The sequence below is a fragment of the Pseudomonas sp. GM_Psu_1 genome (genome assembly GCF_026544185.1).
GTDB lineage: Bacteria > Pseudomonadota > Gammaproteobacteria > Pseudomonadales > Pseudomonadaceae > Chryseomonas > Chryseomonas oryzihabitans.
This window is the reverse complement of record NZ_JALNUX010000019.1, coordinates 1-54680: the sequence shown is the minus strand read 5'-3', so window position 1 is coordinate 54680 and position 54680 is coordinate 1. Positions and strand designations below refer to the sequence as shown.

Genomic DNA, 54680 nt, shown 5'->3' with positions numbered 1-54680 from the left:
GCGCTGGTGCCCGGGGTTGCCCTCACCCCGACCCTCTCCCTGGGGGAGAGGGGGAAGAGCGCTCCTGCCGCTTTATGGAGAAAACCCAGGCGAAAAAAATCCCGGCTGGGCCGGGATTTCGGGGTGGGGCGAGGGGGATTCCAACAGGATGTCAAAAATGCTCGAAGCATCCTCGCCCCGGACCCTCTCCCGGAGGAGAGGGGAGCTCGGGCGCGGGCGCCCTTACTTCTTCTCGGGCAGGGCGAAGGCCATCACGTAGTCGCCCTGCTTGGTGCCCAGCGAGCCATGGCCGCCGGCATAGACCAGCACGTACTGGCGACCGTCCTTGCCGGTGTAGGTCATGGGGGTGGTCTGGCCACCGGCCGGCAGGCGGCCTTTCCACAGTTCCTTGCCGTTCTTCACGTCATAGGCGCGCAGGTACTGGTCCAGGGTGCCGCTCAGGAAGGCCACGCCACCGGCGGTGGTGACGGTGCCGCCCAGGCTGGGCACGCCCATGGGCAGGGGCAGCGGCACCGGCGAGTTGTCGCGCACGGTGCCGTTCTTGTGCTTGTAGACCAGCTTGCCGGTGGTCAGGTCGAGACCCGCCACATAGCCCCAGGCGGGTGCCTGGCAGGGCAGGCCCAGGGGCGACAGGAAGGCCGACAGGATCACGCCGTAGGGCGCGCCCTTGTTGGGCTGGATGCCCTCGGTCTCGCTCTTGCGCGCCGGCTGGTTGGCGATCTCTTCACGCGGTACCAGCTTGGAGGTGAAGGCCATGTAGCTGGGATTCAGGAAGGCGATCTGGCGTACCGGATCGACCGAGATGCCGCCCCAGTCGAACACACCGAAGTTACCCGGGTAGACGATCGAGCCCTGGGTGGACGGCGGGGTGTAGATGCCCTCGTAGCGGTGCTCGCGGAAGGCGATGCGGCACAGCGCCTGGTCGAAGGGCGTACCGCCCCACATGTCGCTTTCCTTGAGGGTCGGCGCGGCCAGGTTGATCGAGGAGACCGGCTGGGTCGGCGAGGTGTGGTCGCCTTCCACCGCGCCCTGGGGCACCGGGGTTTCGGTGATCGGGTAGATGGGCTGACCGTTGGTGCGGTCCAGCACATAGATGCTGCCCTGCTTGGTCGAAGCCATCAGCGCGGGTTTCACGCCGCCTTCGGTCTTGATGTCCACCAGGGTCGGCTGACCGCCCACGTCCATGTCCCAGAGGTCATGGTGGGTGAACTGGTAGTTCCAGCGCACCTTGCCGGTGGCGATGTCGAGGGCGACCACGCCGGCGCTGTACTTCTCGGAGGCCGGGGTACGGTCACCGCCCCACTGGTCGGGCATCTGGTTGCCCATGGGCAGATAGACCATGCCGACCTTTTCGTCGACGGCCATCATCGACCACATGTTGGGCGAGTTGCGGGTGTAGATGCCGTCGGCGGCGATGGGCGCGGTGGCGTCCGGATTGCCGCTGTCCCAGTTCCACACCAGCTTGCCGGTGTGCACGTCGTAGGCGCGGATCACGCCGGACGGCTCGTCGGTGGAGACGTTGTCGGTGACGTGGCCACCGATGATCACCAGGTTGCGGGTCACCGCCGGCGGCGAGGTGGAGTAGTAGCCGCCGGGCGTGAAGCTGCCCATGTTGGCGGTCAGGTCGACCTGGCCGTTGTCGCCGAAGTCGCTGCACACCTTGCCGGTGTCGGCGTTGATGGCGATCAGGCGGGTGTCGGCGGTGGGCAGGAACAGGCGGCGCGGGCAGCTGCTGGCGGCCGGGGTGCTCTGCTCGTCGACCGGGACGGCACTGCCGGTGGCCGGGCTCTGGCCCGCGGTGGTGGTGCCGGCATAGGTGGCGTCGTCGTGGTAGGCCACGCCGCGGCAGGTCATGTGCGCCCAGCCCTTGAAGCTGTCGGCGTGCTGGGTGCTCAGCTTGGGATCGAAGCGCCAGATTTCCTTGCCGCTGTCGGGATCCACGGCGATCACCTGGCTGTGCGGCGTGCAGACATAGAGCTTGCCGTTGACCTTGAGCGGGGTGTTTTCCGCGGTGGTCTCCTGGGGATCGTTCGGGCCGGGGATGTCGCCGGTACGGAAGGTCCAGGCCGGTTGCAGCTCCTTCACGTTGTTGACGTCGATCTGCTTGAGCGGCGAGTAGCGATCACCGAAGGCGGTGCGGCCATAGGACGGCCAGTCGCCATCGGCGGCGGTCGGCGCGGCGCTCTGGGTGCCGGCGGTGTCGCGGCCCAGGTCACCGTCCAGACGGTTGTAGTTGACGAACTGGGCGACCAGGGCGACGACCGCAGCGATCACCAGGGAGCCGACCAGCGGCAGGCCGCCGCTGCGGCTGTCCAGCGGACGGCGGAACACCGGGATCAGGAGCACCAGGCCAAGGACGAACCAGAGCGCCAGGCGCGGCACCAGCTGCCACCAGTCGAACTGGACTTCCAGTACGGCCCAGGCGGTGGACATCACCAGGAAGAAGGCATAGACCCAGACCCCGCTGGCCCGCCGGATGCACAGCAGGTAACCACTCAGGGCAAGCAGCACGCCGCCGCCGAGGTAGTACAGGGAGCCCCCGAGGGTGGCCAGTTTGATGCCCAGCCCCAAGAGGGCCAGGCCCAGGAGGATGAACAGGATGCCGAGTAACCTGGCAGGCAGGCCTCCCGGTCTCGCGTTGGAAGTGACAGTCATGGCAGCGCTCGCAATGCAATCGTGAAAAGAGACTTCGACTCGATCGACGACATCGCAAATCGGAACCGCATGCGGATCTGTCGTCTGCTACGTCTGAACCTGTTGTCTGTCTTATTGTTCCACCCCTTCGCCGGCTTCCCTGGCAGGAAGTTAGAGCGGTCGCGCTGAGGCGAAGCGGGGGATGGATCGGGGGCGTCGTCTGAATCGGGCGGGTAGATAGTAAGCTAAGCATTGACTGATGTCACTTCGCGATGACGGAAGGAAGGGCCCCGTGGCGCGTCGTGCCTGCTACCATCGCGAGCCGTTTCCGCGATGCCTTCCGCCATGTCCGACGTGCTTGCCCTGGTCCAGGCGACCTTCGACGTCACCGCCCCGGTCTTCGCCCTGGTGCTGCTGGGCTGCGTGCTCAAGCGGCTGGGCTGGATCGACACCCCCTTCATCAACACCGCCTCGGCCCTGGTGTTTCGCGCCACCATGCCGACCCTGCTGTTTCTCGGCATTCTCAAGGCCGATCTCGGCGAGGCGCTGCAACCGCTGCTGCTGGGCTATTTCGCCCTGGCCACGGTGGTGAGTTTCCTGGCCGCCTGGGGCTGGGCGATCTGGCGCTGTCCCCATGCCGATCGCGGGGTCTATGTGCAGGGCGCCTTTCGCGGCAACTGCGGCATCGTTGGCCTGGCCCTGGCGGCGACCCAGTACGGCGACTATGGGCTGTCGGTGGGCGGGATCATGGCCGGCATGGTCATCCTCTTCTACAACGTGCTCTCGGCCATCGTACTGGCGCTCTACAGTCCGCACCTGGAGGCCAACTGGCGCACCCTGCTGCGCAGCATCCTCGGCAATCCACTGATCATCGGCATCCTGCTGGCGATTCCCTTCGCCTATTTCCAATGGCAACTGCCGCGCTGGCTGGACACCTCGGCGCGCTATTTCGCCGGGCTCACCCTGCCACTGGCGCTGATGTGCATCGGCGCCACCCTGTCGCTGGCCTCGCTGCGCGAGAGCAGCGGTCTGGCGGTGGGCGCCAGCCTGTGGAAGATCGTCTGGATTCCGCTGCTGGGCGTGCTGGGCGCCCTGGCGCTGGGCATCCAGGGACCGGCGCTGGGCATTCTCTTTCTCTACCTCGGGTGCCCGACGGCGGCGTCGAGTTTCGTCATGGCCCGCGCCGCCGGCAGCAATGCCCAGCTGGCAGCGACCATCGTGGTGCTCAGCACCCTGGGCGGGATGCTGACCACCAATCTGGGGCTGCTCCTGCTGAAAGGTTTCAGCCTGCTGTAGGGCACGCCGCCCAGACATCGGCGTTGTGAGAACGTTTATCGGTTGGCGCCAGCTAAAAGTCGGATTCATGCGTAATAGTGCGGCCTCGACCGTCCCCGGTCGCTTTGCCCTCTCGATGCCTATCGCAATAAGTATGTGCGAGGAGAGCGGCCGCCCACTCCCCAAGTCTTACGTGTGGTAACCATGAAACGCTCGCTCCAATTCAGCCACAAGATCCTGCTGGCGGCCGCCCTGGTGGTGACCCTGGCCCTGGCCGGCTTCGCCAGCTTCAACGCCTATCTGCAGCGCCAGGCCATCACCCAGAGTCTCGAAGCCTCGCTGGGCGAGATCGGCCGCATCACCGCCGGCAACATCGCCTACTGGCTGGACGCGCGGGTCAAGCTGATCGACAGCCAGGCCCAGGCGCTCAGCCGCGACAGCAGCCCGGCCAACGTGGTGGGCCTGCTGGAAGAGAAGCTGTACACGAGCAACTTCGATTCCACCTACCTGGGAGAGGTCGACGGCACCTTCACCGATCGCCCCCATACCCCCATGGAGGCCGGTTACGATGCCCGCCAGCGCGACTGGTACAAGGCCGCGGTCAGCGCCGGCGCTCCCATCCTCACCGAGCCCTACCTGACCGCGCCGCCGCAGAGCTTTCTGTGCATCACCATCGCCGCGCCGGTCCTGCAGAACGGCAAGCTGATCGGCGTGGTGGCCGGCGACCTGGTGATGGACAGCCTGATGAAGATGATCACCTCGCTGGACGCCGGCGGTCTGGGCGAAGCCTTCCTGGTGGACGGCGACGGCAAGATCCTGGTCAGCAGCCACGCCGACCAGGTGCTGAAATCGCTCAAGGAGGTCTTCCCGGAGCAGACCCCGACCCTGGCCCCGGGCTTCCATCACGTCCTGCAGAACGGCAGCGAGCGGCTGGTGAGCTTTACCCCGGTCGCGGGCCTGCCCTCGGTCAAGTGGTACCTGGCCCTGTCCATCGACCAGACCAAGGCCTATGCCCCGGTGACCCAGGCGCGCAACCTGGCCATCGTCGCCACCCTGGTGGCGGTGTTCGCCATCATCCTGCTGCTGGGCTTCCTCATCCGCGTCCTGCTGCGCCCGCTGCACGACCTGACCCGCGCCATGGACGACATCGCCGAAGGCGAGGGCGATCTGACCCGCCGCCTGCCGGTGCAGTCCCGCGACGAATTCGGCGCCCTGGCCGAGGCCTTCAACCACTTCGTGGCGCGCATCCACACCTCGATCCGCGACGTGGCCCAGAGCACCGGCGAACTCAACCAGGGCACCCGCCGGGTGCTGGAGGCCTCGCAGTCGTCCATGCAGCAGTCCGATATCCAGGCCCAGCGCACCACCAGCGTGGCCGCGGCGATCAACGAACTGGGCGCCGCCGCCCAGGAGATCGCCCGCAATGCCGCCCATGCCTCCGGCGAGGCCAGCACGGCGCGCGCCCAGGGCGAAGAGGGTCGCGAGGTGCTCGACGAAGCCCTGCACGCCATGCAGGCGTTGTCGAGCAAGATCGGCACCAGTTGCGAACATATCGAAGCGCTCAACGGCAAGACCGCCAATATCGGCCAGATCCTCGAAGTCATCCGAGGCATCTCCGAGCAGACCAACCTGCTGGCGCTCAACGCCGCCATCGAGGCCGCGCGGGCCGGTGAGGCCGGGCGTGGTTTCGCCGTGGTGGCCGACGAGGTGCGTTCCCTGGCCAGCCGCACCCAGAGTTCGGCGCAGCAGATCCAGCAGATGATCGAGGAGCTGCAGAGCGGCTCGCGCGACGCCGTGGCGCTGATGCAGGAGAGCCAGCGGCAGAGCGCCCACAGCATGCAGGTGGCCAAGCGCGCCGGCGAGCGGCTGGGCAGCGTGACCGAGCGCATCGGCGAGATCGACGGCCAGAACCAGTCGGTGGCCACCGCGACCGAGGAGCAGACCTCGGTGGTGGAGACCCTGAACATGGACATCAGCGAGATCAACCTGCTGAACCAGCAGGGTGTCGACAACCTCCAGGCCACCCTGGCGGCCTGTACCGCCCTGGAAGCCGAAGCCGGTCGCCTGCAGCGCCTGGTGGGCGGCTTCCGGATCTAGAGCGGTTGGCTGCAATAGGTCGCCGCTACGCTCAAGTAGTCTGAGTAATGCCCGATAAATAGTGCGATAGCCATGCCCTGAATCCGGCATGGCTCCCTAGCTACGGACGCAGACCTGTATGAAGCGACACCTGAAATTCAGTCACAAGATCCTGCTGGTCGCGGCGCTGGTGATCACCACCGCGCTGGCCGCTTCCGCCGGTTTCAATGCCTATCTGCAACGCCAGGCCATCGACCAGAGCCTGAGTGCCAACCTCGCGGAAACCGGGCGGGTCACCGCCGGCAACATCGCCTACTGGCTGGACGCGCGGGTCAAGCTCATCGAAGGCGAAGCCCAGACCCTGGCGCGCGATCGTTCGCCCGAAGGCCTGGTCGGTCTGCTGGACCAGAAGATCTACACTGGCACCTTCGATTCCACCTACCTGGGCGAAGTGGACGGCACCTACACCACCCGTCCGCTGCGCAGCCTGCCGGCCGGCTACGACCCGCGCAAGCGGCCCTGGTACGCGGCCGCCACCGCCGCCGGCACCACGGTGCTGACCCCGCCCTATATCTTCGCCTCCTCCGGCCAGCTGGGCGTGACCATCGCTACCCCGCTGCAGCGTGACGGCCAGCTGGCCGGCGTGGTGGCCGGTGACCTCAACCTCTCGGCGCTGGTGGAAATCATCACCTCGCTCAACGTCGGCGGCCTCGGCGAAGCCTTCCTGGTCGACGGCGACGGCAAGGTGCTGGTCAGCAGCCATCCCGAGCAGGTGCTCAAGACCCTCAAGGACGTCTTCCCCGAGCAGACCCCATCCCTGCAGCCCGGTCTGCACGCCGTCACCCAGAATGGCAGCGACCGCCTGGTGAGCTTCACCCCGGTCAATGGTTTGCCCTCGGTCAAGTGGTACCTAGGCCTGTCCATCGACCAGGCCAAGGCCTATGCCCCGGTGACCCAGGCCCGCAACCTGGCCATCGTCGCCACCGTGGTGGCGGTGATCGCCATCATCCTGCTGCTGGGGCTGCTGATCCGCGTCCTGCTGCGCCCGCTGCATGACCTGACCCGCGCCATGGCCGACATCGCCGAAGGCGAGGGCGACCTGACCCGCCGCCTGCCCGTACAGGCGCAGGACGAATTCGGCGCCCTGGCCGAGGCCTTCAACAAATTCGTGGCGCGCATCCACACCTCGATCCGTGACGTGGCCCAGACCACTGGCGAGCTGAATCAGAGCACTCGGCGCGTGCTGGAGTCTTCGCAATCGTCCATGCAGCAGTCGGACCTCCAGGCCCAGCGCACCACCAGCGTGGCCGCGGCGATCAACGAACTGGGCGCCGCCGCCCAGGAAATCGCCCGCAATGCCGCCCATGCCTCCGGCGAGGCCAGCACGGCGCGCGCCCAGGGCGAAGAGGGCCGCGAGGTGCTCGACGAAGCCCTGCACGCCATGCAGGCACTGTCGAGCAAGATCGGCACCAGTTGCGAGCATATCGAAGCGCTCAACGGCAAGACCGCCAACATCGGCCAGATCCTCGAAGTCATCCGCGGCATCTCCGAGCAGACCAACCTGCTGGCGCTCAACGCCGCCATCGAGGCCGCGCGGGCCGGTGAGGCCGGGCGTGGCTTCGCCGTGGTAGCCGATGAGGTACGTTCCCTGGCCAGCCGTACCCAGAGTTCGGCGCAGCAGATCCAGCAGATGATCGAAGAGCTGCAGACCGGCTCGCGCGACGCCGTGGCCCTGATGCAGGAAAGCCAGCGGCAGAGCGCCCACAGCATGCAGGTGGCCAAGAGCGCCGGCGAGCGGCTGGGCAGCGTGACCGAGCGCATCGGCGAGATCGACGGCCAGAACCAGTCCGTCGCGACGGCGACCGAGGAGCAGACCTCGGTGGTGGAGACCCTGAACATGGACATCAGCGAGATCAACCTGCTGAATCAGCAGGGCGTCGACAACCTCCAGGCCACCCTGGCGGCCTGTACCGCCCTGGAGGCCGAAGCCGGTCGTCTGCAGCGGTTGGTGGGCGGCTTCCGCATCTAGTCCGCGCGACAAGTCCTCGAAAAGGGAGAGTCGACGTCAGGTCGGCTCTCCCTTTTTGCTGTCCGGAAGGTCAGGAAGACTTGCGTGAATGCCGACCTTTCCTCGACCGCTCGTCAGAAACAGTAAAACTAATTAGCGCGTGAACTTGCTCTGGACTGCCGCTTTGCACGCACCCGCCGCTGCGCTTCAGCCCGGTGGCCGATCCGCGGTATCAAGAAAGCCTTTTTTCCCGCCGATGGGCTAGCTGTTACCGCCAGGTCTGGTGGAGGCCCCGTTCCGTTCGCGCTTCCCGCTCCTGGCATCGCCTAACCAACGGCGTGGCACCTTTTGCCACCAGGGGCTCCATGTTCAGCAGGCTGTGCAAATCCTCTCGCGTACGCTGGAGTCTCGGCGTCTTTCTGTTCGGCGTCCTGCTGACCAGCCTGACCATGCGCCATCTGACCGAGCGCAACGATCAGCAGGTGCGCAGCGCCCTCGACGACGTCGCCGACGACGTTCGCGATCAGGTGCTGGACCGGCTGCGCATCTACGAATACAGCCTGATCGGCATGCGCGATGTGGTGGTGGTCGCCGGGGGCGGTCTGTCGCGCGAGCTGCTCGGCGATTACGGGCGGGTCCACGACCTGGGCCAGGAGTTTCGCGGTGCCCGCGGCGTCGGCTTCATCCGCCGCGTGCCTGAGGGCGAGGAGGCCGCCTTTCTCGCCAAGGCCCGTGCCGATGGCGCGCCCGAGTTCACCATCCATCCCTTCGTCCCTCACGCAGGCGATCGCTATGTCGTCCAGTACCTGGAACCCGCCTGGCGCAATCTGAAGGCCATCGGCATGGACGCGGCGTCCGATCCCATCCGCCGCGAGGCCGCCGTGCTGTCCATGCGGCACGCCGACATCCACCTCACCGGTCCGTTGCAGCTGCAGGCCTCCTCGCCGCCGGAGCCCGGCTTTCTGATGCTGCTGCCGATCTACCAGGGCGGACGCCCTCCGGTCGAGCCGGCCGCCCGCGAGGCGGCAACCCTGGGGTGGTCCTATGTGCCCCTGAGCATCGAGGAAATGTTCGGCAGCCTGCGCCTGAACATCCCCGGCGTCATCATCCGCCTGAGCGACGTGACCGTTCCCGAGGCACCCAGCCTGTTCTATCGCCAGGGCGAGGACGAGCAGGAGGCCGAAGGGCTGTCCGAGCGGCGACTGGTGCAGGAGGTCTATGGCCGGCAATGGCAGCTGGCATTCACCGCCACCCCGACCTTCGTCGCCGCCCAGCACCTGGTTTCGGTGCCGCTGGTCCATCTGGTCGGCAAACTGGTCAGCCTGCTGGCTGCCGGCCTCACCTTCGCCGTGCTGACCACGCGCCAGCGGCGGCGCCAGTATCAGCAGGACCAGGCCAACCTCACCGCGGTGGTGGAAAGCTCCTCCGACGGCATCATCAGCAAGGACCTCAACGGCGTGGTACTGAGCTGGAACCACGCGGCGGAAGAGCTGTTCGGCTATCCGGCCAGCGAAGCCGTGGGCCAGCGCCTGCTCGATCTGGTGGTGCCCACCGAGCTGGAACACGAGGAGTGGTGGGTACTCGAACGCATCGGCCGAGGCGAGCCGGTGCCGCACTTCGAGACCCGTCGCCAGCACCGCGACGGTCACCTGATCGATGTGCTGGTCAGCGTCTCGCCCATGCGTGGCCGTGACGGCCGAGTGGTCGGCGCCTCCAAGACGGTGCGTGACATCTCGCTGCAGAAGGCCGCCCAGGCCGAGATCCTGGCGCTCAACGCCCGCCTGGAAGAGCAGGTGGCCCAGCGCACCGCCGAACTCAGCCAGACCAACCGCCTGCTCGGCGACGTGCTGCGCGCGGCCTCCGAGGTGGGCATCATCGCCACCGACCGCGACGGCCTGATCACCCTGTTCAACGAGGGCGCCGAGCGGCTGCTCGGCTATCGCGCCGAGGAGGTGGTGGGGCGCTGGCACGCCAGTGACCTCCATCTGCCGGAAGAACTGGCCACCCAGGGTGCGGCCCTGGAAGCCGAGTACGGCCTGCCGGTCGCCGGCTTTCGCGTGCTGGTGGAGCGCTCCGAGCGCACCGGCGCCGACGCCCGCGAGTGGACCTTCGTCCGCCGCGACGGCGAGCACCGCGACGTCAGCCTGGTGGTGACCACCATGCGCGACGCCGGCGGGCAGATCAGCGGCTACCTGGGCATCGCCTCGGACGTCACCGAACGCAAGGCCGCCGAGCAGGAGCTGGCGGCCAGCCTGGCCCTGACCCGGGCGATCCTGGACACCGCGGTCAGCCCCATCGTCACCGTCGACAGCCAGGGCCTGGTGCGCTCCTTCAACCCGGCCGGCGAGCGCATCTTCGGCTATCGCGCCGCCGAGGTGGTGGGGCAACCGGTCCGCCGGCTGATCCCCGGCTACCTGGCCGGCTACGAAGCGCTGTTCAGCTGCCCGCAGGAGATCCCCGACGACCAGGCCAGCCCGCAGGGCCAGGAGATGGAAGGGCGCCGCGCGGATGGCAGCGTCTTCCCCCTCACCCTGAGCCTGGGGGTGATGTGGACCGACGGCGAGCGCCTGGCGGTGGCCATCATCGCCGACATCACCGAGCAGAGCCGCCAGCGCCAGGCGCTGCTGCAGGCCCGCGACCAGTTGACCATGGCCGCCGACGTCGCCCAGCTGGGCATCTGGTGCTGGCAGCCCGACACCGGCCAGGTGCAGTGCAACGACCGGATGTTCGAACTCTACGAGTGGACCGAGACCCAGCGCGCCCAGGGCATCACCTACAACGACTGGCGCTGCCGCGTGCACCCCGACGATCTGGCCAGCGCCGAAGAGCGCCTGGGCGCGGCCATGGCCGGGCGCGCGGTGTTCGATCCGGTGTTCCGCGTGCGCCGCCAGGACGGCTCGCTGCGCCACATCATCGCCGGCGCCCGCACCGAACGGGATCCGCGCGGTCGGGTGCTGCGGGTGGTGGGCATCAACCGCGACATCACCGAACAGCTGGAGCTGGAGCACCGGCTGCGCGAGGAGCGCACCCGCGCCGACCTGGCGAGCCAGGCCAAGTCGTCCTTCCTGGCCAACATGAGCCACGAGATCCGCACGCCGATGAATGCCGTGCTGGGCATGCTGCAGCTGCTGCAACGCACCGCGCTCGACGCGCGCCAGGGCGACTACCTGACCAAGGCCCAGCAGGCGGCGCGCTCGCTGCTGGGGCTGCTCAACGACGTGCTCGACTACTCCAAGATCGAAGCCGGCAAGCTGCAGCTGGATGTCCATCCCTTCAGCCTGGAGCAGGTGCTGCGCAATCTGGGCGTGGTGCTTTCCGGCAACAGCGGCGAGAAGAACGTCGAGATCAACTACCACCTGGATGCCGGGCTGCCCACCGCCCTGATCGGCGACAGCCTGCGCCTGCAGCAGATCCTCATCAACCTGGCCGGCAACGCCCTCAAGTTCACCGAAGCGGGACAGGTGCTGGTCAGCGTGCGCCAGCTGTCGCGAGCGGACGGTCAGCTGCGCCTGGAATTCTCGGTGCAGGACACCGGCATCGGTATCAGTCCGGCCCAGCAGGAACAGCTGTTCCAGGGCTTCACCCAGGCCGAGGCGTCGATCAGCCGGCGCTTCGGTGGCACCGGGCTGGGCCTGGCCATCTGCAAGCGCCTGGTGGAGCTGATGGATGGCCAGCTGCAGGTGGAAAGCGAACTGGGCGTGGGCAGCCGCTTCTGGTTCGATGCCGCCCTGGCGGTGGATAGTCAGGGCGAGGCCCAGCTGGCGCCGGTACGCCGACGGGTGCTGCTGGCCGACGACAACACCCTGGTCGGCGAGGTGCTGGTGGAGACCCTGGCGGCCCTCGGCTGGCAGGTGGATCTGGTCACCAGCGGCGCCGCCGCCCTGGCGCGGGTCGCCCAGGCCCAGCAGCAGGCACAGCCCTATGAGGCGGTGCTGATGGACTGGCGCATGCCCGACGGCGATGGCCTGCTGGCGGCCCGGCAGTTGCGCGAGCGGCAGGCCGACAACCGCCCCAAGGTCATCATGCTCACCGGCTTCGGCCGCGACTTCCTTACCGAGGCCCAGCAGAGCGACGACGCACCCTTCGACGACTACCTGACCAAGCCGGTGACCCCGGCGCAGATCGTCGAGGTGGTGGAGCGCGCCCTGGGCGCGGAGATCCCGGCCGGCGTGCACGCCGCCGCGGTGGTCGACGAAAGCCATCGCCTGGCCGGCCTGCGCCTGCTGGTGGTGGAAGACAATGCCCTCAACCGCCAGGTGGCCGCCGAGCTGCTGCTGGCCCAGGGCGCCCAGGTGGAACTGGCCGAGGGTGGCCTGGAAGGCGTCGAGCGGGTGCTCTCGGGCGGGCCGCTGGACGTGGTCATCATGGACATGCAGATGCCCGACATCGACGGCCTGGAAGCCACCCGCCGCATCCGCGCCGACGGGCGCTTCCGCACCCTGCCGATCCTGGCGATGACCGCCAACGCCTCCCACACCGATCGCGACGCCTGCCTGGCCGCCGGCATGGACGACCATATCGGCAAGCCCATCGACCTGGAATTGCTGGTCGCCCGTCTGCGGCGCCTGACCGGCCAGGAGGTGAGCGTCGCGCCCGCTGCCGCCCCGGTCGTCGAGGATCGCCAGGTGGAACCCCTGAGCATCGTCCTGCGCCGCTTCGGCGGCGATGCCCGGTTGTTCGGCTCGCTGCTGGAACGCTTCGCCGAGGATTCCGCCGGCCTGCTGGAAAGGCTCGCCCAGGCCTGGCATACCACCGACAGCGAGGCGGCGGTGGCGGTACTACACTCCCTCAAGGGCAGCGCCGGCACCATGGGTGCCCAGCGCCTGGCCGCGCGCGCCGCCGAGGGCGAACGCGCCGGCAAGGCCGGAGCGGGTGTCCCCATGGAGGTGGCGGTGGAGTTGACGACCCTGCGACAACTGCTCGACGAGGCCCTCGGCGAATTGCGCGGCGCCCTGGCCGAGGTTCTGCCGCCGCCCGTCATTGCCGAAGCCACAGCCGCCACCCCCACCGACACCCAGGTCGACTGGCGCGCACGCCTGGACGAACTCGAAGAGTTGCTCAGCCAGGGCAATCTCGACGCCCTGGCGCTGATCGCCGAGCTGCCCGTGCACTGCCGCGCCGAAGCCCAGGTGCGCTACGACCTCTTGCGCGCCCAGGTCGAGACCCTCGACTTCGCGGCGGCGCTCACCACCCTGCCTGACCTGAAGGAAGCCCTATGACTCCGCCGACCGCCGAGGCCGCCGGACGGCGCAGCAAACCCAAACTGCTGATCGTCGACGACCAACCGCTGAACATCCGCATCCTCCACGAACTCTTTCGCCAGGATTGCGAGACGCTGATGGCCACCAGCGGCGCCCAGGCCCTGCAACTGGCCCTGACCCAGCAGCCGGACCTGATCCTGCTCGACGTGATGATGCCTCAGCTCGACGGTCACGAGGTCCTGCGCCGGTTGCAGGCCGATCCGGCCACCGCCGCCATCCCGGTGATCTTCGTCACCGGCCAGGAGGGCCCCGATGAAGAGGTGACCGGCCTGGAGCTGGGCGCGGTGGATTTCATCAGCAAGCCGATCAATCCGGTCATCGTCCGCGCCCGGGTGCGCACCCAGCTGACCCTCAAGGCGCAGCGCGACGCCCTGCGCAGCATCGCCCTGGTCGACGGCCTCACCGGCGTCGCCAATCGTCGCCAGTTCGATGAGGCCTTGCTGCGCGGCTGGCGCCAGAGCCAGCGCGAAGGCACGCCCTTTTCGCTGATTCTCATGGATATCGATCACTTCAAGGCCTACAACGATCACTATGGCCACCTGGCCGGCGACCAGTGCCTGCGCCAGGTGGCCCAGGCACTGGGGCAGGGGCTGTTCCGCCCCTACGACCTGCTGGCGCGCTATGGTGGCGAGGAATTCGGCTGCCTGCTGCCGGGCACCGACCTGGAAGGCGCCACCCAGGTCGCCGAACGCCTGCTGCAGCAGGTGCGCGACCAGCGCCTGACCCATGGCTATTCCTCGGTGACCGGTTACGTCACCCTGAGTCTAGGCGTGGCCACGGCGCTGCCGCCCACCGCCGTCGATCCGGCCGCCCTGATCACCGCCGCCGATGCCCAGCTCTATGCGGCCAAGCACCAGGGCCGCGCCCGGGTCTGCGCCGCGGAACTGGCCGGCTGAGGCGAGGGGTGCCGAAGCACCCGCTCGGGTAATGCCGGGTAACAGAGGTCCGGGCTTTCTTCGTGGTCCAGTGTGGTGTTTCAGAAGTTCGCGCAAGAATTGGCGAGTGATTTTTGTTCTTGGGCGAGGCGCCGGGACGAGTCATAGCAGGGCTATGGCGAGGAGGGGCAACGACGTCCAAGGACAAAAAGCGCCGGCAAAATTGCGTAGATAACTTTTGAAACACCACACTAGGCTGGGCGGCGAGGCGGCAGACTGTCAGACTGCGGGCAGGGATTCTGCCGCCGGTAATCTATGTACGCCTTCACGCAACGCCAGGCCATCTTGGCCAGCTGGATCATCGTCTTCACCGCGCTCTATCTGGTTCTCCCGCTCAAGCTCCTGCCCAGCCTGCTGGCCGGCCTGCTGGTGTACGAACTGGTCAACACCCTGGCCGGGCGCCTGCAGCGTCATCTGCCCGGCGGCGGCGCGCGCTGGCTCGCGGTGGCCCTGCTCGGCACCCTGGTAGTGAGCCTGCTGACGCTGTTCTTCGTCTGGTTCACCAGCTTCATCATCCAGGAGGTGCAGAACCCCGGACGGCTGCTGGACAAGTTCATGGTGCTCACCGAGCGCGCCCGCGCCCAGTTGCCGCCCTCGCTGGACGCCTATCTGCCGGCCAACGCCGACAGCATGAAGCAGGAGCTGGTGGAATGGGTGCGCGCCCATGTGGCGCAACTGCAGCTGTTCGGTCGCGATGCGGCGCGGACCTTTGTCATCGTGCTGATCGGCATGATCCTCGGCGCCATCGTCGCCCTGCAGCCCACCCCCGATCCCGAGCGCCTGCGGCCGCTGTCCGGCGCGCTGCTGGTGCGCCTCGGCCTGGTGGCCCAGGCCTTTCGCAACATCGTCTTCGCCCAGATCAAGATCTCGCTGCTCAACACCACCCTGACCGGCATCTTCCTGCTCGGCGTGCTGCCGCTGTTCGACGTCCACCTGCCGCTGGCCAAGACCCTGGTGATCCTCACCTTCATCCTCGGCCTGCTGCCGGTGATCGGCAACCTGATGTCCAACACCCTGATCTTCATCGCCGGCCTGTCGCTGTCGATCTGGGTCGCGGTGGCGGCGCTGGGCTACCTGATTGCCATCCACAAGCTGGAATACTTCCTCAACGCCCGCATCGTCGGCGGCCAGATCAGCGCCCGCTCCTGGGAATTGCTGGTGGCCATGCTGGTGTTCGAGGCGGCCTTCGGCCTGCCCGGGCTGGTGGCGGCACCGGTGTACTACGCCTATCTCAAGAGTGAGTTGAAGGCGGAAGGGCTGGTGTAATGGGCGGTCAGATCCGCGTCCTGGCGCTCTGCATCCTGCGTCAGGACGACCGCATCCTGGTGCGTGAGACGCAGGATCCGCATGATGGCCAACGCTTCTGTCGGCCCCTGGGCGGTGGCGTGGAGTTCGGCGAAACCAGCCAGGCGGCGGTGCGCCGCGAGATCCACGAAGAGCTGGGCGCCGAGCTGACCGAGGTCAGGCTGCTGGGCACTCTGGAGTCGCTGTTCAGCTACGCGGGACGGCCGGGCCACGAGGTGGTGCTGGTCTACGCCGCCGATTTTGCCGATCGGCAGCATTATGCGCAGGCGGAGCTGCCCGGTCAGGAGAGCGATGGTGAAGCCTTCATGGCTACCTGGCGCTCACTCGATTCCTTCGACGACAGCTGTCGGCTGGTACCCGAAGGCCTGCTGGCGCTGCTCGCCAGCGCTGGCTGAGGCCTCTAGCCCTCACTGACGATCCAGATTCGACCACATGCGCTGCCAGAAGGCGCCGGCCTCTTCGTTGCTGGCGCGCCAGGTCTGTTCCAGGCGCAGGCGTTCGGGTGCCTCGAGATCCTCCGGGCAGGCCAGGTAGCGATCCGCGGCGGCCTGGGCCTCGGCCTGCAGGCGGCGCCATTCGCGCACGTCATCCAGCCAGCAGCGGCCGGTGACGGTCTCGTAGTACTCGTGGGCGATTGCGTCTTTGCTCATGGGGCGTTCCAGGCAGGGGATACAGCCCTAGACCGCGGCTGACGCCGGGGGTGCCCGCCTCAGACGTCGAAGAAATCCACGTGGCCGTTTTCCAGGGTGTAGTAGGCGCCCACCACCTTGACCTGGCCCTTCTGTTGCGGCGCGAGCAGGGTCGGTTCGGAGGCTGCGCGCAGCCGCCTGACCGTGCGTTGCACGTTGCTGCGCACCGCCGCTTCCAGCAGATCCGGCGGGTTGCCGACCCGGGCGCTGAGCACTGCCGGCAGGATGGGTTCGATCATGGCGCCGATGGCACCGGGATAGAGGGCGTTCTGCTCCACCACCGCCACCGCGGCCTCCACCGCGCCGCACTTCTCGTGGCCCATCACCACGATCAGCGGCACCCCCAGCTGGCTGATGGCGTACTCCACCGAGCCCAGGGCGGTGGTGTCCAGGGTATTGCCGGCGTTGCGCACGATAAACAGCTCGCCCAGGCCGCGCCCGAACAGCAGTTCCGGCGAGACCCGCGAATCCGAGCAGGACACCAGCACGCAGAAGGGGGTCTGGCCCTTGGCGATCGCCAGGCGCCGGTCGCGATTGGTTTCCCCGTGCAGCGGCTGGTCGTCCATGAAGCCCTGGTTGCCGTCGATCAGCCGTTGCAGGGCCTGCTCGGCGGTGAGGGTGGTGTGGGCCTTGGTCGGGGCCGCCAGGGCGGGCAGGGCCAGGGGTGCCAGGGCGGCGGCCAGCGGCAGGCAGCAGGCGCACTGGAGGACTTGGCGACGCGACAGGGTGGGCTTCATCGGGACACCTCTTGGCGTGGGGGCGTGCCGGTACTGCGGTCTCCAGCGCTTGAGACAACTATTGTCGCCCGCCGCCGATCCCGCCAGGCGCGGCGCCCGGTATCCGACCCGCGGAAAGGCGCCGGGCAAGAAAAAGCCGCGTCGAGACGCGGCTTCGGGGTGGGCTCAGGCAGGGCTTACTGGCGGGCCAGCACCGTGCTGCGACCGGCCTTGGGCGCGCCCGGCAGAGGGCTCAGCGCGCCGGTTTCCAGCCAGCGGCGGACGCGGGTGGCGTCGGCCATGTGGGTGAACTTGCCAAAGGCGTCCATCACCACGAAGGCCACCGGACGACCGGCCATCACGGTGCGCATCACCAGGCAGTGACCGGCCTTGTCGGTGTAGCCGGTCTTGGTCAGCTGCACGCTCCAGTCGGCGTTGTAGACCAGGTGGTTGGTGTTGCGAAAGCCCAGCACATAGTTGGGATTGTGGAAGGCCTGGGTCTTTTCCGGGGTGGTGCTGAGCTGGCCGAGCAGCGGATAGTGCTCGGTGGCCTTGAGCAGGGTGACCAGGTCACGCGCGGTGGAGACGTTCAGCGGCGACAGGCCGGTGGGCTCGGCGTAGCGGGTGTTTCTCATGCCCAGGGCACGGGCCTTGGCATTCATGGCGGCGACGAAGGCCCGCTGGCCACCCGGATAGTGGTGGGCAAGGCTGGTGGCGGCGCGGTTTTCCGAGGACATCAGCGCCAGTTGCAGCATGTCGCGACGGGTCAGCTGGCTGCCCAGGCGCACCCGCGAGAAGATGCCGCGCATGGCCGGATTCTCGCTGATGTCGATGTCGATGGTCTGCTCCAGCGGCAGCCGGGCATCGAGCACCACCATGGCGGTCATCAGCTTGGTCACCGAAGCGATGGGGGCGACCTGGTCGGGATTCTGGGAAAACAGCACCTGGTTGGTCTTGAGGTCGACGACCAGGGCGTGGTTCGAGGCCAGGCGCTGGGCGGTGGCGGCGGCCGCGGCCTTGACCTTTGGTGGGGTCTGGGCCAGGACGGCCGGACTCAGCCCGACCAAGCCAGCCAGCAACAGGCCGGCAAGTTGATGACAGATCTTCACGGTGGCAGCTCTCGAAAAGGGGGCGGGGTTAGAACAACCGCGAACGGCAATGCCCCTTGCAGATCAAGGACATTGCTCAGAGATTTCACGTCTTTTATCACCCGGAATGTCGGCTGGGAATCCGACAAGGCAGCTTTTTACACAGCGCGCTGGCAAAAAGTCACAATTAGTTGCAGATGGGCGACGGACGGCAGGGATGGCGGAGCGAAAGGGCGCCCGAGAGACCTCGGGCGCCTTGCCTTTCAGTCGTGGGCTTCCTGGGCGGCGGGGCCGAGCATGCTGCCGGTGACCAGGTAGCGCTCGTGCCAGGCCAGCGCCTCGGGCAGCAGGTGCGGGGTGTGCTTGCCGTGGCTGCCGGCCAGGGCGCGCTCGAAGTAGTCCGCCAGCGCCGGACGGAAATTCGGGTGCACGCAGTGCTCGAGGATGGCCCGGGCGCGCTGCTTGGGACTGAGCATGCGCAGGTCGGCCAGGCCCTGGTCGGTGACGATCACCGAGACATCGTGCTCGGTGTGGTCGACGTGGCTGACCATGGGCACCAGGGTCGAGATCAGCCCGTTCTTGGCGGTGCTCGGCGCCATGAACACCGACAGATAGGCGTTGCGGGCGAAGTCGCCGGAGCCGCCGATGCCGTTCATCATCCCTGTGCCCATCTGGTGAGTGGAGTTGACGTTGCCATAGAGGTCGGCTTCGAGCATGCCGTTGAGGGCGATGCAACCCAGCCGCCGCACCAGTTCCGGGTGATTGCTGACCCCCTGCTGGCGCAGGATGATGCGCTTGCGCAGCGACTCGGCGTGCTCGACGAAGCGTTCGATGCCCGCCGGGCTCAGGGAGAAGGAGGTGGCCGAGGCCAGCTCCATCTTGCCGCTGATGAGCAGTTCCAGCATGCCGTCCTGAATCACCTCGGTGAAGGCGGTCAGCCCCTCGAACTCGCTCTCGGCCAGGCCCTGCATGAAGGCGTTGGCGATGTTGCCGACCCCCGACTGGATGGGCAGCAGATTGGCCGGGATGCGCCCCTGGCGGACTTCGAAGCGGAGGAAATCCAGCAGGTGCGTGGCGATGGCCTGGGAGGCGGCGTCCGGCGCCTTGAACGGACTGTTGCGGTCGGGGGCGTCGGTCTCCACCACGGCCACCACCTTGTCCAGCGGCACCTCGAGATAGGGCGAGCCGATGCGGTCGCCGGGGTGCGCCAGTGGAATCGGCGTGCGGTGGGGCGGCAGGGCACCGTCGGTGTAGATGTCGTGCATGCCGTCCAGGGCGTCGGGCTGCCAGCGATTGACCTCGAGGATCACCGCATCGGCCATGTCCAGCCAAGTCTTGTTGTTGCCCACCGAGGAGGAGGGCACCAGCAGCCCGTCTTCGCGAATGGCGGCGATCTCCACCACGGCCACGTCGATCTTGCCGAAGAAGCCATAGCGGACCTTTTCCGCCAGCTGGCCGAGGTGGATGTCCATGTAGTCCAGGCCACCGGCGTTGATGCGGCTGCGGAGCTCCGGATCGGACTGGAAGGGCACCCGCAACTCGATGCCATCGACCCGCGCCAGGGCGCCGTCCAGCTCCGGTGCGGTGGACGCGCCGGTCAGCACCTTGATGCGAAAGGGCTCGCCGGCGCCGTGACTGGCGGTGATGCGCTGGGCCAGGGCACCGGGCACGGCCTTGGGATAACCGGCCCCGGTGAAGCCGCTCATGCCCACGGTCATGCCGTGACGAATGAACTGCGAGGCCTGCTCGGCGCTCTGGCGCTTGGCGGCGAAACCGGGGTGGCGAATACGGTGGGACATGACGACCTCTGCGGGTGTTATCGAAAGCACACTAAGAATGTGGATTCTACGCCGAAGGGATGCTTAGGTCCCTAAGCAAAAGGTCGGGTGGGAGGGGAATTTTGGAAAGTGGGGTGGGTTGGGCGATAGCGAAGCCCAACGCTTTGAGCTTTGATCAATCCTCAGGCGGATTACCGAGTACTTTGATGGTTTTTGTTTCGCCCCCACGGGCGAGTTACTTTTGCCAGTCGCGGCTGCGCGCCCCGGACAAAAGTAACCAAAAACGCTGTCCCCACGTTTCGGCCCTACGCTGCGCTCCGGGTCCCCTCGCTTCGGTGCCGCTCCGGGGGCGCGGCACGAAGGGGCCTCCTGCCCCTCGCGCCTTGCTCGGCGTCCTGCCTCGCAACCCCCCGCGACACCTACACTCGGCCTCACTGACGGGGACGGGTGCGCCAGCCTAGGACTCCAGTGTTCACAAGATCTGTAGCGTGAAAACCACGTCTTTATCGCGGCCATGGGCCGCTCCTACAGAAGTCGGATATCCCGTAGGAGCGGCCCATGGCCGCGATTTCCGGTGTCAGGTCGTAACGGCGTTTTCTACAAGTGAGCTTAGTCGGGACCAGTGGATAAGGCTTCGCCGTTGTCCACGCTACGGACGGTTATGGCTCTTCAACTAAAACTTTCAGGCGCGTGAAACCGCCCCGTTCAGAAGGGCGAACGCCAGTGTCGTGGAGTGGGTCGAGCCGCATGGATGCGGCGAGAGGTCCAGTGGGCCAAGGACGGCCCATCTGGAACGACCCCGGAACGGCGCTGGTGTGAGCGGACCCGGAGCGAAGCGTAGGGCCGGATGGTCGGGGCAAGCGATTTTGGTTACTTTTGTCGCGACTGACAAAAGTGACTCGCTCGGGAGAGCGAAACAAGAAGTGCCAGCAAAACTCGGTAAACAGCCAGGGCACCAATGAGTCTTGGTACTGGCTCCGCTTAGTTGGGCTTCGCTATCGCTCAACCCAACCTACGCCGATCCGCCCGGATCACCACGACCCAGGCGTTGGGCACCGAACGCCCAGCTACCCCTCACGCCACCATCATGATCCACGGCACCCCGATCCCCAGCAGCACCAGCAGGAACAGCGCCCCGAAGATCGTCCCCAGCCGCCAGTAGTCGGCGCTGGGCAGGTAGCCGCTGCCGTAGTACACCGGGCTCGGTCCGGTGCCGTAGGGGGTGATGATGCCCATCAGCCCCAGGGAGGTACCCAGCAGCAGGGCGAACACCGGCAGGTCGATGCCGGGGATGCCCATGCCGGCGGCCAGCATCACCGGCAGCAGCGCGGTGGTATGGGCGGTGGAGCTGGCGAAGAGGTAGTGGGCGAGGAAGAAGACCACCACCAGCACCACCATGGCGGTGCCGGCATGGAAGCCGCCCAGATGGCCGGCGACCCACTGGCCGAACCAGGCGACGAAGCCGACCCGGGTCAGGCCATCGGCCAGGGCCACCAGGGTGGCGAACCAGGCGAAGGTGTTCCAGGCGGCCTTGTTGCCCAGGGCGTCGTTCCAGGTGATGACCTTGAGCAACAACATCAGCACGATCACCAGGATGCCCACCAGCGCCGGATCGGCCCAAGCGGCACCGAAGATCCACAGCGCCAGGGCACCGATCACCAGGGCCAGCAGCAGCTTTTCGTCGCGCGTCAGCGGGCCGAGTGCGGCCAGTTCCTTGGCCGCCCACAGCGGCACCTGGTCGTTGCGCTTGATCTCCGGCGGATACAGCCAGTAGGCCAGCAGCGGCAGTAGGGCCAGCAGGAGGATGCCCATGGGCGCGGCGGCGATGAACCACTGGCCCCAGCTGATGTGCACCTGGGCGGTCTTCTCGATCAGGGCGGCGGCCAGCAGGTTGGGCGCCAGGGCGGTGAGGAAGAGGGTGCTGGTGACGCAGGTGGAGGAGATCGCCACCCACATCAGGTAGGAGCCGATGCGCCGCGCGCTGGGGTCGTTGGGCTTGGAATCGTAGAGCAACGGCAGATTGCGGATCACCGGGTAGACGGTGCCGCCGCTGCGCGCCGTGTTGGACGGGGTGAAGGGCGCCAGTGCCAGGTCCGCCAGCATCACCGCATAGCCCAGGGTCAGGGTCCGCCGACCCATGGCCTTGACCAGCAGCAGCGCGATGCGCCGCCCGAGTCCGGTCCTCTCGTAGCCCAGGGCGAACATGAAGGCACTGAAGATCAGCCAGACGGTGTTGTTGGAAAAGCCCGCCAGGCCCCATTTCAGCGCCTCCTGGGGCGCCCGGAAGCCGGGGGTGGCCAGTTGCGCCGGACTGAACAGCACCCAGGGCGCCAGCAGGGCCGCCAGGGCCACGCCGATCAGGCCGATCACCGCGCCGGGCAGGGGCTCGAGGATCAGCCCCACCACCACGCCGGCGAACAGGGCGAAGTACAGCCAGGCATGAACGGGCAGGCCGTCGGGAGCCGGCAGCAGCGCCAGCAGTCCGGTGACGGCGAGGGGCAGCAGGAATTTCCAGGTGGTACGCATCGGGCGCTCGCAGATTCCGGTGGTCTCGGGAAACCGGCCTGGGCCGGGACGGCTGACGCTGCGGTTACAAGGACGGTGCGGTCAGCGGCCGTCAGCTTTGCAAAGGCCGAGGGCCTTTCCCAGCGTTCTGGCCGTGGTCATTCGTCGCAGTCGGGCGGGCTTAGGTTCCCCTGGCATTCTTTCGCTATCGAGAATGACTTGCAACAACGCTGGGGCTCCTGTCGGCGTCGATTGCGCCCAGGCCCCGCGCTGGCGAACAATCGGGCGTTCCGCCAACGACAACAATACGAGGAGCGACACCATGAAATACCGCCTGGGAGAACAGCGGGTCGAGGCCCATCCACAGAGCTGGGTCGCGCCCACCGCCGCGGTGATCGGCAAGGTACGCCTGGACGAGGGTGCCAGCGTCTGGTTCGGCGCGGTGCTGCGTGGCGACAACGAGCTGATCCATATCGGCCCGGACAGCAATGTCCAGGACGGCGCCGTGCTGCACACCGATCCCGGCTCGCCGCTGACCCTGGGGCGCGGCGTCACCGTTGGCCACCAGGCCATGCTGCATGGCTGCGAGATCGGCGACGGCAGCCTGATCGGCATCCACGCCGTGGTGCTCAACGGCGCGCGCATCGGGCGCAACTGCCTGGTGGGCGCCAATGCCCTGGTTACCGAGAACGCGGTGATCCCCGACGGCTCCCTGGTGCTCGGCTCGCCGGCCAAGGTGGTCCGCGCCCTCAGCGAAGCCCAGCAGGCGCAGCTGGCAGCCAATGCCCAGGTCTATGTGGCCAATGCGCGGCGCTATCTGGAAGAGTTGTTCGAGCAGGGGGAGTAGAAGAGCTCGGGAGCCGCACTCTGCGCTGGATGACCCTCTCTCTAAGGGGAGAGGGCTGGGGTGAGGGTCGAGCCGCTCCCGCCTGTTGGGCTTCGCTGCGCTCAACACCGGCTGCGTAGCGTGGAAAACGGCGCAGCCTTTTCCACATGGAGATCAGGTGCCAAGCGCGCCCTCACCCCAACCCTCTCCCAGTGGGAGAGGGGGTTGTTCGAGCAGGCGTTCGTTGCCAGCGTCAAAGGCAGATTCGCTCCATTGTCGTCACGCCATCCACTAGCGCGGAACCACCCCCTCTCCCAAGGGGAGAGGGGGCTGTTCGAGCAGGCGTTCGTTGCCAGCGCCAAAGGCAGATTCTCTCCATTGTCGCCAGGCCATCCGCTAGCGCGGAACCACCCCCTCTCCCTCAGGGAGAGGGCTGGGGTGAGGGTGAAACCACTCCAGCCCGTTGGGCTTCGCTGCGCTCAACACCGGCTGCGTAGCGTGGAAAACGGCGCAGCCTTTTCCACATGGAGATCAGGTGCCAGGCGCGCCCTCACCCCGCCCCTTTCCCGAGGGGAGAGGGGGTTGTTGGAGCAGGCGTTCGTTTTTAGCGCCAAAGGCGGATTCGCTCCATTGTCGCCAGGCCATCCGCTAGCGCGGAACCACCCCTCTCCGGGTGAGGGAAGGCCAGGAACTGATCGCGGCCATGGGCCGCTCCTACAGATCAGGAAACACCTGTAGGAGCGGTCGCTACGGCGCACCGGCATGGCCGCGATGAGCCTCTACCTCACGGCTTCTCGAACCGATAGAACAGATTCGGCTCGCTGACCACATACAGCCGGCCCTGGTCGTCCATGGCCACGCCTTCGGCCTGGGGCACGCTGCGGCTGAGGCCGTGCTGGCCGCGCAGCAGTGACAGCGAGCTGATCGGCTTGCCGTCGTCGTCCAGTTCCAGCACCAGCCGCGACTGATCCGAGAGCGCCAGCAGGTGGCCGGTGCCGGGGTCGAATTGCAGGCTGGAAAGATCGCGCACGAACAGGCGGCGATCGCGTTGCGGATCCGTGCGCAGCGACAGCGCCTGCAGGCCTTCGAAGGCTTCGCTGCCGAGACCTTCGATCTCGTAGATGCGCACCGGATCGCTTTCCTTGGCGACGAAGAAGCGCTCGCGCGCCGCGTCGTAGGCCAGGCCTTCGTTGCCGCGGTTGTCGCTTTGCACGTCGCTGAGGCTGAAGGGGTGACTGACCTGGCGGTCGTCGATGTCCACCACCCGGGTGTCGGCACCGATCCGTACCCGCACCAGTCGCTGACGGCGCTCTTCGCTGATCATGTAGACGCCGGGGGCGATGTACTCGATGGCCTCCGGATCGCTGAAGCCCTTGAGCTCCACCTGGCGCAGCAGGCGGCCGTCCAGGTCCAGTTCGAGAAAGCGCGCCGGCTTGTTGGTGACGCTGACCAGGGTGCGGCGGTCGGGGTCGAAGCTCAGCGCCGAGACGTCGGTGATGCCGTCGCCGATGGGCCTGGCCTCGACGGTGACCCGGTAGCCCGGCAGCCACAGCGAGCGGGCCTGGCGGCTTTCGGCCTGGAGCTGGCTCTGGACGTTGAACCAGAGCCGCTCGAACAGTCGGTGCTGCTGGGCCACCAGGGTCAGGGCCAGCAGCAGGGCCCCGCCCAGCAGGGCGCCCAGGGTGCGAGGGGAAAACAGCGGGAACATCGACAGGGTCCTGAGGCGGTAATGCCGCGCAGCCTAAGGGCGCGACCCTGAATTCAAGCTGAATAGGCGCTCACTGCGCCGCGGCGGACACCTTGTGAAACACGTGGAAGAGATTGGGTTCACCAATCATGTAGAGATTGCCGGCTTCGTCGAGGGCCACGCCTTCCGGTTGCTCCATGGTCGCCTTGAGACCGTGCAGGCCGCTTCTGAGGCTGATGAAGCTGACCGGCTGGCCGTCCGCGGTCAGCTCCACCAGGGTGTGGGACTGGTCGGACAGTGCCAGCAGGTGACCGGTGCGCGGATCGACCGCCACCGCGGAATAGTCGATTACCAGCTGCTTGAGCGCAAAGGGCTGCAGGTTGCCGGAGACGCCGCGGCCGTCGCTGGCCAGGGTGAAGAGGGCGGCCGGATCGCGTTCCTTGCTGAGGATCAGCCGCTGGTGCCGCGGATCCCAGGCGATGCCTTCGAAGCCCTTGTTGCCGGCGTCGGGAAAGCCCAGGTCGTGGTGTTCGAAGGTGTTGGCGTCCAGTTCGCGGGCGTCGTCGGCCAGCTGGAACAGCGATAGCCGCCGCTGGCGCTCGTCGACGATGGCCAGGCGCCCGTCTTCCAGAGCGGTCACCCCTTCGAGGTTGGAGACGTTGCGGATCGGGATGCGTCTGAGGATGTCGCCGGTCAGGCTCAGTTGCACCAGATAGGGGGTGCTGCCGGTGACGGCGAGGAGGGTGCGGGTACGGGGATCGTAGGTGAGGTCGGAGGTCTCGGCCTCGGCCAGGCCCGGCAGTGGCTTGCCCTGGATCACTGCCTGGTAGTCCGGCAGCCAGACCGCCTGGGCGCGCACTTCAGGCGGCGTGCGGTATTCCTGCCACCAGAGCAGCGCCCGGTCGTTCCAGTGCCAGACGAAGGTGAGGACGATCAGCACCAGCAAAACGAAGGCGGGGAGGAGGCGCGACAGGATGAGGCGGGGGAGTCTGGACATGCGGGCTCGGACGGCTTCTTGTTAGAGCGTCGCGGCCGTGCCGACACACCGTCGCCAGGCACCGGCCAGGCGACGGTGGGTGGCGGGGTTATAGCACGCGCGTTTCGAAGCGGCTAACGTCCGGCAGCTCCAGCACCAGGTCATCGCCCACGTTGAGAGGTCCGACACCTACCGGCGTGCCGGTGAGGATGACGTCGCCCGGTTGCAGGGAGAAATGCCCGGCGATGGTCTGGATCAGCGGCAGGATGGGGTTGAGCATGTCGCGACTGTTGCCGTCCTGGCGCACTTCGCCGTTGATGGTCAGGCGCACCGGGATGTCGGCCAGGTCCTCGAAGGCATCGCCCGGCACGAAGGGCGCGAGCACGCAGGCGCCGTCGAAGCTCTTGGCGATCTCCCAGGGATAGCCCTTTTCCTTGAGGCGGCTCTGCACGTCCCTGAGGGTCAGGTCCAGGGAGGGAGCGAAGCCGGAGATGGCGTCGCGCACTTCCTCGGCCGACGGCTTCTTCGATAGCGGCTTGCCGATCAGCACGGCGATCTCGGCCTCGTAGTGCACCGAACCCTGATCGGTGGGGATGGCGAAACCCTCGGCCACCGGCACCACGCAGCTGGCCGGCTTGATGAACAGCAGGGGCTCGGTGGGAACCGGGTTGTTCAGCTCCTTGGCGTGCTCGGCGTAGTTGCGGCCGATGCAGACGACCTTGCCCAGGGGGAAGTGGATCTTGGTGCCATCGAGGTACTGGTGCTGGTAGGCCATCTTGTGCTCCTGGTGAGTGGCGTCTGCTGGCGATCTTAACCAAAAGCGGAGGCCGCGGCGCGGTCCTGGTCGCAAGGTGCTCATGGTCGCCCTGAGAAAGCTTCAGGTCGCAACCGGACCTGCATCCGGTGGCTCATGCTAAGATAGCGACCCCTTTGCCGCTGGCTGACCTGGCCTGCGCCGCGCCGGCATCCTTCTCCCTGGACACTCTGGATTCAACGCAGATGAGCAAGACTTCCCTCGACAAGAGCAAGATCCGCTTCCTTCTCCTGGAAGGCGTCCACCAGTCCGCCGTGGATATCCTCAAGTCCGCGGGTTACAGCAACATCGAGTACGTCACCAGCTCTCTGCCGGATGCCCAGCTCAAGGAAAAGATCGCCGACGCCCACTTCATCGGCATCCGCTCGCGCACCCAGCTCACCGAAGAGGTGTTCGACTGCGCCAAGAAGCTGGTCGCCGTCGGCTGCTTCTGCATCGGCACCAACCAGGTCGACCTGCAGGCCGCCCGCGAGCGCGGCATCGCCGTGTTCAACGCCCCCTATTCCAACACCCGTTCGGTGGCCGAGCTGGTGCTGGCCGAGGCCATCCTGCTGCTGCGCGGCATCCCGGCCAAGAACGCCTCCTGCCACCGCGGCGGCTGGATCAAGAGCGCGGCCAACTCCTTCGAGATCCGCGGCAAGAAGCTGGGCATCATCGGCTACGGGTCCATCGGCACCCAGCTGTCGGTCCTGGCCGAGGGCCTGGGCATGCAGGTGTTCTTCTATGACGTCATCACCAAACTGCCCCTGGGCAACGCCCAGCAGGTCGGCTCCCTGACCGAACTGCTCGGCATGAGCGACATCGTCACCCTGCACGTACCGGAAACCCCCGCCACCCAGCTGATGATCGGCGAGCGCGAGATCCGCGCGATCAAGAAGGGCGGCATTCTGATCAACGCCGCCCGCGGCACCGTGGTCGACCTCGACGCCCTGGCCGCCGCCATCAAGGACGAGCACCTGATCGGCGCCGCCATCGACGTCTTCCCGGTGGAGCCGCGCTCCAACAACGACGAATTCGTCTCGCCGCTGCGTGGCCTGGACAATGTCATCCTGACCCCGCACATCGGTGGCTCCACCGCCGAGGCCCAGGCCAACATCGGCCTGGAAGTGGCCGAGAAGCTGGTCAAGTACAGCGACAACGGTACCTCGGTGTCCTCGGTCAACTTCCCCGAAGTGGCCCTGCCGTCGCACCCGGGCAAGCACCGCCTGCTGCACATCCACCAGAACGTGCCGGGCGTGCTGTCGGAGATCAACCGCGTCTTCTCCGAGAGCGGCATCAACATCTCCGGTCAGTACCTGCAGACCGACGAGAAGGTCGGCTACGTGGTGATCGACGTCGACGCCGAGTATTCCGACCTGGCCCAGGAAAAGCTGCAGAACGTCAAGGGCACCATCCGCTGCCGCGTGCTGTTCTAAGCTGCCAGGTGGCATGAAAAAGCCCCGGTCGGGTTCGCCTGACCGGGGCTTTTTTTGTGAGGTGGTGCTTTTAATCGCGGCCATGGGCCGCTCCTACAAAAATATCGCCCCCTGTAGGAGCGGCCGCATCGGCGGACCGCCATGGCCGCGATAAACGCCGTAGCGTGGATAACGGCGCAGCCTTATCCACTGGCCGTGCATGAGCTCACCTGTGGAAAACGCTGGCGCGGTTTTCCACGCTACGGGTGGCTCAGCTGCGCTCCAGCCGCTCCACGCCCTGGGCGGTGCCCAAGAGCAGCACGTCCGCCGGGCGGGCGGCGAAGAGGCCGTTGGCGACCACGCCGACGATGTTGTTGATCCTGGCTTCCAGGCCCACCGGATCGACGATGTGCATGTTGTGCACATCGAGGATGACGTTGCCGTTGTCGGTCACCACGCCGTCGCGGTACTCGGGGTCGCCGCCCAGTTTCACCAGCTCGCGGGCCACGTGGCTGCGGGCCATGGGGATGACTTCCACCGGCAGCGGGAATTCGCCGAGGACGTCGACGCGCTTGCTGGCGTCGGCGATGCAGATGAACTTGCGTGCTACGGCGGCGACGATCTTCTCGCGGGTCAGGGCCGCGCCGCCGCCCTTGATCAGATTGAGGTGGCCGTCGGCTTCGTCGGCGCCGTCCACATAGAATTCCAGGTCGCTGACACCGTTGAGGTCATAGACGGTGATGCCATGGCTTTTCAACCGGTCGGCGGTGGCCTGGGAACTGGCCACGGCGCCATCGAACTCCAGCTTGTGCTTGGCCAGCAGGTCGATGAAGAAGTTGGCGGTCGAGCCGGTGCCCACGCCGACCACGCTGTCGCGGGAGAGCTGGGGGAGGATGAGGTCGACCGCGGCCTGGGCGACGGCCTGCTTGAGCTGGTCCTGATTCATGGGGGTATCCGCGAAAACGGGTGGAGGGTCGCCGATTATAGCCGCTCGGACGGCCTGGCTAACCCACCCGGAGGTGCCCGTAGTAGACTTTTCGCCCCCGCCGCACCCACCGGATCGCTCCGCCGATGCTCGAACACTATGTGAAGAAGACCCTGCTCGCCCCCGTCTACGACGTGGCCATCGAAACGCCCCTGCAACCGGCGCGGGCGCTGTCCGAGCGATTGGGCTGCCAGGTGCTGCTCAAGCGCGAAGATCTGCAGCCGGTGTTCTCCTTCAAGATCCGCGGTGCCTACACCAAGCTGGCCAGCCTTTCGGCCAGCGAAAAGGCCCGTGGCGTGATCACCGCCAGCGCCGGCAACCACGCCCAGGGCCTGTCCCTGGCGGCCCGCGAACTGGGGGTGCGGGCGATCATCGTGATGCCGCGCACCACGCCGGAGCTCAAGGTCATCGGCGTGCAATCGCGTGGCGGCGAGGTGGTGCTGCACGGCGACGCCTTTCCCGAGGCCCTGGCCGAGGCGCTGCGCCTGGCCGACGAGCAGGGCTACACCTTCGTCCCGCCTTACGATGATCCCGACGTCATCGCCGGTCAGGGCACCGTGGCCATGGAGATCCTGCGCCAGCATCCTGGTCGGCTGGATGCCATCTTCGTCCCCGTGGGCGGTGGTGGCCTGATCGCCGGGGTCGCCGCCTATGTGAAGTACCTGCGCCCCGAGATCAGGATCATCGGTGTCGAACCGGACGATTCCAACTGCCTGCAGCAGGCCATGGCCGCCGATGAGCGCGTGGTGCTGCCGCGAGTCGGGCTGTTCGCCGACGGCGTGGCCGTGGCCCAGATCGGCCACCACACCTTCGAGATCTGCCGCCGTTATGTCGATGAGGTCATCACCGTCAGCTCGGATGAGATCTGCGCGGCGATCAAGGACATCTACGACGATACCCGCTCCATCACCGAGCCCTCGGGCGCCCTGGGCGTGGCGGGGATCAAGAAATACGCCGAGCGGGAAGGTTCGAGCGGCCAGGTGCTGGTGGCCATCGACTCCGGCGCCAACATCAATTTCGATCGGCTGAGACACGTGGCCGAGCGCGCCGAACTGGGCGAGCAGCGCGAAGCCATCATCGCCGTGACCATTCCCGAGCGGCCGGGCAGCTTCCGCGCCTTCTGCGAGGCCCTGGGCCGGCGACAGATCACCGAATTCAACTACCGCTACCACACTGGCGAAGAGGCCCACATCTTCGTCGGCGTCCAGACCCATCCCCAGCGCGATCCGCGCGACGCCCTCATCCAGGCCCTGCGCGACCAGGGTTTTCCGGTGCTGGACCTGACCGACAACGAGCTGGCCAAGCTGCATATCCGCCACACCGTGGGCGGCCACGCGGCGCGGGTCGGCCAGGAGCAGGTGTTCCGCTTCGAATTCCCCGAGCGCCCCGGGGCGCTGTTCGACTTCCTCGAAAAGCTGGGCGGGCGCTGGAACATCAGCATGTTCCATTACCGCAACCACGGCGCGGCGGACGGGCGGGTGTTCGCGGGGCTGGAAGCCAGCCAGGCCGAGCGGGAAGAGCTGCTGGCGACCCTGGATGCCATCGGCTATCGCTACTGGGACGAGACGGAGAATCCGGCGTACCGGTTGTTCCTGGGCTGAGGTCCGGTGGTGTTGGGCTTCGCTGCAGGTAGGGTGGACAACGGCGCAGCCTTATCCACGCTACGGCGATGATCGCGGCCATGGGCCGCTCCTACAGGGAATGATGTTCTTGTAGGCGCGACCGCAGCGGCGGACCGCCATGGCCGCGATGCGCCCACAAGCCCACGCTGGACCAGACCGCCCCCTCTCCCTCGGGGAGAGGGCTGGGGTGAGGGTAGCCCCATACCGGAAGGTGCCACCTGCTGGACTTTGCGGCGCCCAGCGCCAAGCTACGGGTAGGGTGGACAACGGCGCAGCCTTATCCACCGTTGGCACCGCGGCTCGTCTGCGGAAAAGGCTGCGCCGTTTTCCACGCTACGGGTAAGCGCAATTGATCGCGGCCATGGCGGTCCGCCGATGCGGCCGCTCCTACGGTCAAGCCTGTAGGAGCGGCCCATGGCCGCGATTGGTATTTGGCGCAAAAAGTGGAAAACGCTGCGCGGTTTTCCGCGCTACGCGCTGCGGAGCCCAACCGCCCCTTCTCCCTGCGGGAGAGGGTTGGGTGAGGATGACCACGCGCCAGACGCTCGACACCAACCTACGAAGCCAGCGGCTCCACTCGGATATCCGTCAATCCATGCACCTCCGCCTGGCGCAGGATGGCTGCGGCGGGAGCATCGGCGCGCGGCAGGGCCAGGCTGTTCTCGGCGTCGGCGCGCAGCTGTTCCAGCACGGCCAGGGCGGCTTCGTGCGGGGCGAGACTGGCCTGCGGATGCTCGAGGTCGAGCTGGCGGGACTCGCCGTCCTTGCGGTAGTGGACGCGAAACATGGGCATGGCGGCGGCCTCGGGGCGGGTTTCTACACAGACTTCCCCGAGCGCACCGCCGTTCCGATCTACTTGAGGATGACCAGTTTGCCCTTGAGGGCGACACCGGCCATGAGGGCACCGGCGTGGCACTCGTAGCGGGTGGGGTCGCTCCACTCGTTCTTCTTGTAGTAGCTGGTGATGTCGGTGACCGCATTGGCACCGGCGGCCTTGGCCGCTTCCTGCAGGCGGATCAGCGCCGATTGCAGCACCCAGCGGCAGGCGACCTCGTCGGTCTTGTTGAAGGCGTTGGTCTTCTGGTTGGTGGTGATGCTGGAGTTGACCACCGTGGCCTTGCCCGGCACCGGGTTGCCGGCCAGATAGAACTTCACGCTGCCATCCAGGCGCTTGGCGGCCAGGGCTTCCTGGACGACTTCGGCGAAGGGCAGTTGCAGGGTGGTGTCGCGGGCCTGGGCGGCGCCGGGCAGCAGCGCGGCCAGGCTCAGGGTGAGGGCGAGGGTGGAGGTGAGGATACGCATGGTGACTTCCTTGTGGTGGTGGGGATGACTGTTTAACCCAGAACGCCCGCTCCGTCAGCCGCGGGACCGGCGTTCTGTGCTATCGCGCAGGCCGCGAATGGTCACTCCGCGGCGGCTGCGGGGGCCGGCAACTGCAGTTGCCGGCGGATGTCGGCGTCGAGCAGCTGGACCCATTTGTTGTAGTTGCGATGGATGCGCTCGCCGTCGTAGTCGAGGCCGGCGCTGTCGCGGTAGCGGATCTGGTAGCCCTTGGTGCTGTAGGGGATGTCGACCCAGGCCTGGTGGCGATCGCGCACCACGATGCTGGCGACCACCAGGCCGGGGCTCTCCTGGCCGACGCTCCAGCCACGACGTTCCAGGGTATCGACGATGGCGCGGCGGACATCGGCGGCGTTCTCCGCCCGATCCGCCGGAAAGACCTCCTGGGGCGTCACCAGGGGCGCGCGGGTGCAGGCCGCCAGGAACAGCAGAGCGGAGACGAGCAGCAGGCGACGCAACATGGGCATACCTCGGGATAGGGTCATCAGGACCAGCGGCGGAAGATCAGCGAGGTGTTCACCCCGCCAAAGGCGAAATTGTTGTTCATCACATGGTCCGTGCGCAGCGCGCGTGGCCCGCCACGCAGATAGTCCAGCTCGCCGCACTGGGGATCCAGTTCGTCGAGGTTGAGGGTGGGCACGAACAGCTCCTCGTTCATCATGGCGATGCTGAACCAGGATTCCAGGGCGCCGCAGGCACCCAGGGTATGGCCCAGGTAGCTCTTCTGCGAGCTGATGGGCATGCGGGCGCCGAACAGCGCCTGGGTGGCGCGGGTCTCGGCGATGTCGCCCTGTTCGGTGGCGGTGCCGTGGCCGTTGACGTAGCCGATGGCGTCCGGGGTCAGCCCGGCGTCTTCCAGGGCCAGCTCCATGGCGCGTTGCATGGTGGCCTGCTCGGGACGGGTGGAGTGCTGGCCATCGGCGTTGCTGCCGAAGCCGACGATCTCGGCGTGGATACGCGCACCTCGCGCCTGGGCGTGTTCCAGCTCCTCCAGCACCAGGATGCCGGCGCCTTCGCCGATCACCAGGCCGTCGCGACTGCGGTCGTAGGGACGCGGCGAGGTGTGGGGGGCGTCGTTGCGCAGGCTGGTGGCATAGAGGGTGTCGAAGACCATGGCCTCGCTGGGACAGAGTTCTTCGGCGCCGCCGGCCAGCATCAGCGGCAGGCGCCCGAACTTGATGGCCTCGTAGGCGTAGCCGATGCCCTGGCTGCCGCTGGTGCAGGCGCTGGAGGTGGGGATCAAGCGGCCCTTGAGACCAAAGAACAGACTCAGGTTGGCGGCCGCCGTGTGCGGCATCATGCGCACATAGGTATTGGCGTTGAGGCCCACCGCGGCGTCGCTGAGCAGCATGTTGGCCAGGGCCTTGATGTCGTCGGTGCTGCCGGTGGAGGAGCCGCAGGCCACGCCCATGCGGCCGTCGGTGATGCGCGGGTCGTCCAGCAGCCCGGCATCGGCCAGGGCGCGCTCGCCGGCGGCTACCGCCAGCTGTGAGACCCGCCCCATGCTGCGCAACTGCTTGCGGGTCCAGTGGCCGGGTACCTGGAAGTCGACGATGGGACCGCCCAGACGGGTGTTCATCTCGGTGTAGCGATCCCAGGCGTCCATGCGGCGGATGCCGCTGTGGCCGGCGAGGAAATGGTCGCGGATGGTCGGCCAGTCACTGCCCAGGGCGGTGACGCCGGCCATCCCGGTGATCACGACGCGGCGCGCGCTCATCAGCACAGTCCTCCGTTGACCGCCAGCACCTGGCGGGTGATGTAGCCGGCCTCGGGGGCGAGCAGGAAGGCCACGGCGTGGGCCACTTCCTCGGGGGTGCCCATGCGCCCGGCCGGGATCATCTCGAGGATCTTCTCCACCGGCACGTGCTCGTCGAGGATCTCGGTGTCGATCAGCCCCGGGGCCACGCAATTGACGGTGATCTTGCGCTTGGCCAGCTCCACGGCCAGGGCCTTGGCGGCGCCGATCAGGCCGGCCTTGGAGGCGCTGTAGTTGACCTGGCCGCGATTGCCGATCAGCCCGGAGACCGAGGTGATGCAGACGATGCGCCCCGGCGCGCGGCGGCGGATCATCGGCATGACCACCGGGTGCAGCACGTTGTAGAAGCCGTCGAGGTTGGTGCGCAGGACCACATCCCAGTCTTCGCCGGTCAGCGCCGGAAAGGCGCCGTCGCGGGTCAGGCCGGCGTTGCAGACCACCCCGTAGTAGCCGCCGTGGGCCTCGGTGTCGGCCTCCAGGATGGCGGCGCAGGCGGCGCGGTCGCCGACGTCGAATTGCAGCACCCGGGCGCTGCGACCCAGGGCCTCGACCTCGGCGCGCACGGCCTCGGCTTCCTCGCGGCGGCTGCGGCAGTGCAGCACCAGGTCATGGCCGGCGGCGGCCAGGCGCAGGGCGATGGCGCGGCCCAGGCCGCGGCTGGAACCGGTCACCAGGACCGGAGCGGGGGCGACGCTCATGGCGCGGGCTCCTCTAGGTACAGATCCACCTGGGGTGGACGATAGACGTTCAGGCGGGCGCTGGCCTGGCAGCCAGGGCCCTGCAGGTGGCAGTCGAAGATAGCCATGCCATCGTCGTTTTCCAGCGCCGGCTGGGCGCGGATGCGTAATTCGCCACCGGCGGGAAAGGCCGGCACGTCGCAGGCGAACTGGCGGGTGCCGAGCAGAAAGCCCAAGGCCGGGGCCTCGCCGCGACGACGCGCCTGGCAGCCGGCGAAGGCGGCCACGCTCTGCGCCATCAGCTCCACGCCGATCCAGGCCGGCAGGGCGCCCGCGGCATCGGTGAAGAGGCCGGGCCTGACCACCAGGCGGGTCTCGATGCCGCTCTCGTCACAGGCGAGGATCTCGTCGATCAGCAGCATGTCGCCGGCGTGGGGCACCAGCTCGGCGAGGGTCCAGGGGATCATGGCGTGGCTCCGAGGATGAGGCTGACGTTGCTGCCGCCAAAGGCGAAGCTGTTGCTCATGGCGTGGCGGCGACCGTCCAGGCGGCTGTCGGCATCCGTCAGCGCTAGCCGTGGCAGGGCCGGATCGGCCTGGCCGTCCCAGCGCTGCGGCGGCAACTGGCCGGCGGGATTGAGCTGCGGGTCCAGGGTCAGCCAGGCGAAGGCGGCTTCCAGGGCGCCGGCGGCGCCGAGGGTATGGCCGGTCAGCGGCTTGGTGGAGGAGCAGGGCACCCCGGCCGGAAACACCTGGTGGGTGGCCTGGCTTTCCATGGCGTCGTTGTGCGGCGTGGCGGTGCCGTGCAGGTTGAGATAGCCGATGTCCTCCGGTTGCAGGCCGCTGGCGCGCAGGGCGGCCTGCATGGCCTGGACGGCGCCGCGCCCACTGGGATCGGGGGCGGAGATATGGTGGGCATCGGAACTGGCGCCGCCGCCGAGCAGGGCGATGGGGCCGGGTTCGCGGGTCAGCAGGAACAGCGCCGCCCCCTCGCCGATGTTGATGCCGCAGCGATTGACCGAGAAGGGATTGCACAGCGATTCGCTGACCGCTTCGAGGGCGGCGAAGCCGTTCAGGGTCAGGCCGCAGAGGCTGTCGACGCCGCCGCAGAGCACGGCGTCGCAATGGCCCTGGACCAGCAGCCGGCGGGCGCTGAGCAGGGCGCGGGCGCTGCTGGTGCAGGCGGTGGAAAGGCCGTAGCAGGGGCCGCTCAGGCCCAGGTAGCGGGCGAGGAAGTCCGCCGGCGCCACCAGTTCCTGCTGGGCGTACTGATAGCCCTCGGGCAACTGGCCGCTGCGCTGGTGTACGGCGATGCCCAGGCTGGCCTCGTGGATGCCCGAGGTGCTGGTGCCCAGCACCACGCCGATACGCGCCGGGCCGTGGCGCTCGATGGCCTGGCGCACCTGGGGTTCGATCTCGGCCAGGGCCGCCAGCAGCAGCTGGTTGTTGCGGCTGAAAAAAGGTGTCCACTCCAGCGGCCAGGCTGGCAGCGGCGCGGTGACGGTACCCACCGGCGGCTGGCGCTCGGGAATCCAGCCCGCCGTAGGCTGCATGCCGGCCGTATCACCGGCGAACAGGCCACGGGCCACCTCGGCCTTGCCCTGGCCCAGGGCGCAGAGCAGGCCCAGGGCATTCAGGTAGGCGCTCAAGGCGCGGACTCCGGCAAGAGCGTCAGGCGATAGCTGGACCCATCCGGCGCCTGCAGCTCCAGGCGGTCGGCGGCGGGATAGCGCACCTGCCAGTCCTTGAGGCTGCGGCTGCCGTCGGCGGCCCTCTGCCAGTCGCCCGCGGCATAGGCGCTTGGCAACCGGTCGGTCGGGGTCAGGGCGAACAGCAGCACGCTGAAGAAGGTGCGCGCCCGGGGATTGGGCGGCAGGAGGCCGTCGGCGTGCCAGGCGCCGTCGATCAGTTGCTGGCGCGCCTGGGGCACGCCAAGGGGATCGAACAGCGAAAAGCGCAGGGCGGCGCCTTCCGGCTGGATGGCCAGCAGCAGGGCGTCGCTGCCCTCGGCGGTCTGGCGCTCCACCTGGTAGACCAGGGCACGCGCCAGCGGCGGCGGACTGCTGGGCAGCGGCGGCTGGCTGGCGCAGGCGGCGAGCAGCAGCAGGCAGGCCAGCGCGAAGACGAACGGACGGGGCAGGGTCATGCAGGATGGGCCGAATTCAGCTGACAGAGCTCGACGAGCAGGCGCAGGCGCCGCCGGGGCTCCTTGACGAAGGGGTTGCGAACGTCCCAGGCGTAGCCGGCGAGAATGGCGCAGATCATGCGCTTGATCTCGGGATCGGCGTGTTCGAAATAGATGACGTCCTGGAAGCTGCCATCGTACCAGCCCTCCACATAGGCACGGAACGTATCGACGCCCGCCTTGAGCGACCGGGCGAATTCGGCCTCCCAGTCCACCGACTCGCCGCGCAGCTGGCGATCCACCAGCGGTGCGGCCAGGCTGGCCGAGCGCAGGGCGATGGTCACGCCCGAGGAAAACACCGGGTCGAGAAACTCGGCGGCGTTGCCCAGCAGGGCGAAGCCGGGGCCGTGCAGGCGCTTGACGTTGGCGGCGTAGCCACCCAGTTCGCGCACCGGCGTATCCCAGACCGCATTGTGCAGCACCCGGGCCAGGCTCGGGGTCTCGGCCACCCAGTCGCGCAGACAGGTGGCGAGATCGGCGGCGCGTCCGGCATAGCGCTCGGCGGCGGCGACCACCCCGATCGAGGTGCGGCCGTCGCTGAAGGGAATGGTCCAGAACCAGACGTCCCGCAGGGTCGGATGGGTGGTGATGAGGATGCGCTGGCGGTCGAAGCCGGGATCGTCGATGCGATCCTCGATATGGGTGAAAAGGGCGCGGCGCACGGGGAAGTCCGAAGGCGCCTCCAGATCCAGCAGGCGGGGCAGCACCCGGCCGTAGCCGCTGGCGTCGAGCAGGAAGTCGGTGGTCAGCGCATAGGCCTGGCCGTCGTCGCCCTGCACCTCGAGTTGGGTCCTTTCGCCGTCTTCACCCAGGGTCACGGCGGTGACGCGCTGGCCGTAGCGGATCGTAACCCCTTGGCGTGCGGCGTCGTCGGCCAGGATCTTGTCGAAGGGACCGCGCTGCACCTGGAAGGTGCTGCGGCCACCACTATAGGTGTCGCGAAAGTCGAAGTCGGTGTAGCGCTCGCCCCAGGCGAAGGCCGCGCCGAGCTTGGTCTGGAAGCCGGCGGCTTCGACCGCGGGCAGCATCCCGGCTTCCTCGACGAAGTCCAGGCTGTGGGACAGCAGGCTCTCGCCGATGGAAAAGCGCGGGAAGTGCTGGGCTTCCAGCACCAGCACCGGATGGCCGCGGCGCTTGAGCAGGGCGGCGACCACGGCGCCCGCCGGGCCGGCACCGATGACGATCAGGGGATGATGTTCAACCATGACGAAGGTCCTTTTCGTGGGAGACGGGGGGCGAGGCCCAGGGCGCCAGCAGAAAGCTGAACACCAGGCCCAGGCTGATGGCCAGGCCGAAGTTGGCGATGGCCGGGGTGCTGCTGAGCATCAGCAGGCCAAAGGACAGCCAGCTGCCGACGCCGGACAGCAGGCCGCCGAGCAGACTGACCGCGGCGCCGCCGATGGCCTCGTGCATGAGGATGGCGTAGTCCACGCCGATGGCGGTGATGAGCAGCAGGGCGAAGAGGCTGAACAGGGTCAGCGGCTGACCCAGCCAGCCCAGGCAGGCCAGGGCCGCCAGGGCCGCCAGCAGCGGCAGGCAGACGATGCGCAGCGCCGCGCGGCGGCCGAAGGCCCAGAGCAGCAGGAGAAAGATGGCGCCCGAGGCCAGCAGCTTGAGTTCCACCGCCAGGCGCTGGGTGTGGACGAACAGTCCGCGCAATTCGCCCAGGCGATCCACCAGTTGCACGCCGGGCAGGCCCGCAGCCACTGTCTGTAGTACCTGGGCATTGCCCAGGCCTTGCAGACTGACCAGGCCGGTCGCGCCGCCCTCGGTCGTGCGGCCCAGCCAGAGTGGGCGCCAGGGTTCGCCCAGGGGGCCGGCCAGGGCCTGGTCCAGGTTCAGGTCGGGCAGCTGCTGCAGTTGCTTGAGCTCGGCCTCCAGGGCCTCCGCCGGGATACCCACGGCCAGCAGCGGTTGCAGGCGTTCGCCCCAACCGGCCAGGGCCTGGCGCAATTCGGCCTGGGCCGCGGCGGGAGCGAGCAGACCGCTGAGGGCGCGATAGCCCTGCAGCTGGCCGGCGCTGACCAGGGCGTCGAGGCGCTGGCCCAGGGCGGTCTGGCGCTCCAGCACCTGGTCGGCATCGGCGCCACGCACCAGGAAGAACTGGCTGGTGGGTTGCAGGCCGGTGAGACGGGCGATGGCCTGGGCTTCGCGGGTCAGCGCCGGGTCCTGGCCGAGCCAGAGGCGCAGGTCGTTCTGCAGGTGCAGCTGCCAGACACCGGCGCCGCAAAAGGCCAGCAGGGCCAAGAGCAGCGGCAGGCTGCCGGTGCGGCCCAGCAGGCGCAGGCGCAGGTCGAGCAGCCGTTGCATGACGCGCAGGGGCGCGGCGGGCGGTGCCAGGTCCAGGCGCTGCCACCAGGCTGGCAGCAGGCAGACGGTGGTGAGGTAGGCGCCGATCAGGCCGGCGGCGGAAAACACCGCCACCTGGGTCAGCGCCGGAAAGGGCGTGCAGGCCAGCGCCAGATAACCGAGCAGGTTGGTGGCCAGGCTGAGTGACAGACCGGGCAGGGTCTCGCGCAGGATGGCCGTGGCGTCCCAGGGACCGCCCTTCCAGCTCTTGCTGAGATAGTGCAGCGGATAATCGGCGGCCACCCCGGTAAGGCTGGCGCCGAGGATCAGGGTGAGGGCGTTGATCTGGCCGAACAGCAGCACGCAGGCGGCGCTGCCGGCCAAGAGGGCCACGCCCACCGCCAAGAGGCTGAGTAGCACCCGCCAGCGGCGGAACAGCCCCAGCAGCAGGGCCAGGGTACCGAAGGTGGCGAGGCCACCGATCAGCGACATCTCGCGACTGGCGGTAGCCTGGCCGGCGGCGGCGTATCTCAGGCCGCTGGCGGCCAGCAGCTGACCGCCGTCGGCCACCACCTCGCGGCGCGCGGCCTCGATCAGGGCTTCCACCCGCGGTGGGGCATCGAAGTCGAAGGCATCGGCGCGGGTGCGAGCACGAATCAGCGCCCAGCTCAGGCCGTCGCCCTGGGTCAGCAGCAGGCCGCTGCCGGCGTCGAATTGCACTTTGCTAGCCGGGGTGAGCTGGCGCTGCAGCAGCAGGCCGAGGCCGAGCCAGTCCTCTTCCAGGGGCAGGGCGCCGGCGCCGGCGAAGGGCTCGAAGAGGGCCGCGGCGCGGGCTTGCAGATAGGCGTCGGGCGTCTTGATCAACTCGTCGCGCGCCTGCCCCGGTGCCAGCGCCAGGCGACTGGCCAGGAGTTGCTGGCGCAGGCCGGGCAGGTCAGGGGTGAGTTGCCACTGCACCCTTTCGAACAGTGGCTCCCGCGACCAGGCCTGGCCCAGGCGCTCGGCCAGGGCCGGCAGTCGCTCGCGCTGGGGATGGCCCACCAGCAGCAGCACCTCGCGATTGAGCGGCTCGGCCATGCGCGCCTCGGCTTGCAGGGTCAGGGCATCACCGGCGCCCTGGGGCAGCAGCGCCAGCAGATCGGCGGCCACCGGCGGACCGTGCCGCCACTGCCAGGCGCTGAGCGCCAGCAGGGCGAAGAGGAACAGCAGGAAGGGGCGCTGCAGGCGGATCACTGGAAGGCCGCGCGCTGGTCGGCGGAGAGGGCGTCGCGGGCCTGGCCGTCGAGCCTGAGCAGGCTGCGATCGCCCTGGGTCTCGCGGATCTCCACCTGCTCCACCAGCTCACCACCCTGGATGAGGATGCCGTCGAACACCTGCTTGAGCAGGGCACCGCGCGGGGTCAGGCGCAGCTGCCAGTGGCGGGCGTCACCGCTCAGGGCCAGTTCGAAGTCGCGCTCCAGGCCGCTGCGATCGCCGCCGAGCACGGCGAGGAACAGCGCACTCTGGCGCGCGGCCAGGTCGCTGCCGGGCAGCGGCGTCCAGCCGGCGGGGGTCTCTTTGGCGATGGCGCCGGGGGTGATGCGATAGGTCTGGGTCAGCGGTTTTTCCAGCTGCCAGAGCAGGCCCAGGCCACGGGCCAGGGTGAAGTGGCCGCTGCTGGTGAGCGGCTGCGGCAGGGCGCGCAGATAGCGTTGCTGGACGAAGCTGCCCGCGACCGCGGCCGGACGCGCCAGCTGGGTGGCCAGGTCGTCGAGATCGAAGGCCTGGGCCAGGGGGGCGGCGAGGATGAGCAGCAGAGCGATCAGCGTGCGCATGCCAGGACCCTCTCCACGGCGTCGATGAAGACCCTGGGCGAAGCCAACTGCATCTCGCGGCTGGCCATGTCCACGGCCACCTGCACGGTGCTGGCGCGGGTCAGGCGCTCGCCGGTGGCGGCATCGCTGATCAGGTAGTTGAGCTTAAGGCGGTTCTCCCACTCCACCAGATCGGCCTTTACCCGCACGCGCTGCTGGAACAGCAGGGGACGGATGTAGCGGATCTGCAGGTCGATCACCGGCCAGCCATAGCCGGATTCGCGCATCTGCAGGTAGTTGTGGCCCAGGCGGTCGAGCAGGGCGCAGCGCGCCACTTCCAGGTATTTGACGTAATGGCCGTGCCAGGCGATTTCCATCATGTCGACGTCGAAGAAGGGGATCTGCATCTCCACCTCGACCTGCAGGGAACCGGTCTTACGCATAGAGCCTCCAGTGGCGGGCACGGATCAGGGTCAGGGTCTGGCGCAATTCGGCCTCCAGGGCGCGGTCTTCGATCAGCGGCGCAAAGGTCTCGCCCAGGTCGCGGTGCATGGCGGCCAGCGGTGCGGGCGGCTCCACGCCCTGCTGGCGCCTGAGCCAGACGCCCTGCTGGGCAGCCAGCAGGGTGGCGGCGGCCACCTGTTCGGTGAGCTCCAGCACGCGCAGGGCGTCGCGGGCGGCGATGGTGCCCATGCTGACCTTGTCCTGGTTGTGGCATTCGGTGGAGCGGGAAAAGACACTGGCCGGCAGGGTGCCCTTGAGCGCCTCGGCGGTCCAGGCGCTGGCGCCGATCTGCACCGCCTTGAAGCCGTGGTTGAGCATGGCGCGTTCGGCCGGTGCGCCGGAGAGATTGCCCGGCAGGCCGTGGTTATAGCGCGCGTCCACCAGCAGGGCGAGCTGGCGGTCGAGCAGGTCGGCGACGTTGGCCACCAGGGTCTTGAGGCTGTCCATGGCGCAGGCGATGTGGCCGCCATAGAAGTGGCCGCCATGCAGCACCCGCTCGTCCTCGGCGTCGATCAGCGGATTGTCGTTGGCGCTGTTGAGTTCGGTCTCGATGAACTGGCGCAGCCAGGGCAGGCTGTCGGCCAGCACCCCCAGCACATGGGGCGCGCAGCGCAGCGAATACCTGTCCTGCAGGCGGTGCAGCGGCGCGGCCGGGCCTTCGGCGGCCAGGTCCGCGCGCAGCCAGGCGGCCACCTGGCCCTGGCCCGGATGGGGCTTGGCGGCGAACAGGCGCTGGTCGAAGTGCTCGGGATTGCCGGCCAGGGCCACCACGTTGAGGGCAGTGATGCGGGTGGCCAGGCGCAGCAGGTATTCGGCGCGGGAGAAGGCCAGGCAGGCCAGGCCGGTCATCACCGCGGTGCCGTTCATCAAGGCCAGGGCTTCCTTGGGCCGGAGCACCAGGGGCGTCCAGCCCAGTTCGGCGTGGACCTCGGCGGCGTCCCGTATTTCGTTGCGCCAGAGCACCTGACGCTCGCCGCAGAGGGCGGCGGCGACATAGGACAGCGGGGTTAGATCGCCACTGGCGCCCACCGAACCCTCCTCGGGGATCAGCGGCAGGATGTCTTCGCGCAAGAAGGCGGTGAGGCGTTCGAGCAATTCGACGCGCACCCCGGAGACGCCCTGGCACAGCGACTGCAACCGCGCCGCCAGCACCGCGCGGGTCGCCGTCGGGTCCAGGTGACGACCCAGGCCGCAGCCGTGGAAGGTATAGAGCTGGCGTGGCAACGCCTCGACCTGGGCGAGGGGCACGGCGACCACGCAGGAGTCGCCATAGCCGGTGGTGATGCCGTAGACCGAGCCCTCGCGGGCCAGCAGCGACTCGACGAAGCGCGCGCCGCGGGCGATGCCGTCGCGAAAGGCCGCATCGTCCTGCAGGTCGGCCCGGGCCCGGCCCTCGGCCAGGGCGACCAGGTCTTCGAGGGCGAGGGCCTGGCTACCAAAGCGCACACTAGCGTTCATCGCGACTCCAGAAGGGATAGAAGTTGAACCACTGCCGCGGCGCCTTGAGGCAATGGGCGGCGAGGCGGCCGGCATAGGCCTGGGCCAGGCCCTGGATGCCGGCGGCGCGCTCCTGGCGGCGCCAGCTTGGCGCCGGGGCGAAGTCTTCCAGGTAGAGGTGGTAGCCGTCGGCTTCGCGCAGGCAGAACAGCAGGTTGGTCGGGCAGCGCAGCAGGTGGGCCAGCAGCCAGGGCCCCTGGGGGAAGGGCGCCGGGGCGCCGAGAAAATCCACCGCCACGGTGCGCCCGCCATGCAGCGGCACCCGGTCGCCGGCGATGGCCAGCCACTCGCCGCGCTCCAGGCGCTCGCTCAGCTGCAGCATCACCGCCGGGTCCAGCTCGCTGACCTGGATCAGCCGCAGGTCGCTGGCGCCGGCTTCTTCCAGCAGGCGATTGAAGGCCTCGGCGTGGCGGGTGTGCACCAGCACGTTGAGGCGTACCCGCCGCCCCAGCTGGGCCAGGGCGCGACAGACTTCGAGGTTGCCCAGGTGGGCGGTGACCAGGATCTCGCCGCGCGGCCCGTGCATGCGGCTGTGCACCTGGTCCGGGTCGTGCAACTGCACCTGATCCAGGCCGAGACGGCCGTTCCAGGCATCGAGCTTGTCCAGCAGGGCTTCGGCGAAGGCCATGAACTGGGCATAGCCGCTGCGCCAGCTGGGCTGCAGCTCGGGACGACCGCTCCAGTCGGCCAGGCGCTGCTGGTACTCGCGGATGCCACGGCGGGCGCGGGCGCCGAACAGAAAGAAGTACAGCACGATCAACCGCAGCAGCGGGGCGATGGCGCGGCGGCCCAGGTGCCGCGCCAGCCAGGCGGTGAGGCGCATCAGCACGGGGCTGCCGCGCTCGCGCTGCTGCGCCCAGTGGCCGCTCATCCGCGCACCCGGCGCCAGAGCAGGCGCGGCGCGCGCAGCAGCATGCCGAAGAACAGCCGGGTGTGCATGCGCGAGATCAGTACGTTGTCCTGCCAGAGGCGAAAGTGCGAGCGGCCATCCAGCGGATAGTGCACCCGGGTCGGACGCCAGCGCATGGGCTGCTCGCGCCAGGCCAGACGCACCAGGATCTCCGGGTCGAAATCCATGCGCTTGCCCAGGCCGCCGGCGCGGATCACCGCCAGGGTCGGTGCCAGCGGATAGACGCGAAAGCCGCACATGCTGTCGCGGATCTCCAGCGACAGGCTGTTGATCCAGACCCAGACATGGGTGAGGTAGCGGGCATAGAGCCGGCCCTTGGGCACCGAGTCGTCGAATTGCGGATAGCCGCAGATCAGTGCGTCTGGATAAGCCTGGGCCTCGGCGAGAAAGGCGGCCACGTCGGCCAGGTCGTGCTGGCCGTCGGCGTCCACCTGCAGGGCATGGCTGAAGCCCAGGCGCTGCGCCTCGGCGAGGCCGGCCATCACCGCGCCGCCCTTGCCCTGGTTGACCGGCAGGCGCAGCAGATGGATGTCGGGTTGCGTGGCCAGCTCGTCCATCACCTGGGCGCAGGCGGGGCTGGAGGCGTCGTCCACCAGCACGCAGGGCAGGGCGCGCTGGCGCAGCGCCTGGACCACCAACGGCAGAGCGTGCTCGTGGTCGAACACCGGGATCACCGCGCAGGCACGAAAGCTCAAGACCGCGCCTCCTTGAGCAGGATGCGCCCGGAGGAGCAGGCCGCCGTGCCCTGGCGAAAGGCGAAGTGCAACTTGCTGCGGCTGGCGTCGAAGTGGAAGGTCAGGGTCACCCGATCGCCGGGGCGCAGCAGTTGCTGAAATTTCAGCACCTCCATGCCGGCAAACTCCGCCGGTAGGGCCAGGTGCTGGCGCGCCAGGCGCTGGGCCCAGCCCACCTGGACCACCCCGGGTACCACCGGCGCCGTGGGGAAGTGGCCGGAAAAGAACGCCAGGTCCGGGGCGACTTCCAGCTCCAGGCACCAGCCGTCTGCGGTCTGTTCGACGCTCAGGGGCTCGATCTCCACCGGCCGAGGCTGGGCCAGCAGGCGCTCCACCTCGGCCTGGGCCAGCTTGCCCTGGGCGCTGTAGGGCAGCGCCAGCAGCAGGCGCCAGCGGCGCGGCAGGGCGATGGCCTCGCAATGGCCGACCAGGTGTTCGCGCAGCTCGGCCACCAGGGCGCGGCGACCGCCGTTGCGCAGCTGGTGCAGGCCGCGCTCGCTCAGGGCGACCAGGGCGCCGAGCAGGGCGCGGCCCTGCTGCACCACGCCCAGGCGGACATCGGCGATGGCGGGATGGCCGAGCAGCCGCGCTTCGAGGGCTGGCAGGGCGATGCGTTTCTCTTCCAGCTTGACGATGCGATCCAGGCGGCCGAGCAACTCGAAGCGGCCGTCGCCCAGCAGGCGCACGTCGTCCATGGTCTGCTCGCGCACGCCCTGGGGCAGGTAGGGCGAGGTCAGCCAGAGGGCGCCCTCGGCATCCTGGCCCAGCTCGATGTCGGCAAAGGCCTGCCAGGGTTGCGGGCCTCTCCGCCAGGCGATGCCGCCGGTCTCGGAGCTGCCATAGACCTCGGTGGGATAACGACCGAAGCGTTGCTGACAGGCCTTGGCGGCCGCGCCTGGCAGCACGCCGCCAGAAGAGAATACCTGCACCACCTGGCCGAGGACGGCATCGTCGAGATTCTCGCCCAGGCGCTTGAGCAATGCCGGACTGCTGATCCACACCGCGCGCCGGCCCTGGCGCGACAGGGCGGCGGTCTCGCGCTGCAATTCCTCGGTGAAGGGCAGCGCCTGGCGGGCGAAGGGCCGCCCGGCGCAGAGCGGCCAGAGCACCCGGAAGAGCAGGCCATAGATGTGCTGGGTGGAGACGCTGCCAAGGACGGTCGCCGCGCCAAGGGACGCGCCCCAGAGGCGCTCCAGGGCGGCGACCTCGTTGGCCAGCTGGAACAGCTGCTTGGCGATGAGTTTGGGTTCACCGCTGGAGCCCGAGGTGCTCAGGGTCAGCAGCGGCGCCTGCAGATCGAGCCGGGCGGGCTTCAGGGGTTCGGCCGCGGTCCAGCCGTCGAGGTCGTCGAGCCAGGCATCGAGCGTCGGCGCCAGGCGCGCGCGGGTGGCGGGCTGGGCATCCGCCGGCAGGACGACCTCGACCCCGGCGCGCCAGGCGCCGAGCAGGGCGCAGGCCAGGTCTTCGGCATCGTCCAGGTGCAAGGCCAGGCGCCTGAGACCGGCGTTCTGGAAGGCGGCCGCCAGCTGCAGGGCGCGCTGCCTGAGCGTAAGGTCCAGCGGACTCGCGGGCGCGAGCAATTCGGCCAGGGGGGTAAAGGTCATGGCAGCCTCCGCACGCGCTGGCGGACCAGCCATTCGCCGGCGAACAGCAGGCCCATCAGGCCATAGGCGATGACGCCGGTATAGAGCGTCCACCAGGCCAGCGGCGCCCACAGCGCCAGGCCGGCGGCGGTCAGCGCGTTGAACAGAAAGAACAGGCACCAGACCTGGGTCACCCGGCGGGTATAGCGCACCGCGCGCGGCGGCAACTCGGGTTCGCGCAGCCGCGCCAGGCGCTCGATCAGCGGCTGGCCGCGCAGCAGGCTCAGGCCGAACACCGCCAGCAGGAAGAGGCTGAGCAGCACCGGATACCAGCGCAGCAGGACGGCGGCGTCGCTCAGGGCCAGCAGCAGGCAGAAGCCCAGGGCGACCAGGGCGGTGCCGCGCTGCAGGCCGTTGAGACCGGGTTGCAGCAGGCGCAGGCCCCAGAGGGCGCCGAGGCCGGCGGCGAAGAGGCGCGGCGAGAGGTGCTGCAGGCCGAAGTAGACGGCGAAGGGATAGGCCAGGCCGAGCAGGAGCAGCAGGGCACTGGCGACCAGGCCCAGGGGAGAGCGGGAAGGCAAGGCACTCATAAGCGGCGGATCAGGCGTCCGCCTGGCTGATGCGATGGACGGCCTCGACCACGTCGCCCACGGTGCGCACCTGGCGGAATTGCTCGGCGGCGATCTTGTGGCCGGTCTGGCGGCGCAGGTGGTCGATCAGGTCGACGGCGTCGATGCTGTCGATCTCCAGGTCCTCGTAGAGGTTGGCCTCCAGGGTCACCCGCTCGGGCTCCAGTTCGAAGAGTTCGACCAGGGCGCTGCGCAGGGTCTCGAAGATGGCTTCACGGCTTTGCATGGCGATCTCCTCAGGCGGCGCGCTGGGCGGCGACAAAGGCCGCAAGGGCGTTGACGCTGGCGAAATGGGTGCGGGTGTCCTTGGCTTCGGCGTCGATGCGGATGCCGTAGCGCTTCTGGATCGCCAGGCCCAGCTCCAGGGCGTCCACCGAATCCAGACCCAGGCCGTCGCCGAACAGGATCTGGTCGTCGCCGATGTCGTCGACGGTGACGTCCTCGAGGCCGAGTGCCTCGATGATCAGGCCTTTGAGCTCGAGATTGAGATCAGTCATGGTTGCCGGTTTCCTTCAGGTAGAGCTGGTGTAGCTGGTCGTTGAGTTCACGCGACGCCAGCGGCAATGGCCGCCCGGCGAAGGTGGAGGGATCGATGTCGGCGCCGACGTCCAGCTGGAAGTCGAAGCGCCGCGCGGGAATGCGATACCAGGGCGTGGCCTTGGTCAGGGTGCTAGGCACCACGCGGATGATCACCGGGGTGATGCAGCGGGCGCCGCGCAGTGCGATGGCCGCGGCGCCGCGATGGAAGCGCGGCGGCTCGCCCGGGGTGGTGCGGGTGCCCTCGGGAAAGATGATCAGCGTCTGGCCGTCGCGCAGGGCGTCGGCGGCTTCGTCGAGCATCTCGGCGCTGCCGTTGTTGCTGATGTAGCCGGCGGCCTGGATCTGCCGCTTGAGATAGGGGTTCTGCCAGAGGCCCTGCTTGACTACGCAGTTGGCGTCCGGCACCAGGCCGATGAGCACCACCACATCGATCAGCGAGGGATGGTTGGCGATGATCAGCTGGCCCGGACGCCCCAGGCGCTCGCGGCCCTGGATGCGCAGATTCATCACCCGGGTCAGCACCATGAAGGCGACGAAGAAGCGGAACAGCCGGGCATTGGCCCGCCGCGCGCGCTGTCGGCGGCGCAGGGGATCGCCCGGCAGTGCCAGCAGCAGCGGCAGGATCAGCAGGCGAAAGACCAGGGCGCCGCAGCCGAACACCACGAAGTTGAGCCCCGTGGCCAGCAGGCGGTAGCCGTAGTCCAGGCGGCCGCTCACCCGCGGGCCTCCGCCTGCCAGTGCCAGGCGCGCCCGGCATAGGCGAGGTGCAGGGCGCCAGGCGCTTCCAGCAGGCGCAGCAACTCCAGGGCATGGGGCCAGGCGCTGGGCGCGGCCTCCGCCGGCGCCGGCGCGCCGCTCAGGCCATGGCTGCCGCCCGGGGTCAGCAGCAGGCCCACGGCATAGGGAAAGGGGACGTCGTCGATCTGGGGGGCATAGAGGGTCGGCGGGGCCTCCTCGGCGATCACCACCAGCACCCCGCTGGCACCCTCGGCGAGCAGGGTGCAGGCCTCCAGCACGGCGTGTTCGAGGCCGTCGCGACCGGTGGCCAGGGCGTTCATCTCGCTGTGGTCGCCGCGCAGGATCGACCACTGGCCGATGATGGCGTTGTGCACCGAGAGGCTGAACTGAGTCGGCGAGAGCGGCTCGCCGCGGGCCAGTTCCTGGAGGATGGCCAGGGTGCGCGGGGTCTCGCCATGGCGCGAGGCGAAGATCAGCGGCAGCGGCTCGCCATGGGCGTCGGCCAGCGGCCAGGCCACCTGGAAGGTCATGCGCGCCAGCCGGCTCAGGCGACGCCGCTGCATGGCCGGCAGGAAGCTGGCATCGGGCTGGCTGCCGTCGTCCGCCGGACGCCAGGGCGCGGCGCACCACTGCCGCCAGGCGTCCTGGTCGCCAAGACCAGGTGCCCAGGCGCGCCAATCGCTAATCTGGAAGTGCATGTTCACAGCCGAATCTACCCCGGAGCCTTACGTGCTTGCCGTTTCATCTATCCCTGATGAGCAGGGTATTGCAGCGTTCGGCGCGCATTATCCAAGCGGCTCCCACCCTAGGCAAACATTTGTCTGAACTTTGCGAAGAGGTGACAGTCGCGCCGCCAAGCCAGAGACAGGCTAGCGTGGCGGGAGGTAGAGAGCCCCTTTTCAGGGAGTGAAACGCCGCTCCGTGCGACGAGCGGCAGCGCCAACCCCGATTCGCGGGAGAGGGATGAAGGTAAAGGCGAAGCTGTCACTGAAGGTTATCGCGATCAGGGCCTTCTCGGCGGCTCCAGGGAATTTCCTCCTGCCTGGAGCCGCCGCGGCCCGCGATCAGGCCGTCGGCAGCAACTGCAATCGCGATAGCCGAATCGCCACGGCCAGGGCCGCCAGCAGCAGGGCGCCGATGAACAGGCCGACCCCGGTCCAGCCACCCAGGTGCCAGCAGAAGCCGCCCAGGGTCCCGGCCACGCTGGAACCGGCGTAGTAGCTGAACAGATAGAGCGACGACGCCTGGCCTCGCGCCTGGCGCGCCCGCCGACCCACCCAACTGCTGGCCACCGAGTGGGCGCCGAAGAAGCCGAAGGTGAACAGCAGCATCCCCGGCAGCACCAGCCACAGCGGGGTGAACAGGGTCAGCAGCAGGCCGCCGAGCTTGAGCACGATGGCCGCGGCGAACACCTGTCGCCGACCGAAGCGATCGGCCAGGCTGCCGAACTTGGCCGAGCTGTAGATACCGGCCAGATAGACCAGCGAGAGGACGCCGATCCAGGCCTGGCTGAGATGATAGGGCTCGGCCAGCAGGCGATAGGCGATGTAGTTGAACAGGGTGACGAAGGCGCCCATCAGCAGGAAGGCCTCCAGGAACAGCCAGGGCAGGCCGGCGTCGCGAAAGTGCAGGGCATAGCCGGCGAGCAGGCTGCGCGGTCGTAGCGGCCGTGGCTGGAAGCGTTTCGACGCCGGCAGGCTGCGCTTGAACAGCAGCGCCGCCACCAGTGCCAGCACCCCCAGGGCGCCGAGGGCGATGCGCCAGGAGACGAAGTCCACCAGCACCCCGCTGATCACCCGGCCGGACATCCCGCCCAGGGCATTGCCACTGATATAGAGGCCCATGGCATAGCCCAGGTGCTCGGGGTGCACCTCCTCGGCCAGGTAGGTCATGGCCACCGCCGCCACCCCGGCCAGCGACAGCCCGACCAGCGCACGGGTCACCAGGATGCCGTCCCAGGTGGGCATCAGGGCGCTGAGCAGGGTGAAGGCGCCCGCGGCGAACAGCGCATAGACCATCACCGACTTGCGCCCGATGGCATCGGAGATCGGCCCGGTCACCAGCAGGCCGCAGGCCATCAACCCGGTGGCCAAGGACAGCGACAGACTGCTGGCCGCGGCGGTGAGGCCGAAGGCCTGGGAAAAGATCGGCATCAGCGGCTGCACGCAATAGAGCAGGGCGAAGGTGGCGAAGCCGCCGCAGAACAGTGCCAGGGCGGTGCGCAGGAACTGCGGCGTGCCCTTCTCGATGAAGGCGTCCGGTTCGTGGTGGGCTTCGTTGGCGGCGGGCAGGGTGGTCAGGGTGGGGGCGGATGGCGTGGCGGACGACCGGGACGTGTTCACGGGTACCTCAGGACAGGTCTGATCTCACCACCCTAGGCTGGTGGCTGCCATATATCCAATATATTGTCCGTCTCGATTGATAGGTTGTACGACTCAATGGAAGACGTATGGAATTGCGCCACCTGAGGTATTTCGTGGCGGTGGCCGAAGAGCTGCACTTCGGCCGCGCCGCCGAGCGCCTGAACATCTCCCAGCCACCGCTCAGCCAGCAGATCCAGGCCCTGGAAAGCGAACTGGGCACCCGCCTGCTGGAGCGCACCAATCGACGCGTCGCCCTGACCGAGGCCGGCCGGCTGTTTCTCGACGAAGCCCGGCAGATCCTTCTGGCTAGCGAACGCGCCGCCGAACGGGTCCGTCGCGCCGGTCGCGGCGAGACCGGGCAATTGCAGGTGGGCTTCAGCGCCTCCTCGCCCTTCGTCGCCACCATCCCCAAGACGCTGTTCGCCTACCGCCGCGCCTATCCCGAGGTGCGCCTGCAACTGCAGGAGATGAGCAGTCGCGAACAGATCGACGCCATGCTCGCCGGCAACCTGCAGATCGGCCTGATCCGCCCCATCGAATTGCCCGACGCCCTGGTGGCGGTCGAACTCTTCCGCGAACCCCTGGTGGTCGCCCTGCGCCACGACCATCCGCTGGCGCAGCAGGGCAGCGGCCCGCTGCCCCTGGCCGCCCTCGCCGACGAGCCCTTCGTCTACTTCCCGCGCAGCTTCGGCACCGGTCTCTACCAGCAGCTCCACAGCCTCGCCGCCCGCGCCGGCTTCACCCCGCGCATCGTCCAGGAGGCCAGCGAAGTCCTCATCATCCTCGGCCTGGTCGCCGCCGGCCTCGGCGTCACCGTGCTGCCCGCCACCTACCAGCGCACCCAAATGGAGGGGCTGGTGTATCGCGAGCTGGACGATCCCGAGGCGACCTCGGCGGTGTGGTTACTGAGGCGCCGGGATGAGGTGTCGCCGCAGGCGGAGGCGTTTGTGGGGTTGTTGATGAGCGCAGCGCAGTAGCGGCCTTGCCCGACCAGGCGCTTTGCTCGCCCTAGTCCGGTGTCGAGTCGACCGGCGTCTTGCGGCGCAGGCGATTGGCGGCACGGGCGTCTTCGCTCGAGGCGAAGAAGTCGAGCTTGACCAGCCGCGACACGATGGCGCCCTCGCTGCGCTGGACCTGTGCGGCGATACGGGCGACATCCAGTTGGGCCTCGTACCAGAGTTGCGCGAGCTGGGTGTCGTCTTCGGCTGTCCACCGGGCGCCCGCCTGGGCGGGTTTGTTGACCGTATCGGCGACCGCATCGGGAGAGGCAGCAGGGATCGGCGGCAGCGGTTGCCAGCCGTCGGCGGCCTGAGAAGCCCACAACCACAGCGAACCGTCGTCGCAAAGAGCGCAAAGCCGGTTGGACGCCGATTCCGCATCGGCAGGCAGTACCTGAATCTGGACGATCTTGCGCACGGCTGGGCCTCCGGTTGCTGGTCAGGAGGTGAGGATAGAGCAGGAAGATTGCAGCGGTTCCTGGTGCCTTGTCCAAATCCAGACGCTTGGGTTTGCCCTCACCCCGGCCCTCTCCCTGAGGGAGAGGGGGTGTTTGGGGCGAGTACGGTGCAGGTGGGGCGTAGGTTGAGCGCAGCGCAGCCCAACAGGGCCCAGCCCGCTCAGTAGTAGCTGCGCATCACCGCGATCCCGGCCTCCAGCACGTCCCGCCATTCCTGGCGCAGCGCTGCAGAGAAGTCGGCATCGTACTCGGCCAGGGTGGCGAGCAGGCAGTCGACCCAGAGGTCGTAGAGTTCGGCGTCGATGTCCAGCCGTGCGCGGCAATGGCTTTCGCCGAGCTGGCGCAGCCGGGTGGCGGGCATGCCACGGGCGACCAGCACCAGATTCATGATGCCGTGGCGCAGCAGCAGCTTTTGCGCGGCCATGTCGGTGTGGGCGAATTTCTCCTGCACCCGGGGCGAACTGGCCAGGAAGCGCTGGTAGAAGTCATCGAAGAAGGCGGGGCTGGCGCAGCAGCGTCCGTAGCTCAGCATCACGTTCTGGGCCGGCAGCATGCGGATTCCTGGTTGGGCACGAAACGGCGCAGCCTGCCCGAGCGATGCCGAGGTCCTCTTGATTCCCATCAAGAGGAGGACGCTTCGCGCCCCTCTGAAACATTTTGAACCATTTCACAAGGCGGCTTCTCTACCTTAAGCGCAGCGGTCGCCGAGAAACCCCTACTCCAGAGGGCCTGGCCCGTCAGTGCGCACCTATCGTCCCCCTGGAGAACCCCATGAGTCAGACCCCTCTGCTAATCGGCTTCATCATCATGTCGCTCGCCTCCCTGGCCATCTATGCCAAAGGCGCCCACCGCGGTCCGCTGCGTGGCCACACCCTGGTCCATGCCGCCGTGCCCTTCATCGCCGCCACGGCCTATCTGGCCATGTACCTGGGGGTCGGCAACCTGATCAAGCCGGACGGCAGCATCACCTATGTCGCCCGCTACCTGGACTGGACCTTCACCACGCCGCTGCTGCTGGCCGGGGTGGTGAGCTCGGCCTACCTGGGTGCCCGCGAGCAGGAAGGCCAGGCCGGTTTCGTGGCCTCCATCGTGACTCTCGACGTGGTGATGATCGTGACCGGTCTGGTCGCCTCCCTGGCGCCCTACGGCACCATCAAGTGGGTGTTCTTCGCCTGGTCCTGCGCGGCCTTCGTCGGGGTGCTCTATCTGCTGTGGAAGCCGCTGGCGACCCTGGCCGGGCAGCATGCCGCCATCGGTGCGGCCTATCGCAAGAACGTCGGCTTTCTCAGTGTGCTCTGGCTGATCTATCCGGTGGTCTTCGCCGTGGGCCCCGAGGGTGTCTGGGCGGTGAGTGACGCGGCCACGGTCTGGGTCTTCCTGATTCTCGATGTGCTGGCCAAGGTGGTCTACGCCTTCACCTCGGAGCGCAATCTCAAGACGGCCCTGGCGCGGTCTGGCGTCTGAGCATGATGGCCATCGGGCGCGGCGGATGGCTGTTGCTGCCGGCCGCCGGGCTCGCCAGCCTGGCGGGTGGGGCAGGGCAGCTGGCCTTCGCACTGCTGGTGGGCCTGGGGCTGGGGCTCCTGCATGGCGCAAGCGATCTACGCCTGGTCGCTCCCGCACGGCGCCTCGCCTTTCTTGGCAGCTACCTGGCGACGGCCCTGGCCTGCCTGCTCTGCTGGCAACTGGCGGGGACGCTGGCGCTGCCGCTGTTCCTGCTATTGTCGATCTGGCATTTCGCCCATGAAGACGAACTCCTCGCCGATCGGCTGAGTGCTCTGGCGCTGGGACTGTTCATCGTGGGTGGTCCGGCGGTGCTGCATGAGACGGCCGTGGCCCGGCTACTGGCGCTGGCCATGGGGCCGGATGCCGCTCCGGCGTTGGCCGAGTGGCTGGCCAGGCTGCTGGTGCTGGCTGGGACCCTGGCATTGCCGGGGCTGCTGCTGGCCGCCTGGCAGCGCCGCTGTCCCTGGCTGGCGGCCACGCTGCTGGCCGTGGTGCTGGCGCCGCCTCTGGTCGGTTTTGCCCTGGGCTTCTATCTGCTGCATGCCGCACCCCAGACCGGGGTACGCCAGCGGCTGCTGGGGGCGCCTACCTTTACGGCCTATCTGCGGCTGACCTGGCCGATCCTGCTGGGCGCGGCGGTCTTCACCCTGGCCGGTGGCCTGGTCTTCGTGCTGCAGGAGCGCACCGGCATCCGGGCGCTGTTCGCCGTGCTGGCGGCCTTCGCCGTACCCCACATGCTGGTGCTGCCGCGCTTTCTCGCCCCGGGTGCCGAGGCCGCGCCGCGCTCAGGGCCGCAGATGGTTGAGCGGTAGCTCGGTGCTGGCCAGGATCTGGTTGAGCACAAAACTCGAGCGCACGCTGGAGACCCCCTCGATGCGCGTCAGGGTGCCCAGCAGCAGCTGCTGATAGTGCTCCATGTCGGGCACCACCACCTTGAGCTGATAATCCGCATCCATGCCGGTGACCAGGCAGCACTCCAGCACCTCGGGGCACTGGGCGATGATCCCCTGGAAGTTTTCGAAGCGCTCGGGGGTGTGCCTGTCCATGCCGATCAGCACGAAGGCGGTCAGCGACAGCCCGAGTTTCTTGCGATCCAGCAGGGCGACCTGGCGGGTGATGTAGCCACTGTCTTCCAGTTGCTTGACCCGTCGCGAGCAGGGCGAGGGCGACAGGCCGATGCGTTCGGCCAGTTCCTGGTTGGAGAGGCGCGCGTCGCGCTGCAGTTCTGCCAAGATTTTCAGATCGAAGCGATCGAGTTTGTCCATTTTGCATGCCTTGCGCTAGCCGATTGCGCCTAATGCTAGGTTTATGGCCAGGGATTGCGCAAGAGGCTGGAAAGAAGCTGCACAACGCAACCCGCTGCTGGCAGCAGGGGCGTAAGCTGAACTCAACTTCGATAGCCCGGTAGAGCTGTCCAACGAAGGCGCCCCAGGAGGGGCTTTCGCATCGCCAACGACGGTATCCCGTCCGCCGCGCCCGGGCCCGCCCAGGTCACCATTCCTGGTCGATCGCAGCCACCGTCACGAGCGGTGCGAGAGGACAACGAATTCAAGGGGAGGCCGCAAGGTCTCCCCTTTTCTTTTGGGCGGAAGTTTTGGCGTTGGGC

Annotated in this window: 48 protein-coding genes; 13 read left to right on the top strand and 35 right to left on the bottom strand. The window is 68.1% G+C overall.

The window, feature by feature from the left end:
- Positions 1-222 precede the first annotated feature (222 nt).
- Positions 223-2655, bottom strand: a complete 2433-nt coding sequence (locus tag OXS31_RS22040; protein ID WP_108582913.1) for a glucose/quinate/shikimate family membrane-bound PQQ-dependent dehydrogenase — start codon at positions 2653-2655, stop codon at positions 223-225.
- Between the two features lie 324 nt (positions 2656-2979).
- Between OXS31_RS22040 and OXS31_RS22035 the strand changes: the two genes are divergently transcribed.
- The 7 genes from OXS31_RS22035 (at position 2980) to OXS31_RS22005 (ending at position 15889) form a co-directional block, all read left to right on the top strand.
- Positions 2980-3930 carry an AEC family transporter gene (locus OXS31_RS22035; protein WP_081347979.1) on the top strand — a complete coding sequence of 317 codons (951 nt, stop codon included), beginning with the start codon at positions 2980-2982 and terminating at the stop codon, positions 3928-3930.
- Between the two features lie 183 nt (positions 3931-4113).
- Positions 4114-6006, top strand: coding sequence for a methyl-accepting chemotaxis protein (locus OXS31_RS22030; RefSeq protein ID WP_074584783.1), 1893 nt, complete (start codon positions 4114-4116; stop codon positions 6004-6006).
- Between the two features lie 118 nt (positions 6007-6124).
- Positions 6125-8014 carry a methyl-accepting chemotaxis protein gene (locus OXS31_RS22025; protein ID WP_027601033.1) on the top strand — a complete coding sequence of 630 codons (1890 nt, stop codon included), beginning with the start codon at positions 6125-6127 and terminating at the stop codon, positions 8012-8014.
- Between the two features lie 344 nt (positions 8015-8358).
- On the top strand, positions 8359-13212 hold the full coding sequence (locus OXS31_RS22020) for a PAS domain S-box protein (RefSeq protein WP_267402050.1): 4854 nt from the start codon (positions 8359-8361) through the stop codon (positions 13210-13212).
- A complete protein-coding gene (locus OXS31_RS22015; RefSeq protein ID WP_027601031.1) occupies positions 13209-14150 on the top strand; it encodes a diguanylate cyclase in 942 nt (313 codons plus the stop codon). Before OXS31_RS22020 ends, OXS31_RS22015 begins: the two co-directional genes overlap by 4 nt.
- Positions 14151-14444: 294 nt before the next feature.
- Complete coding sequence (locus OXS31_RS22010) at positions 14445-15455, top strand: AI-2E family transporter (RefSeq protein WP_007161081.1); 1011 nt, start codon at positions 14445-14447, stop codon at positions 15453-15455.
- Positions 15455-15889 (top strand): NUDIX hydrolase, encoded by a 435-nt coding sequence (locus OXS31_RS22005; RefSeq protein ID WP_267402046.1) that lies wholly within the window; start codon positions 15455-15457, stop codon positions 15887-15889. Before OXS31_RS22010 ends, OXS31_RS22005 begins: the two co-directional genes overlap by 1 nt.
- 12 nt (positions 15890-15901) lie before the next feature.
- Here OXS31_RS22005 and OXS31_RS22000 read toward each other — a convergent pair whose 3' ends face one another.
- From OXS31_RS22000 to OXS31_RS21980, 5 genes are all read right to left on the bottom strand, one after another.
- Positions 15902-16144, bottom strand: coding sequence for a hypothetical protein (locus OXS31_RS22000; protein ID WP_027598773.1), 243 nt, complete (start codon positions 16142-16144; stop codon positions 15902-15904).
- Between the two features lie 59 nt (positions 16145-16203).
- Positions 16204-16920, bottom strand: a complete 717-nt coding sequence (locus tag OXS31_RS21995) for a carbonic anhydrase (RefSeq protein WP_027598772.1) — start codon at positions 16918-16920, stop codon at positions 16204-16206.
- Positions 16921-17096: 176 nt separating this feature from the next.
- The gene (pbpG, locus tag OXS31_RS21990) at positions 17097-18002 is read right to left on the bottom strand and encodes a D-alanyl-D-alanine endopeptidase (RefSeq protein WP_027598771.1); all 906 of its coding nucleotides are present in this window, start codon (positions 18000-18002) and stop codon (positions 17097-17099) included.
- A gap of 248 nt (positions 18003-18250) precedes the next feature.
- Complete coding sequence (locus OXS31_RS21985) at positions 18251-19786, bottom strand: acetyl-CoA hydrolase/transferase family protein (protein ID WP_267402041.1); 1536 nt, start codon at positions 19784-19786, stop codon at positions 18251-18253.
- Positions 19787-20839: 1053 nt separating this feature from the next.
- The gene (locus OXS31_RS21980; protein ID WP_145250525.1) at positions 20840-22291 is read right to left on the bottom strand and encodes an anion permease; all 1452 of its coding nucleotides are present in this window, start codon (positions 22289-22291) and stop codon (positions 20840-20842) included.
- 301 nt (positions 22292-22592) lie between these two features.
- Here OXS31_RS21980 and OXS31_RS21975 point away from each other — a divergent pair, with 301 nt between their 5' ends.
- Complete coding sequence (locus OXS31_RS21975) at positions 22593-23117, top strand: gamma carbonic anhydrase family protein (RefSeq protein ID WP_027598768.1); 525 nt, start codon at positions 22593-22595, stop codon at positions 23115-23117.
- Positions 23118-23880: 763 nt separating this feature from the next.
- Here the strand turns inward: OXS31_RS21975 and OXS31_RS21970 are convergent.
- From OXS31_RS21970 to OXS31_RS21960, 3 genes are all read right to left on the bottom strand, one after another.
- Positions 23881-24804, bottom strand: coding sequence for an SdiA-regulated domain-containing protein (locus tag OXS31_RS21970; RefSeq protein WP_077171445.1), 924 nt, complete (start codon positions 24802-24804; stop codon positions 23881-23883).
- A gap of 70 nt (positions 24805-24874) precedes the next feature.
- Positions 24875-25780, bottom strand: coding sequence for an SdiA-regulated domain-containing protein (locus OXS31_RS21965; protein ID WP_267402035.1), 906 nt, complete (start codon positions 25778-25780; stop codon positions 24875-24877).
- Positions 25781-25868: 88 nt separating this feature from the next.
- On the bottom strand, positions 25869-26534 hold the full coding sequence (locus OXS31_RS21960) for a fumarylacetoacetate hydrolase family protein (RefSeq protein ID WP_027598765.1): 666 nt from the start codon (positions 26532-26534) through the stop codon (positions 25869-25871).
- Between the two features lie 224 nt (positions 26535-26758).
- On the opposite strand from OXS31_RS21960, the gene serA reads away from it, so the two are divergent.
- Positions 26759-27988, top strand: coding sequence for a phosphoglycerate dehydrogenase (gene serA, locus OXS31_RS21955; RefSeq protein ID WP_027598764.1), 1230 nt, complete (start codon positions 26759-26761; stop codon positions 27986-27988).
- A gap of 250 nt (positions 27989-28238) precedes the next feature.
- Here serA and rpiA read toward each other — a convergent pair whose 3' ends face one another.
- Entirely contained in the window at positions 28239-28913 is a 675-nt protein-coding gene (gene rpiA, locus OXS31_RS21950; RefSeq protein ID WP_027598763.1) for a ribose-5-phosphate isomerase RpiA, read from the bottom strand.
- Positions 28914-29026: 113 nt separating this feature from the next.
- Here rpiA and ilvA point away from each other — a divergent pair, with 113 nt between their 5' ends.
- Positions 29027-30553, top strand: a complete 1527-nt coding sequence (gene ilvA, locus OXS31_RS21945; RefSeq protein WP_346659864.1) for a threonine ammonia-lyase, biosynthetic — start codon at positions 29027-29029, stop codon at positions 30551-30553.
- Positions 30554-31130: 577 nt separating this feature from the next.
- Here the strand turns inward: ilvA and OXS31_RS21940 are convergent.
- From OXS31_RS21940 to OXS31_RS21835, 22 genes are all read right to left on the bottom strand, one after another.
- Positions 31131-31367 carry a hypothetical protein gene (locus OXS31_RS21940; protein WP_144956577.1) on the bottom strand — a complete coding sequence of 79 codons (237 nt, stop codon included), beginning with the start codon at positions 31365-31367 and terminating at the stop codon, positions 31131-31133.
- Positions 31368-31426: 59 nt separating this feature from the next.
- Positions 31427-31876: a hypothetical protein gene (locus OXS31_RS21935; RefSeq protein ID WP_007161066.1), complete on the bottom strand. Its 450-nt coding sequence runs from the start codon at positions 31874-31876 to the stop codon at positions 31427-31429.
- A 101-nt stretch (positions 31877-31977) separates the two neighbouring features.
- Positions 31978-32376: a hypothetical protein gene (locus OXS31_RS21930; RefSeq protein ID WP_267402025.1), complete on the bottom strand. Its 399-nt coding sequence runs from the start codon at positions 32374-32376 to the stop codon at positions 31978-31980.
- 23 nt (positions 32377-32399) lie between these two features.
- Positions 32400-33632: a beta-ketoacyl-ACP synthase gene (locus OXS31_RS21925; RefSeq protein ID WP_267402023.1), complete on the bottom strand. Its 1233-nt coding sequence runs from the start codon at positions 33630-33632 to the stop codon at positions 32400-32402.
- Positions 33632-34369: a 3-oxoacyl-ACP reductase FabG gene (gene fabG, locus OXS31_RS21920; RefSeq protein ID WP_007161063.1), complete on the bottom strand. Its 738-nt coding sequence runs from the start codon at positions 34367-34369 to the stop codon at positions 33632-33634. The genes OXS31_RS21925 and fabG overlap by 1 nt, the downstream gene beginning before the upstream one ends.
- Positions 34366-34815, bottom strand: a complete 450-nt coding sequence (locus OXS31_RS21915) for a hotdog family protein (RefSeq protein WP_007161062.1) — start codon at positions 34813-34815, stop codon at positions 34366-34368. Before OXS31_RS21915 ends, fabG begins: the two co-directional genes overlap by 4 nt.
- The gene (locus OXS31_RS21910) at positions 34812-35996 is read right to left on the bottom strand and encodes a beta-ketoacyl-[acyl-carrier-protein] synthase family protein (RefSeq protein WP_267402017.1); all 1185 of its coding nucleotides are present in this window, start codon (positions 35994-35996) and stop codon (positions 34812-34814) included. The genes OXS31_RS21915 and OXS31_RS21910 overlap by 4 nt, the downstream gene beginning before the upstream one ends.
- Positions 35993-36493 carry a hypothetical protein gene (locus OXS31_RS21905; RefSeq protein ID WP_027601018.1) on the bottom strand — a complete coding sequence of 167 codons (501 nt, stop codon included), beginning with the start codon at positions 36491-36493 and terminating at the stop codon, positions 35993-35995. The genes OXS31_RS21910 and OXS31_RS21905 overlap by 4 nt, the downstream gene beginning before the upstream one ends.
- Positions 36490-37737 carry a tryptophan 7-halogenase gene (locus OXS31_RS21900; protein ID WP_267402014.1) on the bottom strand — a complete coding sequence of 416 codons (1248 nt, stop codon included), beginning with the start codon at positions 37735-37737 and terminating at the stop codon, positions 36490-36492. The genes OXS31_RS21905 and OXS31_RS21900 overlap by 4 nt, the downstream gene beginning before the upstream one ends.
- The gene (locus OXS31_RS21895) at positions 37730-40054 is read right to left on the bottom strand and encodes a hypothetical protein (RefSeq protein ID WP_267402012.1); all 2325 of its coding nucleotides are present in this window, start codon (positions 40052-40054) and stop codon (positions 37730-37732) included. Before OXS31_RS21895 ends, OXS31_RS21900 begins: the two co-directional genes overlap by 8 nt.
- Complete coding sequence (locus OXS31_RS21890; protein ID WP_267402010.1) at positions 40051-40635, bottom strand: outer membrane lipoprotein carrier protein LolA; 585 nt, start codon at positions 40633-40635, stop codon at positions 40051-40053. The genes OXS31_RS21895 and OXS31_RS21890 overlap by 4 nt, the downstream gene beginning before the upstream one ends.
- Positions 40623-41057 (bottom strand): acyl-CoA thioesterase, encoded by a 435-nt coding sequence (locus OXS31_RS21885; RefSeq protein ID WP_267402008.1) that lies wholly within the window; start codon positions 41055-41057, stop codon positions 40623-40625. Before OXS31_RS21885 ends, OXS31_RS21890 begins: the two co-directional genes overlap by 13 nt.
- Positions 41050-42576: an aromatic amino acid ammonia-lyase gene (locus tag OXS31_RS21880; RefSeq protein WP_267402006.1), complete on the bottom strand. Its 1527-nt coding sequence runs from the start codon at positions 42574-42576 to the stop codon at positions 41050-41052. Before OXS31_RS21880 ends, OXS31_RS21885 begins: the two co-directional genes overlap by 8 nt.
- Positions 42566-43486, bottom strand: a complete 921-nt coding sequence (locus tag OXS31_RS21875) for a glycosyl transferase (protein WP_241808175.1) — start codon at positions 43484-43486, stop codon at positions 42566-42568. Before OXS31_RS21875 ends, OXS31_RS21880 begins: the two co-directional genes overlap by 11 nt.
- Entirely contained in the window at positions 43483-44220 is a 738-nt protein-coding gene (locus OXS31_RS21870) for a glycosyltransferase family 2 protein (RefSeq protein ID WP_027601013.1), read from the bottom strand. The genes OXS31_RS21875 and OXS31_RS21870 overlap by 4 nt, the downstream gene beginning before the upstream one ends.
- A complete protein-coding gene (locus OXS31_RS21865) occupies positions 44217-45863 on the bottom strand; it encodes an AMP-binding protein (RefSeq protein WP_241808174.1) in 1647 nt (548 codons plus the stop codon). Before OXS31_RS21865 ends, OXS31_RS21870 begins: the two co-directional genes overlap by 4 nt.
- Entirely contained in the window at positions 45860-46432 is a 573-nt protein-coding gene (locus OXS31_RS21860) for a membrane protein (RefSeq protein ID WP_007161051.1), read from the bottom strand. Before OXS31_RS21860 ends, OXS31_RS21865 begins: the two co-directional genes overlap by 4 nt.
- 10 nt (positions 46433-46442) lie before the next feature.
- A complete protein-coding gene (locus tag OXS31_RS21855; protein WP_027599969.1) occupies positions 46443-46697 on the bottom strand; it encodes an acyl carrier protein in 255 nt (84 codons plus the stop codon).
- A 10-nt stretch (positions 46698-46707) separates the two neighbouring features.
- Positions 46708-46968: a phosphopantetheine-binding protein gene (locus OXS31_RS21850; protein WP_027599970.1), complete on the bottom strand. Its 261-nt coding sequence runs from the start codon at positions 46966-46968 to the stop codon at positions 46708-46710.
- Positions 46961-47728: a lysophospholipid acyltransferase family protein gene (locus OXS31_RS21845; protein ID WP_241808173.1), complete on the bottom strand. Its 768-nt coding sequence runs from the start codon at positions 47726-47728 to the stop codon at positions 46961-46963. The genes OXS31_RS21850 and OXS31_RS21845 overlap by 8 nt, the downstream gene beginning before the upstream one ends.
- Positions 47725-48447 (bottom strand): beta-ketoacyl synthase chain length factor, encoded by a 723-nt coding sequence (locus OXS31_RS21840; protein ID WP_027601009.1) that lies wholly within the window; start codon positions 48445-48447, stop codon positions 47725-47727. The genes OXS31_RS21845 and OXS31_RS21840 overlap by 4 nt, the downstream gene beginning before the upstream one ends.
- Positions 48448-48813: 366 nt before the next feature.
- Positions 48814-50049 (bottom strand): MFS transporter, encoded by a 1236-nt coding sequence (locus OXS31_RS21835; RefSeq protein WP_241808200.1) that lies wholly within the window; start codon positions 50047-50049, stop codon positions 48814-48816.
- Positions 50050-50198: 149 nt separating this feature from the next.
- On the opposite strand from OXS31_RS21835, the gene OXS31_RS21830 reads away from it, so the two are divergent.
- The gene (locus OXS31_RS21830) at positions 50199-51089 is read left to right on the top strand and encodes a LysR substrate-binding domain-containing protein (RefSeq protein WP_074584801.1); all 891 of its coding nucleotides are present in this window, start codon (positions 50199-50201) and stop codon (positions 51087-51089) included.
- A 31-nt stretch (positions 51090-51120) separates the two neighbouring features.
- Here OXS31_RS21830 and OXS31_RS21825 read toward each other — a convergent pair whose 3' ends face one another.
- Positions 51121-51528: a hypothetical protein gene (locus OXS31_RS21825; protein ID WP_074584802.1), complete on the bottom strand. Its 408-nt coding sequence runs from the start codon at positions 51526-51528 to the stop codon at positions 51121-51123.
- Positions 51529-51728: 200 nt separating this feature from the next.
- Positions 51729-52121 carry a globin domain-containing protein gene (locus OXS31_RS21820; RefSeq protein ID WP_267401993.1) on the bottom strand — a complete coding sequence of 131 codons (393 nt, stop codon included), beginning with the start codon at positions 52119-52121 and terminating at the stop codon, positions 51729-51731.
- Positions 52122-52339: 218 nt separating this feature from the next.
- On the opposite strand from OXS31_RS21820, the gene OXS31_RS21815 reads away from it, so the two are divergent.
- Positions 52340-53032: a bacteriorhodopsin gene (locus OXS31_RS21815; RefSeq protein ID WP_074584804.1), complete on the top strand. Its 693-nt coding sequence runs from the start codon at positions 52340-52342 to the stop codon at positions 53030-53032.
- Positions 53033-53034: 2 nt separating this feature from the next.
- Complete coding sequence (locus tag OXS31_RS21810; RefSeq protein WP_267401991.1) at positions 53035-53886, top strand: Brp/Blh family beta-carotene 15,15'-dioxygenase; 852 nt, start codon at positions 53035-53037, stop codon at positions 53884-53886.
- Here OXS31_RS21810 and OXS31_RS21805 read toward each other — a convergent pair.
- On the bottom strand, positions 53860-54339 hold the full coding sequence (locus tag OXS31_RS21805) for an Lrp/AsnC family transcriptional regulator (protein WP_007161040.1): 480 nt from the start codon (positions 54337-54339) through the stop codon (positions 53860-53862). The genes OXS31_RS21810 and OXS31_RS21805 overlap by 27 nt on opposite strands.
- Positions 54340-54680 lie beyond the last annotated feature (341 nt).

Bases quoted from the DNA above. Each gene is read 5' to 3' on its own strand.
- OXS31_RS22025 (WP_027601033.1), top strand. From the start codon at position 6,125: ATGAAGCGACACCTGAAATTCAGTCACAAGATCCTGCTGGTCGCGGCG.
- OXS31_RS21850 (WP_027599970.1), bottom strand. From the start codon at position 46,968: ATGACTGATCTCAATCTCGAGCTCAAAGGCCTGATCATCGAGGCACTC.
- OXS31_RS21985 (WP_267402041.1), bottom strand. From the start codon at position 19,786: ATGTCCCACCGTATTCGCCACCCCGGTTTCGCCGCCAAGCGCCAGAGC.
- OXS31_RS21805 (WP_007161040.1), bottom strand. From the start codon at position 54,339: ATGGACAAACTCGATCGCTTCGATCTGAAAATCTTGGCAGAACTGCAG.
- OXS31_RS21935 (WP_007161066.1), bottom strand. From the start codon at position 31,876: ATGCGTATCCTCACCTCCACCCTCGCCCTCACCCTGAGCCTGGCCGCG.
- OXS31_RS21925 (WP_267402023.1), bottom strand. From the start codon at position 33,632: ATGAGCGCGCGCCGCGTCGTGATCACCGGGATGGCCGGCGTCACCGCC.
- OXS31_RS21875 (WP_241808175.1), bottom strand. From the start codon at position 43,486: ATGAGCGGCCACTGGGCGCAGCAGCGCGAGCGCGGCAGCCCCGTGCTG.
- OXS31_RS22015 (WP_027601031.1), top strand. From the start codon at position 13,209: ATGACTCCGCCGACCGCCGAGGCCGCCGGACGGCGCAGCAAACCCAAA.
- OXS31_RS22035 (WP_081347979.1), top strand. From the start codon at position 2,980: ATGTCCGACGTGCTTGCCCTGGTCCAGGCGACCTTCGACGTCACCGCC.
- OXS31_RS21890 (WP_267402010.1), bottom strand. From the start codon at position 40,635: ATGCGCACGCTGATCGCTCTGCTGCTCATCCTCGCCGCCCCCCTGGCC.
- OXS31_RS21970 (WP_077171445.1), bottom strand. From the start codon at position 24,804: ATGTTCCCGCTGTTTTCCCCTCGCACCCTGGGCGCCCTGCTGGGCGGG.
- OXS31_RS22000 (WP_027598773.1), bottom strand. From the start codon at position 16,144: ATGAGCAAAGACGCAATCGCCCACGAGTACTACGAGACCGTCACCGGC.
- serA (WP_027598764.1), top strand. From the start codon at position 26,759: ATGAGCAAGACTTCCCTCGACAAGAGCAAGATCCGCTTCCTTCTCCTG.
- OXS31_RS21860 (WP_007161051.1), bottom strand. From the start codon at position 46,432: ATGAGTGCCTTGCCTTCCCGCTCTCCCCTGGGCCTGGTCGCCAGTGCC.
- OXS31_RS21865 (WP_241808174.1), bottom strand. From the start codon at position 45,863: ATGACCTTTACCCCCCTGGCCGAATTGCTCGCGCCCGCGAGTCCGCTG.
- OXS31_RS21830 (WP_074584801.1), top strand. From the start codon at position 50,199: ATGGAATTGCGCCACCTGAGGTATTTCGTGGCGGTGGCCGAAGAGCTG.
- OXS31_RS22020 (WP_267402050.1), top strand. From the start codon at position 8,359: ATGTTCAGCAGGCTGTGCAAATCCTCTCGCGTACGCTGGAGTCTCGGC.
- OXS31_RS21995 (WP_027598772.1), bottom strand. From the start codon at position 16,920: ATGAAGCCCACCCTGTCGCGTCGCCAAGTCCTCCAGTGCGCCTGCTGC.
- fabG (WP_007161063.1), bottom strand. From the start codon at position 34,369: ATGAGCGTCGCCCCCGCTCCGGTCCTGGTGACCGGTTCCAGCCGCGGC.
- OXS31_RS21940 (WP_144956577.1), bottom strand. From the start codon at position 31,367: ATGCCCATGTTTCGCGTCCACTACCGCAAGGACGGCGAGTCCCGCCAG.
- OXS31_RS22040 (WP_108582913.1), bottom strand. From the start codon at position 2,655: ATGACTGTCACTTCCAACGCGAGACCGGGAGGCCTGCCTGCCAGGTTA.
- OXS31_RS22030 (WP_074584783.1), top strand. From the start codon at position 4,114: ATGAAACGCTCGCTCCAATTCAGCCACAAGATCCTGCTGGCGGCCGCC.
- OXS31_RS21975 (WP_027598768.1), top strand. From the start codon at position 22,593: ATGAAATACCGCCTGGGAGAACAGCGGGTCGAGGCCCATCCACAGAGC.
- rpiA (WP_027598763.1), bottom strand. From the start codon at position 28,913: ATGAATCAGGACCAGCTCAAGCAGGCCGTCGCCCAGGCCGCGGTCGAC.
- OXS31_RS21810 (WP_267401991.1), top strand. From the start codon at position 53,035: ATGATGGCCATCGGGCGCGGCGGATGGCTGTTGCTGCCGGCCGCCGGG.
- OXS31_RS21965 (WP_267402035.1), bottom strand. From the start codon at position 25,780: ATGTCCAGACTCCCCCGCCTCATCCTGTCGCGCCTCCTCCCCGCCTTC.
- OXS31_RS21880 (WP_267402006.1), bottom strand. From the start codon at position 42,576: ATGAACGCTAGTGTGCGCTTTGGTAGCCAGGCCCTCGCCCTCGAAGAC.
- OXS31_RS21915 (WP_007161062.1), bottom strand. From the start codon at position 34,815: ATGATCCCCTGGACCCTCGCCGAGCTGGTGCCCCACGCCGGCGACATG.
- OXS31_RS21930 (WP_267402025.1), bottom strand. From the start codon at position 32,376: ATGTTGCGTCGCCTGCTGCTCGTCTCCGCTCTGCTGTTCCTGGCGGCC.
- OXS31_RS22010 (WP_007161081.1), top strand. From the start codon at position 14,445: ATGTACGCCTTCACGCAACGCCAGGCCATCTTGGCCAGCTGGATCATC.
- OXS31_RS21840 (WP_027601009.1), bottom strand. From the start codon at position 48,447: ATGCACTTCCAGATTAGCGATTGGCGCGCCTGGGCACCTGGTCTTGGC.
- OXS31_RS21815 (WP_074584804.1), top strand. From the start codon at position 52,340: ATGAGTCAGACCCCTCTGCTAATCGGCTTCATCATCATGTCGCTCGCC.
- OXS31_RS21855 (WP_027599969.1), bottom strand. From the start codon at position 46,697: ATGCAAAGCCGTGAAGCCATCTTCGAGACCCTGCGCAGCGCCCTGGTC.
- OXS31_RS22005 (WP_267402046.1), top strand. From the start codon at position 15,455: ATGGGCGGTCAGATCCGCGTCCTGGCGCTCTGCATCCTGCGTCAGGAC.
- OXS31_RS21900 (WP_267402014.1), bottom strand. From the start codon at position 37,737: ATGGTTGAACATCATCCCCTGATCGTCATCGGTGCCGGCCCGGCGGGC.
- OXS31_RS21960 (WP_027598765.1), bottom strand. From the start codon at position 26,534: ATGGCCTACCAGCACCAGTACCTCGATGGCACCAAGATCCACTTCCCC.
- OXS31_RS21820 (WP_267401993.1), bottom strand. From the start codon at position 52,121: ATGCTGCCGGCCCAGAACGTGATGCTGAGCTACGGACGCTGCTGCGCC.
- OXS31_RS21980 (WP_145250525.1), bottom strand. From the start codon at position 22,291: ATGCGTACCACCTGGAAATTCCTGCTGCCCCTCGCCGTCACCGGACTG.
- OXS31_RS21905 (WP_027601018.1), bottom strand. From the start codon at position 36,493: ATGACCCTGCCCCGTCCGTTCGTCTTCGCGCTGGCCTGCCTGCTGCTG.
- OXS31_RS21885 (WP_267402008.1), bottom strand. From the start codon at position 41,057: ATGCGTAAGACCGGTTCCCTGCAGGTCGAGGTGGAGATGCAGATCCCC.